A 57,671-nucleotide genomic window follows, 5' to 3' on the forward strand; every position below is an offset into this window, starting at 1 on the left:
GCGCTCGTCCGAAAAGACCTCCATGCGGTCCACCAGTGAAACGATCCGATCCGTTTCGTCAGTAATAAGGCGGGCAAGCGCACGATCCTCATCGCCGACAACTTGTTCCAGCAATTGCGCCGCTCCGCGGATACCAGAAAGAGGATTCTTGATTTCATGGGCCAGCATTGATGCGAGCCCGGTCACAGACCGCGCGGCACCGCGATGCGTCATCTGGCGGTCTATCTTTTCGGCCATCGTCTTTTCCTTGAAGAGGATGACCACAGCGCCCGGCAGCTCCGCTACAGGTGCTACGTAAATATCGACGATACGCTCCGCTCCAAGACGCGGCGATGAGACATCGACGCGATATTCGTTCACCGGCATCTGACTGGTGCGTACCTGATCGACGAGGGCCAGAAGTGGGCTCCCAAAGGGTAGAAAGGATTCCAGCCGGTTGCGCGCCAGAATAGATGAGCCAGAACGAAAGAACTGTTCCGCGTCCAAATTGGCATAGGCAATATAATTCTCGGCACTGACCATGATAACCGGCTGGCTGATCGCATCGAGCACAACCGAGGGAATGCCGTTCGTTTCCGTTCTCTCGCGCATCAGGCAACCTCTTTGAGCGCGACTTCAGGAACTTCGCGCATGAATATACGACGCAACGCGTCGATAACGGCTTGCCTGTCGGTCAAGGTCATAACTTCCGCTTTCTCGGCAGGCATACATGCGGCACCAGCATGGCGATCAAGATACCAGCCGAGGTGTTTGCGGGAATGACGGATGCCCGTCGTGCTTCCGTAGTGCTCGAGCATATCTTCGTAATGCTTTATAATATAATCAAGAACCTCACTTCTCGACTGCGGGGCAAAGTCACTTCCAGCGATTGCACCGGCCAGCCATGGCTGCCCATAAGCGGCACGCCCAACCATCACGGCATCCGCTCCGGAGCGGCGCAGAATTTCCTCAGCATCACGTCGACAAGCCACATCTCCGTTGGCAACCAGAGGAATTCTGATCGCGTCGCGGACGGCGTGAATTGCATTCCAGTCCGCTTTGCCTTCATAGAACTGACAACGCGTACGCCCATGGACAGTCACCATGGCGATACCGGCATCTTCGGCGCGTCTTGCAAGCTCAGGCGCGTTAATGCTCATCTCATCCCATCCCAACCGCATCTTGAGTGTAGCGGGAACGCTGACCGCTCTGACGGTGGCCTCAACGAGGGTCATTGCGTGATCGAGATCGCGCATCAGTGCAGAGCCGGAATAACCGCCTGTCACTTTCTTGGCCGGACAACCCATATTGATATCGATGATATCAGCACCTTCGCCCTCGGCGATCCTGGCCGCCTCGCCCATCCAATGCGCTTCGCGTCCCGCAAGCTGCACGACATGCGTGCCAAGTCCTTGACCTGAAAGGCGCAGAAGACTTTCCTTGTGACGGTTGCAGAGCTCGGCGCTGGCGACCATTTCAGACACAACCATGCCCGCACCAGCCTCTGCTGCGCGCCGACGGAATGGAAGGTCCGAAACGCCCGACATCGGCGCAAGAAAGACACGGTTGGCAAGCACCACACCGCCTATGTTCAAAGGTTGATCGAGAAAACTCACCAATAAATGCCTATTTGATGTGCACAGTTCAACTAGCACATACATTAATCAGCCTTACTTTTCAACGCAAGGAAAAGCGCGCGCAAAATCACGATAAATCAATTGTCGTCTGGCATTTATCTGCGCAAGGCATTATTCGGCTTGCAAGCATAAATTTGAACAGATGCAACCTTTGGCAGAGGCGACAACCATTTCAACGATAGCAGCAGTCATTGTGGCGGCTGGCCGCGGGGAGCGAGCCGGGCAGAGCGTCGAAGGGCCGAAACAATATCGGCGCATCGGTGGCGAAGCCGTACTTGCCCGCACTTTGCGCGCTTTTATCGATTGCCCGCTGGTTGATCGCATTGTTGTCGTCATTCACCCCGACGACCATGTGCTTTACGAACGCGCCCTGCCGGAAAACTGCGGCAACATCCTCGTCGTGAATGGCGGTGCCACCCGACAGGAATCAACGCATCTTGGCCTCCTTGCGTTGAGAGATTCTGCGCCGCAATATGTTATGATCCATGACGGCGTGAGACCGTTTGTCAGTCAGGATTTGCTGAAGCGTATCGTCGAAAACCTCGCGCCCGATGAAGGCGTTTTACCGGCTCTTGCAGTTTCGGACACGCTCAAGCAGTCAGCTACGGACGGAACAGTGAGAACGACGGTGCCTCGCGCGGGCCTTTTTGCGGCGCAGACACCACAAGCATTTCCCTACGCGCCGATCCTCGATGCACATGAAAAGGCCTTCGCAATCAATCGCTTTGACTTCACGGACGATGCCGCCATTGCCGAATGGCAATGTATCGCCGTCCGCATCATCGAAGGATCAGCAGACAACACAAAGCTTACCTGGGCAAAGGATATCGAAATGGCTGACAAGCGCCTGCGGCAAGACCACGTCTCGTTTCCCGACATTCGTACTGGCAATGGCTATGACGTCCATTCCTTTGAACCCGGCGATCATGTGACGCTGTGCGGTGTGAAAATTCCCCATGAAGCAAAACTGAATGGCCATTCAGACGCCGACGTCGGACTTCATGCGCTGACCGACGCCTTGCTTGCGACACGGGGCGCGGGTGATATTGGCACGCACTTCCCACCTTCCGACCCGCAGTGGAAAGGTGCAGCCTCCCGTATCTTTGTCGAACACGCCGCCAATATCGTGCGTGAAGCAGGCGGCCGTATCGCCAATGTCGACGTGACCTTTATCAGCGAAGCACCGAAGATCGGCCCACACCGCGGAGCAATGACAGAAGCGCTTTGCGACATGCTGGGAATTGCCGCAGACCGCGTTTCGGTCAAAGCGACGACCAATGAAAAGCTGGGTTTCATCGGACGCCGTGAGGGTATCGCCGCCATTGCAACGGCAACCGTCATCTATCCCGGCGAGGTGCCTGAATGAGCGCGTTCATCGCAGAAGACAAAGCCGTGGCCGTGTTGGAAGCCTGCCGCAAGGCTGGCGTAATGATCGCGACGGCAGAGTCCTGCACAGGCGGGCTTGTATCCGGAGCGCTGACCGATATCGCCGGGTCGTCCGACGTCGTGGATCGCGGCTTCGTCACTTATTCGAATGAAGCGAAGGCCGAAATGATTGGCGTTCCGATGGAATTGATCAATCACGTCGGCGCGGTCTCGAAGGACGTAGCACTTTCAATGGCTGAAGGAGCGCTTGCCCGCTCCCGCGCGGGTGTAACTGTGGCCGTTACGGGAGTTGCCGGACCGGGCGGCGGTTCCGATGAAAAGCCCGTCGGTCTCGTTCACATTGCATCGGCACGAAAGGGCCACCCGACGCTTCATCGCGAATGCCGTTTTGGTCCAAAAACCAGAGCTGAAATTCGCCACGCGACGGTTCTCGCCGCACTAGACCTCGTTCTGGAAAACCTTTGATAAGTTTAGTGCGTATACTTTTATCTTCCGTGCCCTATCCTTGTCTTTGACCAGACAAGGAGAAGATGGCGATGCGTTTCGATGGTAAGGTGGCAATCGTTACAGGTGGTGCAAGCGGCATCGGTGAAGCGACTGTTCGGGCTTTCGTTCGCGAGGGAGCGAATGTCGTCATTGCGGATTATTCGGAGCATGGCCAGCAACTGGCCAACGAGCTTGCAAGCGGCACCGAGCGTGCATTATTCGTCAAAACCGATGTGACCGATACAAAAGCCGTACAGGCACTGATTGCAAAAACAGTCGAAACCTATGGCCGCCTCGACATTATGTTCGCCAATGCAGGCATCGCCGCAGACGGCCCGATAGACGAGCTGGATGAAACTGCATGGCAAAAAACCATCGATATCAACCTCACCGGCGTCTATCTTTGCGATAAATACGCCATCGACCAGATGCGCTCGCAAGGCGGCGGCGTGATCGTGAATTGCGGCTCAATTCACAGTCATGTCGGGAAATCAGGCGTCACCGCTTATGCGGCGGCAAAGGGCGGCGTAAAACTTCTGACGCAGACGCTTGCCATTGATTATGGCGCCCAGAATATCCGGGTGAACGCAGTCTGTCCCGGTTATATCGATACGCCGCTTCTCAAGGATATTCCGGACGACAAAAAGCACGCGCTCGTGGCTTTGCATCCGATCGGTCGTCTTGGCCGCGCCGAAGAAGTAGCCAGCGTTGTGCTTTTTCTGGCAAGCGACGAAGCTTCCTTCGTCACCGGAGCATCCATACTGGTCGATGGCGGCTATACGGCGCAATAAAAGCACATCCTGAAAAGTGTGAAACGGTTTTCGGACAAGATGTGCGTGAAAGGGAAAAATTAGAGCGTCGACCTGATTAAATCAGATCAAAACGCGCTCTAGAAAGCCCCGGAGAAACCGGGGCATTTCTCAGGTCAGACCGTAGATCCGGTCGGCCCGTTTTTCGAAAGCTTCAGAAAACTTCTTGAAAGCGAGATCGAACATCGTTCCCATGAGAAGGCCAAGGGTACGGCTCTTGAACTCATAATCGATGAAAAACTCGACATCGCACTCATTTCCGTCGCCCACCGGCTTGAAGGTCCAGCGATTGTCGAGATAGCGAAACGGTCCGTCGAGATATTTAACATCGATAACATTGTCTTCAGGCTTCAGCAGCACCTGACTGGTGAATGTCTCGCGTATGAGCTTGTAACCGACCGTCATGTCGGCAATGAGAAGGACCTTGCCGTCGCGCTCCTTGCGGGAGCGAACAGACAAAGCCTCGCACATCGGCAGAAACTGCGGATATTTCTCAACATCCGCAACAAGGCCGAACATCTGATCTGCCCGGTGATGTACCCGCCTGACGGTTGTAAACTGCGGCATTTCCTGTCTTAGACCCGCGCAGCGATCTGCGCCTCGCGCGCTGCCCTCAGCTTGGCGAAATCATCGCCAGCATGATGCGACGAACGCGTCAGCGGGCTGGATGCAACCAGCAGGAAGCCTTTCGTGCGACCGATCGTTTCGAACGACTTGAATTCGTCAGGCGTCACGAAGCGAATAACAGGATGATGCTTGCGAGTTGGCTGAAGATACTGACCGATGGTCATGAAATCCACATCTGCCGAACGCAGATCGTCCATAAGTTGCAAGATTTCGTTTCGCTCTTCGCCGAGACCGACCATAATACCGGACTTGGTGAAAATGGTTGGGTCCAGTTCCTTGACGCGTTGCAGCAGGCGGATCGAATGGAAATAACGCGCACCGGGACGAACCTTCAGATAGCGTGACGGCACAGTTTCCAGATTGTGGTTGAACACATCGGGACGGGCTTTGACCACGACTTCCAGAGCGCCTTCCTTGCGCAGGAAATCCGGTGTCAGGATTTCAATCGTGGTCGCAGGGGTAGCTTCACGGATCGCCTGAATGACCTCGGCAAAATGCTGCGCGCCGCCGTCGGCAAGATCGTCGCGATCCACCGATGTGATGACCACATGCGTCAGGCCCATCTGCTTGACGGCCTTGGCGACATTCTCGGGTTCGTTCCGATCGAGCGCAGTCGGGATACCGGTCGAGACATTACAGAAGGCACAGGCGCGCGTGCAGATCTCGCCCATGATCATGAAGGTCGCGTGCTTCTTTTCCCAGCACTCGCCAATGTTCGGGCAACCGGCTTCTTCGCAAACTGTCACCAGCTTGTTCGACCGAACAATATCGCGCGTTTCGCTGTAGCCGCGTGAGACAGGAGCCTTGACGCGGATCCATTCAGGCTTCTTCAGGACGACATTGTCCGGACGATGAGCCTTTTCGGGATGCCGCTCACGCTTGCCTTGGTTCACCAGGTCGAGAACTGTAACCATGCTTTTTCCTGCCTATCCGAAGCATTCTCATGAATGGACCTGAAATGCTTCCAAATTCGGTTCGGTCCTAATCCCTGGACCCTACCCTGTCAACTTGAGCGATTTGCTACTCATCGCCGCGCCGCCAGTCCAAGAGCCCGGAAAACCAATGCCCATATCAGGCCAAATGCCAAGCCTGCAGTGCCAAGCGCCAATGTAAGTACCCACACACCGTACCAGCCGACCAAGGCCATTCCGTTGACCGATATGGTGTTGCCGCCAAGGACACTCAAGGTACCAGCTGCAAATCCCAGCACCAATCCTCCTACGGTACACCATTTGATGACGGGCCAGGCGGCACGCCGCCAAGGCCTTCCGTTCTCGATCAGCGGAATGAGCGTCTCTCCGTCTTATGCGTTCAGCACGCGACCATACGCATCCAGAACGCTTTCCTTCATCATTTCCGAAAGGGTCGGGTGCGGGAAGACCGAATGCATCAGCTCTTCTTCGGTCGTTTCGAGATTCATGGCGATCACGAAGCCCTGGATGAGCTCGGTTACTTCAGCGCCGACCATATGAGCGCCAAGCAACTGTCCCGTCTTCTTGTCGAAGATGGTCTTGACCAGTCCCTGATCTTCTCCGAGTGCGATCGCCTTGCCGTTTGCGGCAAATGAATAGCGTCCGACGCGGATATCGTAACCTTGTTCCTTGGCCTTTGCTTCAGTCAGACCAACGGAAGCGACCTGCGGATTACAATAAGTGCAGCCCGGGATCATATTCTTTTCGAGCGGATGGACATTCGGAAGACCGGCAATCTTCTCGACGCAGATAACACCCTCGTGCTCAGCCTTGTGCGCCAGCATGGGCGGACCTGCAACGTCACCGATAGCATAGATGCCCGCAACATTGGTCTTGCCATAACCGTCGATGACGATGCATCCGCGATCAGTCTTAACGCCGAGTGTTTCCAGGCCAAGATTTTCGATGTTGCCCTGAACGCCAACCGCCGAAATCATACGGTCGACCGTCAATTTCTCAGTCTTGCCATCCTTAGTCTCGATATGAGCGGTTACGTTGTTATCGCCCTTCTCGACCTTGGTAACCTTGGCATCGGTAATGATCTTCAGACCACGCTTTTCAAGCTGCTTACGCGCGAACGCGGAAATCTCGGCGTCTTCAACCGGCATGATCTGCGGCATGAGTTCCACGACAGTCACGTCGACGCCCATGTCTTTGTAAAAAGAAGCGAACTCGATACCGATTGCGCCCGACCCCATTACAAGCATGGACTTCGGCAGTTCCGGCGGAACCATTGCTTCGAAATAGGTCCAGATCAGCTTGCCGTCCGGCTCAATGCCCGGCAAAGCGCGCGGACGTGCGCCGGTGGCGACAATGACGTGCTTCGCCTTGTAGGTGCCCTCGCCAAGAACGCCCTTGGGGACAGGATTCTGTGGCTGCATCGGCTGCTTGGAGGTTTTACCAACCGAAATCTCAACCGGATTGCTACCCGAAGCCGCTTTTACAAGCTTTGCCTCGCCCCAGATCACATCGATCTTGTTCTTCTTCATCAGGAAGCCGACGCCGCCGTTAAGACGGGCGGACACACCGCGCGACCGCTGTACCACAGCCTTCACATCAGGTGTAATCGTACCTTCCAGCTTCAAGCCGTAATCCTTGGCGTGTTCGCCAAAATGCAGGATTTCAGCGGAGCGCAAAAGCGCCTTGGTCGGGATACAACCCCAATTTAGACAGATACCGCCCAGATGCTCGCGCTCGACGATTGCCGTCTTGAGGCCTAGCTGTGCAGCACGGATCGCCGTTACATAACCGCCCGGTCCCGATCCAATAACAATAACGTCGTAAATGTCGGCCATAGTTCTTGCCCTTATTCCTGAAAGCGGAAAGACCGCGCCTGTCTCTGTATCACCACAAAGACAGGCGCGGCTTCGATTCCATCAGACCAGCATACCCATCGGGTTTTCGATGTGGCGTTTGAAGGCCTGTGCAAGTTCAGCAGCCAACGCGCCGTCGACAGCACGGTGATCGGTTGAAAGCGTTACAGACATAACGGTCGCAACCTTGATTTCACCGTTCTTGACCACTGCACGCTGTTCACCTGCACCGATTGCGAAAATGGTCGCATGAGGCGGATTGATGATTGCAGCAAAGTCCTTCACGCCGAACATGCCGAGGTTGGACACGGAGGTCGAACCGCCCTGATATTCCTCAAGCTTCAGCTTGCGGTCACGCGCACGCTTGGCAAGGTCCTTCATCTCGTTGGAGATGGTGGACAGCGTCTTCGATTCCGACTGACGCACGATTGGCGTGATCAGACCACCTGGGATGGAGACAGCAACGCCAACATCTGCACGCTTGTGCTTGACCATGCCACCTTCCGTCCAGGAGACGTTGGCTTCAGGAATATCACGCAGTGCAAGAGCTACAGCCTTGATGACCATATCGTTGACCGAAAGCTTGTAGGCTGGAACCTCACCCTTTTCAGTCTTGATCATCGGTGCGGCAGCATTGATCTGTGAACGCAGAGCCAGAAGCGCATCCAGTTCACAATCGATCGTCAGATAGAAATGTGGAACGGTCTGCTTCGATTCCACCAGGCGGCGGGCAATCGTCTTGCGCATGCCGTCATGCGGAACGATCTCGTAGGTGCCTTCTTCAAAGAGCTTGAGAACGGCATCATCCGACATCGGCTTCGGAGCGGCTGCAGAGCCAACTTCCATCTTCGGCGCAGCAGCCTTGGCACTACCGGAAGCCAGAGCGGCTTCCACATCGCGCTGAACGACACGGCCATGCGGACCGGTGCCCTTCACAGCAGCGATATCCACACCGGATTCCTTGGCGATACGGCGTGCAAGCGGTGATGCGAACACGCGATCACCCTTATTCGAAGCAGCAGCAGACTGCTCTGCCTTGGCTGTTGCGGGCGCCGTTGCAGGGGCTGCAGCTTCCTTTTTGGCTTCAGCCGGCTTCGGTTCTTCTTTCGGAGCCTCGGCCTTTGCTTCCGCCTTCGGAGCAGAAGCTGCACCCTCGGCCGCAGCCGCCACGTCCTCGCCTTCTTCGGCGAGGATAGCGATCAGCGCATTGACTTTGACACCTTCAGAGCCCGCGGGAACCACGATCTTGGCAATCGTGCCTTCGTCCACAGCTTCCACTTCCATCGTGGCCTTATCGGTCTCAATTTCAGCAATAACATCGCCAGGAGCGACCTTATCGCCTTCCTTGACCAGCCATTTCGACAGGTTGCCTTCTTCCATCGTCGGAGAAAGCGCTGGCATGGTGATATTGATCGGCATGTCCAGACCCTTTCGTTACGCGGTATAGGTAACGGCTTTCACCGCTTCGACCACTTCGGCGACAGTCGGCAGCGCCAGCTTTTCCAGATTTGCCGCATAAGGCATTGGAACATCCTTACCAGCAATGGTCAGGATTGGCGCATCGAGATAATCGAAAGCCTGCTGCATGACGCGGGTGGCGATTTCCGTGCCAACGGACGACTGCGGGAAACCTTCTTCCACAGTCACCAGTCGGCCGGTCTTCTTGACCGATTCGACGACAGTCGGAATATCCATCGGACGGATCGTGCGCAGATCAATGATTTCAACATCGATGCCTTGCTGGGCCAGCTCTTCAGCCGCCTTGACAGCGTAGGTCATGCCGATACCGAACGAAACGATGGTGGCGTCCTTGCCTTGCTTGTGAATGCGAGCCTTACCGATAGGCAGAACAAAATCGTCAAGTTTCGGCACATCGAAATGATGACCGTACAGGATTTCGTTTTCGAGGAAGATCACCGGATTCGGATCACGAATAGCAGCCTTCAGCAAGCCCTTGGCGTCGGCTGCCGTGTACGGCATGACGACCTTCAGACCTGGAATATGGCTGTACCAGGCTGCGTAGCACTGCGAATGCTGGGCAGCAACGCGTGCAGCCGCACCGGACGGACCACGGAAGACCATCGGAGCGCCCATCTGTCCACCGGACATATAAAGCGTCTTGGCTGCAGAGTTCACGATCTGGTCGATTGCCTGCATGGCGAAGTTGAAAGTCATGAATTCAACGATCGGACGCAGGCCTGCAAAAGCAGCGCCAACACCTACACCGGCAAAACCATGTTCCGTAATCGGAGTATCCACAACGCGCTTGGAACCGAACTCATCAAGAAGTCCCTGCGTTATCTTGTAAGCGCCCTGATACTCGGCAACTTCTTCACCCATCACGAAAACGTTCGGGTCGCGGCGCATTTCTTCGGCCATCGCGTCACGAAGTGCTTCACGAACAGTCGTGGAAACCATTTCGGTGCCAGCCGGAATGTCCGGGTCAGACGCGACTTCGAGTGCCGGAGCCTTGGGAGCAGCCGGAACAGAATCAGCTTTCTTTTCTTCGGCTTTTGGCTCTTTTGGGGCTTCTTCTTTCGGCGCTTCAGCCTTGGTGGCTGGAGTAGAACCAATATCGGAAGCGCTTTCGCCGTCACCGAGAAGCACGGCAATCGGCGTATTGACCTTCACGCCTTCCGTGCCTTCATCGACCAGAATCTTGCCGATCGTACCTTCGTCGACAGCTTCGACTTCCATCGTCGCCTTGTCGGTTTCAATTTCAGCGATCACATCGCCGGACGTAACCTTGTCGCCTTCTTTCTTCAGCCACTTGGAGAGCTTGCCCTCTTCCATGGTTGGGGAAAGTGCGGGCATGAGAATTTCTACGGGCATGACAACACCTTCCTGGAATTAGAGCAGAATATCCGTGTAGAGCTCGGATGCATCCGGCTCCGGATCGTTTTGAGCGAAATCAGCAGAATCTGCGACAATATCGCGGACGTCCTTGTCGATTTCCTTCAGCTCTTCCTCGGTTGCCCAACCCTTGTCGATCAGACGCTGCTTGACCTGCTCGATCGGATCATGCTCGGAGCGCATCTTCTGCACTTCTTCCTTCGAACGATACTTTGCCGGATCCGACATGGAGTGACCGCGATAACGATAGGTCTGCATGTCAAGAATGATCGGCCCCTTACCCGAGCGCGTCCATTCTACAGCCATATCGGCAGCAGCCTTGACCGCGCGAACGTCCATGCCGTCAACCTGGATACCCGGAATATTGAAAGAGAGACCGCGCTTCGAGAAGTCCGTTTCTGCGGACGAGCGCGAAACCGATGTGCCCATGGCATAGCGGTTGTTCTCGATGATGTAGACTACCGGCAGCTTCCACAGCGATGCCATGTTGAAGCTTTCATAGACCTGCCCCTGATTGGAGGCGCCGTCGCCGAAATAGGTCAGCGTTACATTGTCGTTGTCACGATAACGATTCGCGAACGCAAGGCCTGTGCCAAGCGAAACCTGCGCACCGACGATACCGTGACCGCCGTAAAAGTTCTTCTCTTTGGAGAACATGTGCATGGAGCCGCCCTTGCCCTTGGAAAGGCCGCTGCGACGTCCGGTCAATTCAGCCATAACGCCACGCGCGCTCATGCCCGCTGCAAGCATATGACCATGATCGCGATAGGCGGTGATAACCTGATCACCTTCCTTCAGCGCCATCTGCATGCCCACTACTACGGCCTCCTGGCCGATATAAAGGTGGCAGAAGCCTCCAATGAAGCCCATGCCATAAAGCTGCCCGGCCTTTTCTTCGAAACGCCGGATCAACAGCATTTCGCGATAAGCGTCCAGCTCCTGCTTCTTGTCGAAGTTCACAGGTGCAGGTGCCTTGGGTGCAATCACAGAAGACGCCTGCGCTTTGCCAGCAGGCGACTTTTTAGCCCTCGGTGCCATATCTCGCTCCCTAGATTGTCGTTCTATTGTGACGTTATACGGGCATATCACAAGATACAATATGCGCCCAGAGCATAGCTGCTATGTCGCCAAGCCCTTAAAAACATACCACAAAAAGACAATTAACCGGATTTCAGTTAATATGATCGGTCTTCCCTGGAGGTGATAATTGTCACTTCATCGGGATGGGAGAGATTAAGCGCTCTGCGTGCCTGCTCGTCAAGCATATCCTTCTCGATGGAACCGTCGCGCAAAAGCGTGACTCGTTTTTCAAGAGCGGTGCGATCCGCCGCCACCTGTTCGAGCTGCTTGGCCAGAAGGCTTTTTTGCTCTTCAAGCTGGATACGGGAGTAGAGACCGAATTCGCCATGATAAGCGTGAAAGCCGAAATAGCTCAGAAACGCGGCCGTCAGAATGGGTAGTACAAAACGCCCACGGATCGATTTACGCTTCTGCTTGGTCCACATTTCGGCTTCCTTCCCGGATATTCGGAGCCACTACGAATCCTGTGAAGGGCGTCAATCCGAATTCCACCATCAAGCATTATTTTGCTTAACAGAGATTTACCAAGAACAGATGTCGGAAGCGGACAATCGTGAATTTTCCATGCTGTAGCAAACAGCTTCGCCCGCAAACTATTCAAACGGTCTCATTTTCAGCCTCAAAGGGAATCAGCGTCCAACGCTTTCTAGCTCCCATGTTCACGTAAGCACCAATGATAGCGAGACGTGAGCGTCTATAGATTCTGACAGTCTCTCGAACCAGAAGCCGCATCAATGTAGGACGGATTTTTGCACGTTTGCGATTGCCGCCAATTGTACTTTCCAGACCTATCTGACGGCACAGCGCCGGGTAAGTCTGATAGACTGCAAAATTCGAGAACGGGCCAAACTCGGAATCAAACAGAAAATGGTCCAGAGGGGCCGAAGGCTTTTCCATAAAGGCGAGCATACGCTGTGCGGCTGGCTTTGAGATGATATATCCCGCCGACAGAAGGTGCCGACTGCGCAATCGTGCAACCGTGAAATGCGTTTCAGTGCAGGGCAGATGCGCCCCCAGAAGAACTGCCCTTTCATGAGTTTCAATCTTTATGATATCCGCATCGACAGGTATCCAGTTGCTTGAAGCAAACAGTTTGCCGGCATCGCGACCAAAAACGACATCATCTTCAAAGACTGCCGCATGGTCTTCTTCACCTTGTGCAATGAGTTCAAGACATTTCTTATGGGAAAGAAAACAGCCTATTTCGGCAGGTGTGAGAGGATGTGGCCATTTTTGATTTGAGGCCAATGCATCATGAACCTGCTCTGGAGTGAACATTCGCGCATCGACGGCGCCCACGCGCGTAAAGTCGCACCCCAGCTTGCGAAACTGCTCCGCCATAAAAGCAAGCCGATCGCAGCTCCTGTCGAGATTAATCAGATAAGATTTCATGAAAGCCCCCTAGCGAGATGAACTCCTAGCGCGCATCCAAAAAAGTGTGAAACGGTTTTCTGCCAAGATCCACGTTCGTACAAAGGATGAGAGCGCCGATCTGCGTCAATCAGATCGGCGCTCCAGGGTCGCCATAAATTGTCAATTACCACGGCAGACAGGCGAACTCTTGATCTTGCAAGCTAAACACTAGGGGCGATCAAACATCGACAATCGTGGAAAATCCGCCCATGATCATGCGCTTGCCATCAAATGGCATCTGATCCCCCATCGCCTTCATGCGTGGGTCACTCATCATCTTGCTGTTTGCAGCGTCGCGCGTTGCCTTGTCGGGATACTCAAACCAGGAGAACACAACCTCCTCGTCTGCCTCTGCCTTAACTGCACGTCGAAAATCGGTGACCTTGCCGTCCGGCACGTCATCTCCCCACGCTTCGACCATGCGTGTCACACCAAACTCTTTGAATAATACCGCCGCTTCTGCGGCATGCTTGCGATAGAGTTCTTTGTTCGCCTTGGGGACGGCGACAACAAATCCTTCAATATAGGCCATTTTCTCTCTCCCGTTGATAAATCCGCCCACGGCTTCATCAGTTGAGTTTCAAGCCGCTCCCTCATCGGTTCGACACCAATGTAATAACATTGATATCAATATAATTACATTGGGTCAAATGCCGGATATCTGGGCTCATATAGTGCTGAAACGAAAAAAGGCGGACCGAAGCCCGCCTTTTTTAATTCTCAGGAAAAATTAGAGGAACTTCAGTGCGCCGCGGCCTGCATAGCGGGCCTGTTTGCCCAGTTCTTCCTCGATGCGGATAAGCTGATTGTACTTGGCCGTACGATCAGAACGGGCCAGCGAGCCAGTCTTGATCTGGCCGCAGTTGGTGGCAACTGCGAGATCGGCAATCGTCGAATCCTCAGTTTCACCCGAACGGTGCGACATGACTGCAGTGTATCCAGCCTTGTGAGCAGTTTCGACAGCGTCGAGCGTTTCCGACAACGATCCGATCTGGTTGACCTTGACGAGAATCGAATTGGCAACGCCCATGCGGATACCGTCGCGCAGACGGGCCGAGTTGGTGACGAACAGATCGTCGCCGACAAGCTGGCACTTGTTGCCGACGAGATCGGTCAGGTACTTCCAGCCTTCCCAGTCGTCTTCAGCCATACCGTCTTCAATGCTGACGATTGGATAATCGGCGACGAGCTTGGCCAGATACTTGGCCTGCGCCTTCGGGTCACGGGTCTTACGTTCGCCTTCATAGACGTAGTTGCCGTCCTTGAAGAATTCGGTCGATGCGCAGTCAAGGCCGATGGCAATGTCTTCACCCGGCTTGAAACCAGCCTTTTCGATCGATTCCATCACGAAATCGAGTGCAGCCTGGGCGCTCTTGAGGTTCGGAGCGAAACCGCCTTCATCGCCGACATTGGTGTTGTGACCGGCATCCTTGAGGCGCTTCTTGAGCGTATGGAAAACTTCCGAACCGTAACGCACGGCTTCACGAATGGACGAAGCGCCCACAGGGAGAATCATGAACTCCTGGAAGTCGATCGGGTTGTCGGCATGGGCGCCGCCATTGATGATGTTCATCATAGGAACCGGCAGAACATGCGCGTTGGCGCCACCGACATAGCGGTAAAGCGGAAGCCCGGTCGCCTGAGCTGCAGCCTTGGCAACGGCAAGCGAAACGCCCAGAATAGCGTTGGCACCGAGGTTACCCTTGTTGGCCGAGCCGTCGAGGTCGATCATCGTCTGGTCGATAAGCAGCTGGCTTTCCGCATCCATGCCTGCAATAGCGTCGAAAATCTTGCCATTAACGGCTTCAACAGCCTTTTCCACACCCTTGCCAAGATAACGGCTACCGCCGTCGCGCAACTCTACGGCTTCATGTGCACCAGTTGATGCGCCGGACGGAACGGCAGCGCGTCCGAAAGAGCCATCTTCAAGCACGACGTCCACTTCGACGGTCGGGTTGCCGCGGCTGTCGAGAATTTCGCGGCCGACGATGTCGATGATTGCAGTCATAGGAACCAGTCCTTCCCTATAGATTGCCCCGCCATATCCGCGAGGCCTTAACAAATCCAATGCGGCCATTTCTTAGCGCATAATCCTGAAAGTTTGCAGACATTTCAGAAAAGATTATGCACCGGGCCAGTTTTTAAGCCTTAGCGAAACAAAAGGCGGAGGAAAATCCCCCGCCTTTTTAAATTCTCCGAGAACTGTTTAAAGCCCTTTCGCGATACGATCGAAAGCCATGAGCTTTTCGAGAAGCGCGGGCATTTTATCCACCGGCACCATGTTAGGACCATCAGATGGTGCGTTATCCGGGTCCTGATGCGTTTCGATGAAGAGCCCGGCAACACCGACGGCAACTGCAGCCCGAGCCAGCGTTTCCACAAATTCACGCTGTCCACCTGACGAGCCACCCTGTCCGCCCGGCTGCTGCACGGAGTGAGTCGCGTCAAAAACAACCGGCGAACCAAGACCGGCCATGATCGGCAGAGAGCGCATATCGGAAACAAGCGTATTATAACCGAAAGAAGCACCGCGTTCCGTCGCAAGAACATTCGGATTACCGCTTTCCGTAATCTTGGAAAGCACATTCTTCATATCCCATGGCGCCAGGAACTGTCCCTTCTTGACGTTCACGACACGTCCTGTCTTCGCGGCAGCGATCAGTAAATCGGTCTGGCGGCAAAGGAATGCCGGGATTTGCAGGACATCGACCACAGGAGCAACTTCAGCACACTGCTCTTCAGTATGGACATCCGTCAGTACCGGAAAACCGAACTCCTTCTTGAGATCAGCGAAAACCTCCATTGCCTTTTCGAGGCCGATTCCACGCTCAGCTTTCAAGGAAGTGCGATTGGCCTTATCGAAGCTGGACTTGTAGACGAGACCAATGCCGAGCTTATCGGTCATTTCCTTGAGGCGGCCAGCCATATCGAAAGCGTGTTCACGCGTTTCCATCTGGCATGGACCTGCAATCAGGGCAAATGGCGCGCTGTTTGAAAAAGTAACATTTCCGATTTGTACAGATGAATTGGCAGTCGCCATGACATGAACCTCGAAACTGAATGCCTTGCAGGCACCTTATCTGGCGCAAAGGTCGGTCGAAAACAAGACCACAACCTGAAAGCCGAAACGAAAACGCGCCCCGAAAGGCGCGTTAGAGTTTTAGACCAGCCGGCTCTGTTCGATCGCCGCTTCAATGAAGGAAGCAAAAAGCGGATGCGGTTCGAATGGTCGGGACTTCAGTTCAGGATGGTATTGAACACCGATAAACCAAGGATGGTCAGGATATTCGACCGTTTCCGGAAGAACACCATCCGGTGACATGCCCGCAAAGTTCAATCCGGCTGTCTCAAGGCGATCCTTGTAGTCGATATTGACTTCATAGCGATGACGATGACGTTCTGAAATATCCGACGATCCGTAGATCTCCGCGATTTTCGACCCCGGCTTCAATGCTGCTTCATATGCACCAAGACGCATCGTGCCGCCAAGATCGCCTGCTGAAGCGCGCTTCTCGAGCATATTACCCTTCAGCCACTCCGTCATGAGACCGACAACCGGCTCCTTGGTCGGGCCAAACTCGGTCGATGAAGCGTTTTCAATGCCGACGAGATTGCGAGCAGCTTCAATGCAGGCCATCTGCATGCCGAAGCAGATACCGAAGTAAGGAACCTTGCGTTCACGAGCGAACTTCGCTGCAAGGATCTTGCCCTCCGCACCACGTTCGCCGAAACCGCCCGGCACCAGAATGCCGTGAACCTTTTCCAGATACGGAGCAGGATCTTCGCTTTCGAAGACTTCTGCCTCGATCCAGTCGAGATTGACCTTCACCTTGTTGGCGAGACCACCATGATAAAGCGCCTCGATCAGCGACTTATAGGCATCCTTGAGGCCGGTATATTTGCCAACAATGGCAATGGTCACTTCACCTTCCGGATTGTGGAGACGGTTGGAAACCTCCTCCCAACGATCCATACGCGGCTTTGGAGCCGGATCGATACCGAATGCAGACAGGACCTCCGAATCAAGGCCTTCCTTATGGTAGGCAATCGGAACATCATAGATCGTGGCCACGTCGAGCGCCTGAATGACCGCGCTTTCGCGGACATTACAGAACAGCGACAGCTTGCGACGTTCTGATTCAGGAATCTCGCGATCAGCACGAACCAGAAGAATATCTGGAGCAATACCGATAGAGCGCAGCTCCTTGACCGAATGCTGGGTCGGCTTGGTCTTCAACTCGCCAGCTGCCGGAATATAAGGCATCAAGGTCAGATGGATATAAACTGCCGTTCCACGTGGCAATTCGTTGCCAAGCTGACGGATTGCTTCAAGGAACGGCATGGCTTCAATGTCGCCAACCGTGCCACCGATTTCGCAAAGAACGAAATCATAGTCCTCGTTACCTTCGAGAATGAAGTTCTTGATCTCGTCGGTCACATGCGGAATGACCTGAACTGTCGCGCCGAGATAATCGCCGCGGCGTTCCTTTTCAATGATATTACGGTAGATGCGACCGGTAGTGATATTATCCTGCTGATTGGCAGGACGACCGGTGAACCGCTCGTAATGGCCCAGATCAAGGTCTGTTTCAGCACCATCGTCGGTGACGAACACCTCACCATGCTGGTAAGGCGACATCGTGCCGGGGTCGACATTCAGATAAGGGTCGAGTTTACGGATACGCACGCGGTAACCGCGTGCCTGAAGGAGTGCAGCCAGTGCTGCAGCGGCTATGCCTTTTCCGAGGGAAGAAACCACGCCGCCTGTGATGAATACATATCGCGCCATGGGCTTATCTCGTTAGACTTTCTTGATTGATTCCGCCACAAAAAAATGCACCCCGGCAGTGTTTTTCACCGAAGTCAGGCGGTAATCGTCATTACACAAAGAAAAACCGGAGCCAGAAACCCCGGAGCGAATACATCTGCATTCTCTAGCGCCTCTATTCAGATAAAGCCATGTCGAAGCTCGAAATCCACAGCTTCCACTAGCTAGAATAGCAACTGACGCAAAAGAAAAGGCCGAGCCCGCAAGCCCGGCCACATTCAGATAGTCATTTACAGATCAGAGAACAACCACTTCGGTGCCAAGACCGACCCGCTCGTAAAGATCCATCACGTCTTCATTGATCATGCGGAAGCAGCCATTGGAAGCTGAGCTACCGATGGTCCAGGGCTGAACGGTACCGTGAATGCGGATGTAGGTGTCCTTGCTCCCCTGGAACAAGTAAAGGGCGCGGGAACCAAGCGGGTTACCCGGGCCACCATCCATGCCGTTCTTGAAACGACCATAATGAGCCGGATCGCGCTCGATCATTTCCTTGGTCGGAATCCAGCGCGGCCACTCGCGCTTCGCATTGATTGTTCCGGTGCCCTTAAATTCCAATCCCTGCTTGCCCACAGCAATGCCGTAACGGCGAGCAGTCGACGACGTTTCAACAAGATAAAGGAAACGTTGTTTCGGATCGATCACGATGGTGCCCGGCTTATAACCGGTAAAGGCTACTTCCTGCGCGCGGAACTTCGGATCGATACTGTATTTATTGGCTTTCACGGCGTTGCCGTTCTTGGAAGCCTTTTTCTTTTTCGGCTTTTCAGGATTAGCCTTGGCATCGCTTGAAAGAGCAACCTGCTGAACGGATGCGGAAGCTTCATTGAGCTGCGCTTCAGCGCTTACCGGCGAAGTTGCAAATGCCGGAGCAGTCGCTCCAAAACAAAGACTTGCAATACCTGCCATCAGAATACGGCGTGAAAACATGTTCGGTTCCCGAAAATTCAAGCACGAGGGAGAAACATCCGCCGCATTGATTGCGACCAGACTTTCGCTCTCCTTACTGCAAAGCGATCCGGTTCTCAATTCGCCGCCATCATTCTGCAATGCGATTCGCGGCAGCCTATTGCCTAGCTGCAACACTTTGGAGTGTCATAGTTAACAAAAAGAAAACCGGCCTCAAGGGCCGGTTTCGCATTGCGTTCATTTTGCTCGGTTTTTTACTGCGAACTTGGAACCGGGTTGGCTGGCGTTTCCGGAACGACCGGAGCCTGCGGCTGGGTAGCATCAGGCTGCGTTGCCGGTGCCGCAGCGCCCGGAGCTACCGGTGCGGTCTGATTGGCGTCAGGACGCGACGACTCACCGCCCAGCTGGTTCAGAATGCCGCCATTGCCGCCTGCAGGAGCAGTCTGACTACCGGTTGCCGCCGGGATACGATTGAGGATATCGGTCGGCTTTTCGCCGTAGCGCGCCATGATACCAAGAATAAGCGAGGTTGCGAAGAAACCTATCGCAAGAATGGCCGTCGTGCGGGTCAGCGCGTTCGCTGCACCGCGAGCCGTCATGAACCCCGAACCACCGCCAATACCAAGGCCGCCGCCTTCCGAACGCTGGATAAGCACAACGCCGACAAGCGCCAGCACGATCAACAAGTGAATGACAATGATTACGGTCTGCATGGGTTACGGTCTTTATATCCCTAAAACTAGAGCGGCTCTTTACACGCTATTGTCCGATAATCCAAGCCCCGAGACCAAGATAGACAGACATGATGTGCCGGTTACAAATTACGATAGGTTTCGCATATGGCGAGAAAATCACTGGCCTTCAAGCTTGCCCCACCAACGAGCGCACCGTCAACGTCCGCGACGCCGAGCAATTCGATTGCGTTGGAAGGCTTGACTGAACCGCCGTAAAGCAGCCGAAGATGCGCGCCTTTCGTGCCGAAACGCTCGATCATTTGCTCGCGCATGAATGCATGCGCGGCCCGCACGTCCTGCACCGTCGGCGTCAACCCTGTGCCAATTGCCCAGACAGGTTCATAAGCGATGATTGTGTTCTCGGCATTCACGGCATCCGGCAAAGAACCAGCAAGCTGTTTGCCGATCACATCAAGGGTACGCTCCGCTTTGCGCTCATCGGCAGTCTCGCCGACGCAAACAATCGAGATCAACCCGGCAGCCCATGCGGCCTCAATCTTGGCGAAAACAACCTCATTGCTTTCCAGATGGTCAGTCCGGCGCTCGGAATGACCGATGATCACATGCGTGGCGCCAGCTTCTTTAAGCATTTCAGCAGAAACATCGCCCGTATGCGCACCGGATACTTTGTGGTGAGCGTCCTGGCCACCGAGGCCGACAGTTTCACCTTCGAGCGTTTCCGCTGCGCGAGAAAGAAGTGTCGCTGGTACGCAGATAACTGCATCAAGCTTGCGGCCAAGATCGGAGCTTAGACCGGCAGCAATCGCACGCAATTCGGTCAGGGTTTCTCCCGTGCCATTCATCTTCCAGTTGCCAGCAACCAGCGGACGGATTCCCGGAGTCATTTCATTCTCCTCGCCTGTTCAAAACAGCAGGCGCAACCGCCTCTCGAAAGCGGGCCAGCGCCAAAATTTGCCACTGACTAAGCGTATTCGTGCCGCAATGCAAATGTTCTTGAGTGCCTATATGCAATGAGACCTTGCATATAGGGCTGGCTTGAGGTTATCCCCTGACTGGCTCTATCTATAAAAGCCGAGCTTCGATTTATTCTTGAAGGGTTTCCAATGCTCGACAGCCTGCGCTCCGCCGCTCAATCCTGGGTCGCCAAACTTCTGCTTGGCCTGCTTGTACTGAGCTTTGCGATCTGGGGCATCTCCGATGTCTTTCGCGGCGGCCTGACAGGCAACGCCGCATTGACGGCTGGCGATTCCGAAGTAAGCGCCACTGATTATCGTTTCGCCTATGAGCAACAGATGATGCGTCTGTCGCAGCAGTTTCGCCAGCGTCTGACGCGCGAACAGGCGAAAGCATTTGGCATCGAAAATCAGGTACTCGCCCAGCTCGCAGCTGGCGTGGTTCTGGATGAGGGGGCGCGGACCATGCAGCTCGGCCTGTCCAAGGACGGAATTGCTCGGCTGACCGGCGAAGATCCTGCTTTCCATGATGCAAGCGGCAATTTCAATCGTGCGCAGTTCGATGCGGTTCTTCGTCAATCCGGCATTCGTGCGCAGGATTACCTCGACAATCGTGCGAAGGTCGCTCGCCGCCAGCAGATCGTGGAAGCTGCAACGGATGGCATCAAGCTTCCGAATGCGGCGTTGAAGGCGCTGGCCCTTTATCAGGGTGAAACCCGCAGCGTTGATTACGTGACCATTCAGGCTGAAAAAGCCGATGCAGTCCCTGCCCCGTCCGACGATGCGCTCAAAACCTATTTTGACGCCCACAAGGACGAATATAAGGCGCCGGAGTATCGGAAGATAACCTATGTGAAGCTGGAACCGGCAGATATTGCCGATCCGTCTGCTGTCACACAGGATGAAATCAACGAATATTACGAAAAGAACAAGGACCGCTTCTCCACAATCGAAAAGCGCGCCATCGAGCAGTTAAGCTTTGCTGATGATGCTGCGGCTGAAGCTGCCCAGCAGAAAATCGCCGCAGGAACCAGCTTTGTCGACATCGGCAAGGAACAAGGCAAAACCGAAGACGACCTGAAACTTGGTTCGTTCGAAAAGTCCGCTATTCCTGATCAGGCGGTTGCCGATGCAGCGTTTGCGCTTTCGGAAAATGGTGTGAGCCAGGTCGTCAAGGGCGGCTTTGGTCCCGTTATCCTGCGCGTGACGAAGATCGAGCCGGCTCACGTGAAGCCACTAGCCGAAGTTGAAAGCGAAATTCGCACCACACTTGCAAGCAATATCGCAGCAAGCAGCATCGGCGGTATTCATGACTCCTATGAGCAGGATCGGTCCGACGGCGCATCCATGGCCGATGTGGCAAAGAAGCTGAGCCTCAAATCCGTCACTGTGGAAGCCGTTGACGCCGAGGGCAACGATCCTTCCGGCAATCCAGTTCAGCTACCAAACTCCGAAGCATTGCTTTCTGCTGCCTTCCAGGCTGATCAAGGGTTTGACAACGACGCCCTTACCATGGGCAATGTCGGCTACCTCTGGTACCAGATCGATGGTGTAACTCCGGCACGTGAGCGTACGCTCGACGAAGTCAAGGACAAGGTTGTAGCTGCATGGAAGGGCGAGGAAGCTGTAAAGCGTCTCAACCAGCGTGTGGAAGAACTGAAGAAGCGCCTCGATGGCGGCGCGACACTCGACACGATTGCCTCCGAATTGGGCGTCGAGAAGCAGACCAAGCGCGGTGTCATCCGCACGACCAACGATGCTGATATCGGAACGGCTGCAGCAGCACAGATTTTCCGGGGAGCAGATGGTTTCACCGGTAGCGCGGCGGCACCTTCGGACGATGCCCAGATTCTGTTCAAGGTTGTTGAAGTAACCGAACCTGCGGGAGCCGGCCCGGAAGCTATTCCGGAACAGCAGCAGAAATATCTGGCGACGTCACTCTCGGATGATGTTCTCGAACAGCTCGTCGGCGAATTGCAGAAACAGTACCCTGTGAAGATAAATCAGGCCGTCATCAACAACGCTCTGGCGTTCTAAGGACGATGGGCATCCAAAATGGCTGATCTAAAACCCTATATCGCGAAAGCCGCATCGGGCGAGCCGCTTTCGCTTGAGGACTCCAGGGCTGCCTTCGATATCATGATGTCGGGACAGGCAACCCCGTCGCAGATCGGCGGGCTGTTGATGGCGTTGCGCGTTCGCGGTGAAACTGTACCGGAAATTGCTGGTGCGGTTGCGTCCATGCGATCGCGGATGCTGGCGGTTTCAGCTCCTGCCGATGCGATCGATATTGTCGGAACAGGTGGTGACCAGTCGGGTTCCTACAACGTCTCAAGCTGCTCGGCGTTTGTTGTCGCTGGTGCCGGTGTGCCTGTCGCCAAGCATGGTAACCGCGCCCTCTCCTCACGTTCGGGCGCAGCCGATGCGCTGGCCGCGCTCGGCATCAACATTGAGGCTGACGCGAGCATTATCGGCCGCAGCATCACCGAAGCCGGCCTCGGTTTCATGTTTGCACCGATGCACCATTCTGCCATGCGCCATGTGGGTCCTTCCCGCGTTGAACTTGGAACACGCACCATCTTCAATCTGCTCGGCCCCCTTTCCAATCCGGCCAGCGTCAGGCGTCAGCTTGTCGGAGTATTCGCACCGCAATGGCTCGTACCGTTGGCCGAAGTTCTCAAGGAGCTTGGCTCCGAAGCCGCCTGGGTTGTTTATGGTGACGGGCTCGACGAAATGACCACTGCGGGCACGACACAAGTTGCCGCCCTTGAGAACGGCCAAATCCGTACCTTTGAAATCACGCCTGAAGACGTTGGCCTCCGTCGTTGCGATCCGGCAGAACTGAAGGGTGGAGAGGCTTCGCTGAACGCTAAGGCTCTGCTGGGTGTGCTTGAAGGCGATAAAAATGCCTATCGAGACATCGTCCTGCTCAATTCGGGCGCGGCACTCGTCATTGCGGACAAGGCGAAAGATCTGAAAGAAGGCATCGCCATCGCGGCGCAATCCATCGACAGCGGTGCAGCACTTGCTGTTTTGCAGAAGGTGATTGCCGTTTCGAACGACAAAGTTGCCTGACGGAAAGGATTAAGTCATGTCCACCGACATTCTGCGTAAGATCGAGGCTTACAAGCGCGAAGAAATCGCCGCAGCCAAGGCCGAACGCACCGTCGCCGATTTGAAGGCACGAGCACAGGATCAGGAAGCACCGCGTGGTTTCCTCGCGGCGCTCGAGGCAAAACGCGCCGCCGGTGAATTCGCGCTGATCGCCGAAATCAAGAAGGCAAGCCCGTCGAAGGGCCTTATCCGCCCTGATTTCGACCCGCCTGAACTAGCGCAAGCCTATGAGGCTGGTGGTGCTGCATGTCTCTCCGTGCTGACTGACACGCCGTCCTTCCAGGGAGCGCCAGAATTTCTGACGGCAGCTCGCAATGCTTGCAGTCTCCCGGCCCTGCGCAAAGATTTTCTGTTCGATACCTATCAGGTGCATGAAGCCCGCAGTTGGGGAGCGGACTGTATTTTGATCATTCTTGCCAGCGTCGACGATGATCTGGCGAAAGCGCTGGAAGAAACCGCGTTCGAGCTCAGTATGGATGCACTCATCGAAGTGCACGACGAGACCGAGATGGAACGTGCACTGAAGCTTTCGTCCCGTCTGCTCGGCGTCAACAATCGCAATTTGCGTACATTTGAAGTTGATCTCGCTGTTTCGGAACGCCTGTCGAAAATGGCACCTTCCGATCGCGTTCTGGTTGGTGAAAGCGGCATATTCACACACGAAGATTGCCTGCGTCTGGAAAAATCTGAAATCGGGACGTTCCTCATCGGAGAGAGCCTGATGCGCCAGGCAGATGTCGCGGCGGCTACCCGTGAACTCCTGACCGGCAAGGCCTGACCAATGGTATCCAAGCTCACCCATATCGACCAGACCGGCGCTGCCAATATGGTGGATGTTGGGGCGAAGGATGAAACTGAACGTCAAGCCACGGCCGAAGGATCGGTCAGAATGAAGCCGGAAACGCTGGCGATCATCCTGGAAGGCAATGCCACTAAGGGCGACGTCATTGGCGCTGCGCGTCTGGCAGGCATCATGGCGGCAAAAAAGACCGCCGACCTGATTCCCCTCTGCCATCCGCTTATGCTGACCAAAGTCGCTGTCGACATCGAACCGGATCAGGCACTACCCGGTTTGCGCGTTCGCGCAGTCGCCAAGCTCAAAGGACGCACGGGCGTGGAAATGGAAGCCCTCACCGCCGTTTCCGTCACGTGTCTTACGATCTATGACATGGCCAAAGCCGTTGACAAACATATGGAGATCGGCGGCATCCGCGTTACCAAAAAAAGCGGCGGTAAATCAGGTGACTGGAAAGCCTGAGCCGCTGAACTTTGCTCTGGATCAATTCTTCCAGACAGGCTTTATGCTCTAAACGGGCCAACAATTCAGTTCGAGAGGAAACGCAATGTCCCTTCTCCCGGTCGATGAAGCACTGGCCCGCATCCTGAAATCCGCGGAACCGCACGGCACAGAACAAGTCGCTTTGTCCGATGCGGGTGGACGCGTGGTTGCAACACCTGTGCTCGCACATTTTCTCCAGCCGCCCTTCGACGGGTCGGCGATGGACGGTTATGCCCTGATCGCGCCCGACAACATCTCTTATCCTGTTGAGTTCGACGTAATAGGCGAATCGGCGGCGGGCAATCGCTTCGAAGGCGAATTGGGGATCGGACAGGCGGTTCGCATTTTCACCGGAGCGCCACTACCCAAAGGCACAGACACAATTGTCATTCAGGAACACACCGAGCGTTCGGGTAACCGGCTCACTGTTCTCGAAGGAATGGAGCCAGGACGGCATATACGCCGCGCGGGCCTCGATTTTTCGCCCGGTAACATCGTCATTTCGAGCGGACGTGAGCTGGATGCCGCCGCCTTATCGCTAGCCGCTGCAAGCGGGAACGCGAAAATCGACGTATTCCAAAAACCCAAGGTGGCAATCGTTGCGACCGGTGATGAACTTGTCGCACCGGGTGAAACACCCGGAAAGGACCAAATTGTTGCGTCGAACAGTGTGGGAATCGCCGAAATCATAAGGCGGTCGGGCGGCAGCCCTGCAGACAAGGGGATCATTCCGGACGATCCTGCCAAAATCGAACAAGCAATAGCAGACAGCCTGCAAAGCGGCATCGACATTCTGGTTACGATCGGCGGCGCGTCCGTCGGGGATCGAGATTTTGTGCACGGCGCGCTTCAAAAATTGGGAGTCGATCTCGATTTTTGGAAGATCGCCATGAGGCCGGGCAAACCACTGATGTACGGACGCATCGGTGTGAATGGCAAAATTGTGCATGTGATAGGCTTGCCCGGTAATCCTGTTTCGAGCCTCGTCTGCAGTCTAGTTTTCCTCCGTCCGCTTGTCGCCAAGCTGGCCGGAACCAACCTTGATGCCGACATCCGGCCTGCGAAGCTTGGTGCTTCCCTACCTGCAAATGACCATCGCCGCGATTATATCCGGGTTACAATCGAATCAACTCCGGATGGAACGCTGATCGCGAAGCCATTTCCGGTCCAGGATTCGTCCATGCTCTCGGCTCTCGTCGGCTCAAAAGCACTTCTCATCAGAGATGAGAACGCGTCCGCTGCCTCAATCGGCGACGATTGTCGCGTCCTTATGCTGTAGATCAAAGACAGATTCCGGCTTTTCTAATTATGAGAGAAATCATATAACTAATTATAATATATATATTATATCGCTTCTAATCTAAAATTTCCCACCAATGACGCTCTCGTGTCAAAACGTTCCGCCCATTCTCACTCGGAGCGTTAATGGATTTAAAACCATTGCAGAACAAGACTGGAACATATAGTGTTCGTTCTGGTTTTGTTTTTCTCAATTCTTGGTCGGGAGGGTGTCGCGCATGTTAACCCGTAAACAGCACGAGCTTCTGCTGTTCATTCACGAACGTCTGAAAGAAACAGGCATTCCGCCGTCTTTCGATGAAATGAAAGAAGCACTCGATCTGGCTTCAAAATCGGGTATCCATCGTCTGATTACGGCTCTGGAAGAGCGTGGTTTCATCCGCCGCCTGCCGAACAGAGCACGTGCGCTTGAGGTTTTGCGCCTGCCTGATTCCATCGCACCGGGGCTCAATGCGCAAAAGAAGTTCGCCCCTAGCGTTATCGAAGGTAGTCTGGGCAAAGCGCCGCCGCCGCCCTCACCGGGACGCCCTGCCCCTGTAGCTACGAATGACGACACGTCCGGAACTGTATCCATACCGGTTATGGGGCGGATTGCTGCCGGCGTGCCCATCTCCGCGATTCAGAATCAAACCCATTCCCTCAGCCTTCCGCCCGAAATGATCGGCGCGGGCGAGCATTACGCTCTTGAGGTCAAAGGCGATTCAATGATCGATGCCGGAATTTTCGACGGAGACACCGTCATTATCAAGCGTGGCGAATCCGCAAATCCAGGTGAAATCGTGGTGGCGCTTGTCGATGACGAAGAAGCAACTTTGAAACGCTTTCGTCGCAAGGGAGCATCCATAGCTCTTGAAGCCGCTAATCCGGCTTACGAAACACGAATATTCGGACCTGACCGTGTTCGTGTGCAGGGTAAGCTTGTCGGCCTGATCCGCCGCTACTAGAGCATTTCCAACAAAAGAACGAAGCGGCTTTACGTAGGAAATACGTAAGGCAAAGAGATCGAGCGGATCCATAGTTCATTTTTAATTGGAAGCGTTCGAGAATCATTTGCAGCGATTTGCTTCGTCGTCGGCGTCTGATGTGCAGCTCGCTGCGTTTTTGACAGCTCGAGATTTGGACTTGTACTCACGTTCGGGCAAGCCGCGCGCCGGACGCGAATGGATGCGATGCAAATGCCAAGGACGGCTTGGCGTATCGACTGCAAATGTTATTCGGTTATCGTGTTGCAGATCAGATATCGCCTGCCCGACGTCTGGTTTTATTGTTTCGGACGAAACTATCGATAAAGCCTGGAAAGCTTGGTTTGGTTCTGGTGCTTTCCCGAGTCTGATTTCCACAGCTCCCTTCAGCGCCAGATCGCGTTTACTGATGCTCAGAGTTTTGGAACGACCGCACGACGCGTTTTTGCCGGGAACCGCGAGAATAACCACATCGCCGATATTGCAGGCTATCTCTTGCATTGCGATGTTTGCCGTATAGGCAAGTGTGCGACCATCGCGCAGATTGATCGTGCACAATCCATCTTCGCATTCAAACCCATTCCCACCCGTTCGTTTCTTGTTTTTGCCTGATGGCGGCACGATAAACTCTTCTATCAGATAAGCGGTTTTCCAATTATCGATCGTAAATTGCGAGGGGCGGTTTCGATTGATCGCGAACCTGCCATCCGCCAATCGGACGCCTACCAGTTTGGCATCCTCCGATATTACGATATCGGGCAAAGGCTCCCTGATGAAAACAACGAGCCCAACAGCAATGAACGGAAGCGCCAGTACCTTCAGTCTGGTAGACAGAACAACAGCCAGAACGAGCGCAATGGTCCACAGAACGAGAGTGAGTGCCGGCATCGTCCCCGGATTGCCGTCGGGGGACCATGCCGCAACAAGGGCGGCAATATGCCTGACGGTGAAAATTCCCCACCCCATGATCTGCAAAGGCACCCAGTCCAGTTGCAGCGGCATTAGCACGAGACCGAAGACAGCGAACGGCATCACGAGGAGCGCTATTACGGGCTCGGCTAGAACGTTGCCAAGCAGGCCTAACGGTGCGGTATTGTTGAAATGATAAGCAGCAAAAACTCCGCTGGCCAGTCCGGCAATGACTGAAGTGGCGGCTGCAGCCGTGATCGGTTTCAGGATTCTTCCAGCAAAGCCATGGGTGGTCCTGCCACGCTTTTCCTTACCAATCTGTCTGCTCGCGCTGCGCTCACTCCACCAGGCATAACCGGCAATCAACGCGGCTGTGGCTGAGAAAGACATTTGAAAACTCGGCCCCAATATCTCGTGCGGCGAGATTGCGATCATGGCGATAGCTGCAATCGCCAGATTACGCATGCTGATGGCAGCTCGATCCACCAGCAATGCTCCGAGCATGATCGAGATCATTATATAACTACGTTGTGCGGCGACATCCGCACCTGACATAGCAAGATAGAAGGTACAGCTTAGCAGAGAGAGAAATGCCGCATACTTCTTCACAGGATGCCGTACACTGAAGGCGGGAAACAGCGCGAAAAGTGACCGCAACGTCAGCATGACGACCCCGGCGGCTAGTGCCATATGCAAGCCGGAGATCGACAGAATATGCGCTAGTCCCGCTTTGCGCAGATCTTCATTGGTCTGCTCGCTGATCCCTGCACGCGTACCTGCTACGAGCGCAGAAGCGACACTGCCATCCTCCCCACCAATCACCTCTTCAATCCGTTCCGAAACCCGAACGCGCAGCATGGCAATCCACTGAGAAATTTCCGCAGTCAGTTCATCTGGCGGAGAAACCGGCGTCGCTTTGGGGATTCCGAGAAAAAAACCATTGGCACCGATCCCATTGAAGTAAGTGTGGAACGAGAAATCATAATTGCCGGGGCGAACTGGGCCTGACGGGATACGCAGTCGTACAAAGCCTGTCAGTCCGCCACCGATCACGGTCGACGCCGGAATGTCCCTTGCATTGATGCGGATGCGCTTGGGTGGAAAACGGAGTTTCGGGCGTTCGGTCTGGAGCACATCAAGCGTTATCCGCCAGCTGCCATTATCCTGGTATTCAAGAGCAACAACCCGACCCGTTACGCGTGTCGCCACATCAGAACCCAGCATCGGTGTCGCACGGCGTTCCGTCTCCCATTTGCCGACTACAAGACCAGTCACCAAAGCGATGGCCAATGTTATGCCTTGCCCAGCGACGTGGTGCCTGCGCATTGCAATTCGCAAGATAATGGCAATCGCAAGCATGGACAGAAGCGGTGTCCATGAGGGTTCGAATGAGAGCGTGAAATAGATGATTGCACCAATACCGGCGAAAACTGGCAGCAAGAGAAAAAATACGCCTCGCCCGGCTTCAGTTTCAATCGCTGTCCTGATCTGATCCGTCGCAACGAAGGGAATAGAGAGGAAACCTTCACGCAGGCGGGGTACAGGCGGCTTTACTGACTCTGGATTTGCCGGGAGTTCCGTTTCATTCTGGGGCCAGGCCTCTGGCAACAGAGTGCGCACCAAACCATCGGGCATGCTTCTGACAAGCGCCCGTTCGTTTGCATCACTCGCTTCCCTGATGCCTGTCATGCCCCCCGCCTGACCGCAAAAGTTAGCCCAAACCGTCAAAACACTCCGAAAGAACGACGGCACATCAGTACGAAAGGGATGCGAAACCCTTGCGCACATTGCTGCCTATGCTACATGAACCGCAGCCGAAATCGAGTGGGTTCGCATCAGGAACCCCGATTACCTGCCGGAGTTTTTCCCGCAGGCGTCAGAATTCAAGTTTGCGCCAGCGTCTCGGCATTCGCCGCTGCTCTGAAAAGGCGCATGACATAGTGGAGCTATCATGTCGAAACCGGTTGTTACCCGTTTTGCCCCCTCGCCCACGGGGTATCTGCACATTGGTGGTGCGCGTACTGCATTGTTCAACTGGCTCTATGCCAAACACAACGGCGGCAAGATGCTGCTGCGCATCGAAGATACCGACCGGGAACGTTCCACAGACGCCGCGACGGCTGCCATTCTCGATGGGCTGACCTGGTTGGGTCTGGATTGGGACGGCGACGCCATCTCGCAGTTTGAACGCGCGCCTCGCCATCGGGAAGTAGCGGAAGAACTCGTCGCTCATGGCAAGGCATACTATTGCTATACAACGCCGGAAGAGCTGGAGGAAATGCGCGAGAAAGCGCGCGCCGAAGGCCGTCCGCCGCGTTATGATGGCCGCTGGCGTGATCGCGATCCGTCTGAAGCACCAGCAGGCGTGAAGCCGGTCATCCGTATCAAGGCTCCGCAGGAAGGCGAAACCCTCGTGCAGGACGCTGTGCAGGGCGATGTGCGTTTCCCGAACAAGGATCTCGATGATTTCATCATTCTCCGTTCTGACGGTACGCCGACCTATATGCATGCGGTTGTTGTTGACGATCACGACATGGGCGTGACGCACATCATTCGCGGCGACGATCATCTTACCAACGCCGCGCGACAGACCGTCATCTATGATGCAATGGGTTGGGACGTGCCGCAAATGTCGCATATTCCGTTGATCCACGGTGCCGATGGCGCAAAACTCTCCAAGCGTCATGGCGCTCTTGGCGTCGATGCTTATCGCGCCATGGGCTATCTGTCGGCAGCATTGCGCAATTATCTCGTCCGCCTTGGCTGGAGCCACGGCGATGACGAAATCATGTCAACGGAACAAATGATCGAATGGTTCGACGTCAAGGACATCAACAAGGGCGCGGCCCGTTTCGACTTTCAAAAGCTTGAGGCAATCAACGGCCTCTATATGCGCGCCAGCGATGATAAAGCGCTTTACGACGCACTCGTCGCCGTTCTGCCGGAAATTGAAGGCGGCAAGGAAATTGCCGATGCTCTGGACGACAAGCGAAGCGCACAATTGCTAGCCGCCATGCCTGGCCTGAAGGATCGCGCCAAAACTCTGGTAGAACTGGCCGACGGATCGAAGTTCATCTTCGCTGCTCGTCCGCTCGATCTGGATGAGAAGGCAGCATCTCTCCTGAATGAGGAAGGCCGCGAGGTACTTAAATCCGTACTCCCGGATTTGGAGTCAGCAAGCGAGTGGACTGCTGAATCACTCGATGCCGTTATACGGACTCACGCAGAGAAAACCGGCCTGAAACTGGGCAAGATTGCACAACCTTTACGGGCAGCCTTGACCGGTCGCACCACCTCCCCGGGCGTATTCGATGTGCTTTTCGTCCTTGGACGTGAAGAGTCCTTGGGGCGTATTCGCGATCAAATCGTTTAAGGTGGGATCATTCACGCTGACGTGACAAAACCCACTTAAATAGTTCAAATTACGCATTGCATCGCGAACCGTTTGGGATAGTTTGACGGGCAAATTCGTTAGGATAATGCGTTAAACGCTTATGGTCCCCACAGGGGCGGGGACCATTCCAAGAGATAAAAGACAAATTATAACGACGATTACAATTCTGCCGTCGTGCGGGCGGCAAAGTGGAAATGAAAGGAAACACGATGTCAGATAAGACAGCCAGCTTTACACTAGAAGGCAAAACATTCGACCTGCCTGTGCGACAAGGCACTGTCGGACCAGACGTCGTTGATATCGGTCCACTCTACAAGAATTCCCAGATGTTCACCTACGATCCGGGCTTCACGTCGACCGCATCGTGCGAATCCAAGATCACTTACATCGATGGCGACGAAGGCACCCTGCTCTATCGCGGCTATCCGATCGATCAGCTCGCCGAACACGGTGATTTTCTGGAAACCTGCTATCTGCTTCTCTACGGCGAACTGCCGACCGCAACACAGAAGTCTGACTTCGACTATCGTGTGACGCGCCACACGATGATTCACGAACAGATGACGAAGTTCTTCACGGGCTTCCGTCGTGACGCCCATCCGATGGCAGTGATGGTCGGCTGTGTCGGTGCGATGTCAGCATTCTATCACGATTCCACCGATATCACGGACCCACATCAGCGTATGGTTGCGTCGATCCGTCTGATCGCCAAGGTTCCGACACTTGCCGCCATGGCGTACAAATACCATATCGGCCAGCCCTTCATGTATCCGAAGAACGACCTCGATTTCGCGTCGAACTTCTTGCATATGTGCTTTGGCGTTCCGTGCGAGGATTACAAAGTTAATCCGGTTTTGGCGCGCGCCATGGACCGCATCTTCATCCTCCATGCGGATCATGAACAGAATGCCTCGACTTCAACCGTGCGCCTCGCCGGTTCTTCAGGCGCCAATCCTTTTGCGTGTATTGCTGCTGGCGTTGCTTGTCTCTGGGGCCCGGCCCACGGCGGCGCAAACGAAGCCGCACTCAACATGCTTGCTGAAATCGGTTCTGTTGACCACATTCCTGAATTCATCGCCCGCGCAAAGGACAAGAACGATCCGTTCCGCCTGATGGGCTTCGGCCACCGCGTCTACAAGAACTATGATCCGCGCGCCAAGATCATGCAGAAGACTTGTCATGAAGTTCTGGGCGAACTCGGCATCAAGGATGATCCATTGCTCGACGTTGCAATGGAACTCGAAAAGATCGCCCTGACGGATGAGTACTTCATCGAGAAGAAGCTTTACCCGAACATCGACTTCTATTCAGGCATCACCCTGAAGGCTCTCGGCTTCCCAACAGAAATGTTCACGGTTCTCTTTGCACTCGCCCGCACCGTCGGCTGGGTCGCACAGTGGAAGGAAATGATCGAGGATCCACAGCAGAAAATCGGTCGTCCGCGCCAGCTTTATACAGGCGCTCCCGAACGCGATTACGTGCCGCTCGCAAAGCGCAAATAAGTATCCGATCTACAAGAAAACCCCGGTTGCCTTTGGTAACCGGGGTTTTTTATGTCTTGTTAGCGGCTGAACTTCAGCTCTTGGAATTGCTTGCGAGTTCCAGAATGACCCGCGCGCCGATCTCGCCAGACGGGCGCTCGGTTGACATGATCGAAGCGACTTTATCAAAACCGTCCAGTTGCGCCTGTCGTGCTGATCCGGGATGCATCAACCGCTCAAGGTAACGGGCGAGCATTCCCGGACGAACAAATTCATTAAAATACTCGGGAACGACCGGCTCGTCGGCAATGATGTTTGGCAAGGCCGCGCTCCAGATCGTGATCTTGGGCATCAGAAACTTGCGTGCGAACCAATCCGCTTTATAGGAAAGCACACTCGGAATGCGCGAGAGGGCGAGCTCCAGCGAGACGGTTCCTGAAGCCGCGAGCGCCACATCGGCCCGGGAAAACGCCTTCCACTTTTCCTCGTCGCCCAGCACAATCAGCGGCTTGATGGCCCAATTCTTAGAAAGATCCCGTACCATTTCCTCAATACGGGGCAGTGTTGGCAAAACGACATCGAGCTTCTCGAACCGTGCAGCAAGTTCGCCAACAGCCCTCCCGAACGGCTCCATGAGCATTTGGATTTCAGTCCGACGCGAGCCAGGCAGAACAAGCAAGGTTTTCCGGGTTTCAACAGTCCGTTGGGCTTCCAGAGCTTTCTGCTCAGCCCGTGCATCCAATATCGGTTCATAGCTGGAAAGGCGATGCCCGACATAAGTGGCGCTCGGTCCGCTCAACCGTTGCATGACCTCAACTTCAAACGGAAGAATAGTCAATACATGATCGAAATAAGCCTTCATGGCCCGGGCGCGCTGCGGACGCCAGGCCCACACACTCGGCGCTATATATTTCACAATGGGAATTGACGGGTTCGCCGCCCTGATCTTTCTGGCAACGCGATGTGTAAATTCAGGACTGTCGATCAGAAGTACGCAATCCGGCTTCTCTGCAACAATGCGTCGTGCCGTCTGCCCGATGCGCAACATCAGGCCCGGCAAATTTTTGAGAATCGCGCCCAGCCCCATAAGTGCAATTTCATGTGGATCAAAAAAGGATTTCATTCCACGAGCTGCGAGGTGATCGCCTCCGACCCCTACAATATCGACCAGCCGGTCCGTTTGGGTCCGCAGCGCATCAATCAGATCTGCGCCAAGAAGGTCACCGGATTCTTCACCGGCCACGATTGCTATTTTCAATGGCCGGCTGGTGGTGCTCACTTCTTGATATCCTTTCTTTTACGACTGACCGTTTCTATAAAAAGGCCTTTGTCGTTTGCCGCAGCGATGGTCTCGCCGAAGCCTAGAATGAATGTTCTGCCCGCCTCAACCGCTATTCCAGACAAACCTGCCTGCACGGCTTTATCTATCGTCGAGATTCCAATAGTCGGAAGATCCGCCCTCTCGTCTTGTTGCGGTTTCGCCATCTTCACAAGAACGCCGCCTCGCCGAGGTATGCGACCGGCTGCACGCAACTCGCGTACACGATCTATCATCTGATCGGTGCCTTCTGCCCCTTCGAGAGCCACAACACGACCGCCAATTGCAATCGCACCCTGCCCGACATCAAGATCACCCAGACGAAGTGCAGTTTCCATCGCAAGTTCAAGATTATGACGTTCTCGGGCGTCTGGTATCTTTCGAGTCAAGACTTGAGCTGGTGACGGGGAAAGCAAATCCGGGACCACCTCGTGAGCTCCGACAACTTTGAAACCAAAGGATTCCAGCAGACCTATGAAAGCGCGCAATAGAGCATCGTCTCCTTGCCCCAGCGCACGTAAAACGTAAGGCACCGCACGTAAAGTAGGCCAGTCAAACTTCAGGTCGCTGACATGGGGCCTGCTTGTCACTCCTCCGGCAAGGACAACCCGATCCACGCCGGCAGCCTTCATGGAGCGCACGAGTTTTGCAAACTCAACGATCGAAATTTCCTGGTGTTCGTATTCGTAAAGTATCGGATCGGCTTCTCCTCGCAACGGCACAAGGAAAGGCGACTTTCCTGCGGCAGCGAGGGCATTGGCCACATTGATCGGCAACAGACCATTGCCAGCGATAATCGCAACGCGTCCCGCATCATTTGCGAAACGCGGTATTTCCTCAATCTTCGCTGCTGTCATGCCCGGCCGCACCATGGACCGCGTCAAGCGGAGGTGTACAGTAGGCCCGCTTGGTATCGACATTGATGAAATCGATCATGTCAATGACAGCCGGAGAGTCAGGTATCGTAGTCAGAACGTCCTTGGCACGATCTCGAATTGGCTTCGTGCGGTCGAACAGCATCCGAACTGCATGACGGAGATTATGGATCTCTTTGCGTTCCATGCCCGAGCGCTTCATACCGACTATATTCAATCCGCCCAGATGAGCGTGCACACCAATCGCCATGCCATAAGGGATTAGATCGCTCACAACCGCAGCCATGCCGCCAACAAAAGCGTGATGTCCAACGCGCACAAACTGATGTATCGCCGCCCCGCCACCGAGAATGGCATGATGCCCGATTGTCGTATGACCGCCAATCATCACGTTGTTGGAAAATGTGACGTAATCGCCAATATCACAGTCATGTGCCACGTGCGCATAAGCCAGAAACGAGCAGTTATCACCGACCGAAGTGTAACCCCGCGCGCTGTCCGACCCTTTGTGCATGGTCACGCCTTCGCGGATAAGGCAGTTTATACCAATATTCAGCTTGGTAGGACCGCCCTTATGCTTATTGTTCTGCGGGTCACACCCCAGAACAGCATGCGGATAAACCTTTCCGCCTGCGCCGAGCGTCGTTGCACCGGTTACCACTACGTGGCTCATCAATTCCGAATTGTCGCCGATGACGGCGCCAGACTGAATGTGACAGAAGGGGCCGACAGACACACCCTGCCCCAGTTCCACACCCTGCTCCACAAGAGCGGTGGGGTGAATGAATGTTTCTTTCATCGATATGCTCACTGGCTTTCTTCAGCTGTGCTGATCATGGCAGCGACTTCAGCTTCCGCAACCTTTACACCATCAACTTCGGCGATGCATTCATATTTCGAGATATTTGCGCGTTGCTTGATCTTCTTTACATGAAGCAGAAGCCGGTCTCCCGGTATAACCGGGCGACGGAATTTCGCATTGTCTATGGTCATGAAATAGACCACACCGGGGCGTCCGGTCTTACGCTGAAGCAGCGAAATAGCACCTGCGGTCTGCGCCATGGCTTCAACGATCAGTACGCCCGGCATGATCGGTTTTTCGGGGAAGTGCCCGGCGAAATGCGGCTCGTTGATCGTCACATTCTTGATGCCGGTTGCAGAGACGTCACCGTCAATGTCGACAATCCTGTCGATCAGCAAAAAGGGATAGCGATGCGGCAACACTGCCAGAAGATCCTGGATATCTGCTGCTTCCAGCTTTGTCTGATTTGCATCACTCATCAGAGGATTGTTCCTTTCTCGATTGCCCGATGCTGCGGATGTTCGCAATATCGCGGAACCACTGCTTGATAGGCCGCGCGGGAATACCACCCCAGCGTTCCCCATCGGGTATGTCATTCATAACACCGCTTGCTGCGGCAACCTGAACGCGCGAGCCGATAATCAAATGGTCAGCAAGCCCCACGCGCCCACCCAACATGGTCTGATCGCCAATGACACAACTGCCGGAAATGCCGCAATGTGCCGCAACGATACAGAAACGACCAAACCGCACGTTATGTGCGATTTGAACGAGATTATCGATCTTCGTACCTTCACCAATGACGGTGTCATTCAACGAACCACGATCAATCGTGGTATTGGCGCCAATCTCGACATTATCCTGAATGATGACCCGACCAAGCTGGGGAACCTTTTCCAAACCAGCGGCACCGGGAACGTAGCCGAAACCGTCCTGTCCTATGCGAACACCCGGATGAAGCGAAACCTGATTGCCTATGAAAGCGCACTGAACGGTTACACCTGGCGCAATATAGCTGTTGCGACCGATCTGGCTACCCTCGCCGATGACGGCCGTTGAAGCAACCAACGTACCGGAGCCAATGGTCACACCCTTCCCGATCACCGCTCCGGCTTCGATGGTCGCGCCATCTTCGATATGTGCGGTCGGATGAATAATCGCCCCTGCAGAAACACCTGTTTCTCCAAACCAGCTAACCGGCCTGACAGATGTTGGAAACAGCATTCGACCGACGGATGCGAAATCCCGTTGCGGACTACGGGTAACCAATGCTGCTATATGCGACGGTACGCTGTCCACCAAGGCTTCCGTACATAGGACGCCTGCGGCGCTGATCGAGGACAGGCCGTCGGCATACTTCTTGCCTTCAACGAAAGCAAGAGAACCATCGGCCGCATCTTTCAGAGAAGATAAACGCGCAACAGAACGCGGCGCAAACTTCGGATCCCGAAGTCTTGCACCGGTAAAATCTGCTATATCGCCAATCGTGAGTTCACGCGAAGGCGCGAAAAAAACAGGATCTGCCATCAAAACACTTTCTTCCCCGGGGTTATTACACCCCGGGAAAAGGCAAATCTATTAGAACTTGGTCGAGACACCGAAATTGAAGTTCTGAACCTTGTCGGTATCAGCCTTCGCGATCGGGAACGCATAGTCAAAGCGCAGAGGACCGAACGGCGAAGCCCACATCAAGCTCACACCTGCCGAAGCACGAAGCTTCTTGTCGTCACCATAAATTGGCGAGCCACCCTGCGAAGAGTCGTTGCCATAAAGCGTTGCCGCATCGGCGAACAAGGCGCCACGGATACCAAGGCTTTCAGGAACAAGCGGCATCGGGAACTGAACTTCAGCCGTACCGTTGATATAGGTCGTTCCACCCATCCAGTAACGCTTGCCGTTTGCGGCGTCCTGATATGGACCAATACCGTTGAACTTGAAGCCGCGAATGATGTCCGAATTGTTCTTGAACAGGTCGAAAATACGAACGCCATCATCGCCAAATTCATGGATATAACCGCCGCCAATGCCCAGCATACCGACGATATCGGCTTCCTGAGAAAGCGTCTTGTAGTAGTTACCCTTGAACGTGGTCTTGATGTACTTGGCATCGCCACCGAGACCAGCAAACTCCTGCGTGAACTTGCCGTAAAGGCCGTCATGCGGATTCTTCATGTCGTCGATGGAGTTGTAGGTCAACGAATAACTGACCGACGAACGGAGCCATGGACTATGTTCCGCAGCCTCAAGCAAGGCAGGAGCATAATAATTATCGGCATCCGCACGGAACAGGTCATACTTTTCCTGAACCAAGTTATACGCGAGACCGGCCGAGAAATTATCCGTGATCGGAAGACCGAAACGGATCGTACCACCGGTCTGCTCGACGTCGTAATCGTCATTTACGCGATACGTACGACGGAAAACATCAAAGCCGGCCGAAAGGCGGTAACCGAGGAAATACGGCTCGGTAAACGACAGGCCGTAATTGCGCATATCGTCCTGACCGGCACCGGCACTGATACGAATATACTGGCCACGTCCGAGGAAGTTACGCTCGGTGATAGCAGCTTCAACCTGAGCACCCGGCGATTCGCCACCAGTCGTGTAACCACCACCGATCGAGAATTCCCCCGTCGACTTTTCGACAACGTCGACGACCAGAATAACCTGATCCGGCTCGGAACCAGGCGCGGTAGAAATATTGACCGTCTGGAAGAAATCGAGCGCTTCGAGACGACGCTTCGCACGCTGCACCATGACCTGATTGAAAGCGTCACCTTCGTTCATGTCAAATTCGCGACGAATCACAAAGTCACGGGTCTTGTCATTGCCGCGGATCTCAATACGCTGGATGTAAGCGCGCGGACCTTCGTCAACACTGTAAACGACCGAGATGGTGTGATTTTCGAAATCGCGATCACCGCGCGGCTCGACCTTTGCAAAGGCATAGCCACTACCAGCAACATTTTCGGTAACTGCTAGTACCGAATCTTCGATTTCCTTGGCGCTGTAAGGCTTACCGGAGCGCGTCTTGACCAGATGGTCCAGAGCCTGCCCGTCAACACCGTCAACGTTGCTTTCGACGCTTACATTGCCGAACGTATAGCGCTGACCTTCATCAACCGTGATGGTGATCGTGTATTCGTTCGTCGAAGGATCGAGAACCGCATTCGATGAGATGACGCGGAAATCCGCATAGCCGCGATTGTAATAGAAACGACGGAGCGTTTCCTCGTCAGCCTGAAGACGACCTTCGTCATACACGTCGTTACGCGTCAGCCACGAAAGCGGGTTTGAACGCTTGGTCGAGATTACATCACGCAGACGGCGGGAGCCGAATGCCTGATTACCGACGAAATCGACGTTTGCGATCTTCGTGCGCGAACCTTCGTTGATCTCATAGACGACGTTCACACGCCCCTGACCAAGATCGACAGTACGCGCATTCACAGTCGCATCGCTGCGCCCGATATGTGCATAAGCACCCTTGATAGCCTCAACGTCGGCTTCCATCGTTGCAGCGTCATAAGGCGAGCGAGCCTTGAGCTGAACTGCGCGAGCGAGATCCGGATCCTTGATCTTCTTGTTGCCCTGGAAAAGGACATTGTTAACGACCGAACGCTCGGAAACATTCACAACGAGCGTACTGCCGGACTGATTGATGCGAACATCCGAAAACAGGCCCATTGCGAACAGGCGCTTCACCGCAGCATCAATATCGGCGCTGGTGAAAGCCTTGCCCGGGCGAATCTCGATGTTGTCACGGATGGACTGTGCGTCGACGCGGGTATTACCGCGTACCTCGATACGGCTAACGACAGCAGCCTCGGCAACATTGACCGAAGCCAGCGAGAGTGCAGCAGTACCCGAAGCCACAAGAGCCACTGACATGGCGAGCGCAGATGCGGCGCCAAAGAATTTAGAACTTGCCGTCATAGGCTTTCCGAACCTTCGTTTTTCTGTCCCCGGGGCGATTAACCCAGAAAAGCACGTACAGATACAACCGTCATACCCGGTTTTTCCATACAAGCAAGCGTCACGGTTAAATTCTGTTTACTTAAGCAACCAGCGTGGCATCCGCGCCACGCGATTTAAGCGTTATGGTAAACAAATCGCTTAGCTTTTCTAGCAGTCACTCCCAATTTTCACTTCTGTTTAACACCTTCCCCGATCCTCATCGGCGAAGGCACGCATCATAGCGGTTAGCTGACTGGAACCCTCCAGCCTGCACCGATCCCCAAGATCACCACCTGAGCCAGCCGGAGAGTCATCTAGCAGGCAAACAGGTCGTTGAAAAGTACGAACCCCATGAATCCCATAACAAGAAGGAACCCGGCACGGTAGAAAATTTCCTGCGCTGCAGCAGATACCGGACTACCCTTTATGGCCTCGACTGCATAAAAAACCAGATGACCGCCATCCAGCGGAGGCAGCGGAAACAGGTTCAAAAGCCCTATGCCGACGGACAACATCGCCATCAGTTGAATGAGCCAATCAAAACCCTGACTTGCCGCCTTGCCAGCCATGTTGGCGATCTTGACCGGACCGCCAAGCTGGCATTTATCCTCGCGCCCTACTGCGAACCGCTGGAAAAACTCTCCTGTGCGGCTGATAATATAGCCTGTCTCCATGACAGCTTGCCCCACTGATTCGAGGGGACCATATTCAATCCGGCGAAAATTACCGACAGCTTCAGTGGTTTCCACACCAATGGCGCCAAGCTTGATCTTGTTCCCAAGCGGATCGGTTCGTTCGACAATTGCCGGAACAGCCTGCAGATCCACCATCTTGCCATCACGCTCGACGCTGAAATTCAGCTTGTCTCCCGCACGACCGGATACGATGCGCTGCACGTCTGAAAAAGTTGTGATCTTTTCGCCATCAACGCTGATGAAGCGATCCCCAGCTTCAAACCCTGCTTCTGCTGCTGGGCTACCTGGCTGCACGCCAGCGATGAGCGGATCAGAAATCTGCCGGCCATAAAGCGCAAAGAAGACGCTGAAGATAATAACCGTCAGAATGATATTGAATGCAGGCCCCGCAAAGACGGTCGCCGCGCGCTTCCACACAGGTTGAGTGTGAAATGCCCTTTGCTGTTCATCCTCACTCAGTTTTGCACTATCGACGTCGACAGGAGAACTCGTGGCGCTCTCATCACCAATGAACTTGACATAGCCGCCAAGCGGAATGGCAGAAATCTTCCACCGTGTTCCGTGCTTATCCGTGAAACCGATCAACTCAGGTCCAAAGCCGATAGAAAAAGCCTGTGAACCAATGCCGCACCAGCGCGCAACCAGATAATGGCCCATTTCATGGACAAAGACCACAACGGTCAGAACAAAGAGAAATGGAATGATGGTCCCGACAAGCAGGCTTTCGCCACCCAGAAAAAAGGCCAACGCCTCCTGCAAATCACTACTCCTTACAAAACACTATCGAGCCAACGAAGAGCTGAATGGATTTTGAACTACCCCTAAACTCATCCGTTGCGCCCTTAGAAACTGAAGAAAATCGCGGACGGCACGTCTGGTTCGGCGAAAATTGCACCAAACAGGTACAAAAGTGCGGCGGCAGCCACAAGCCCATCAACGCGATCCAGAACACCGCCATGTCCCGGCAGAAGACGTCCGGAGTCCTTTGCGCCGAACTGGCGCTTCACCCATGATTCTGCAAGATCACCGATCTGCGAAACAATAGACAACAGCAATGCGAGCAGCGGCACGATCCAGCTGCCTGGAGCAGCCACCAGAGACGCCACCAAAATCCCTCCAGCCACGGCAGCAGCAGCACCGCCGATGGCACCGGACCATGTCTTGTTCGGTGAAAAGCGCGGTGCCAGTTTCGGTCCGCCCAGCGCCCGTCCATTGAAGTAAGCTGCAATATCGGTGGACCAGACAACGGCGAAGAGGAAAACAATCGCAGTAAAGCCGAACGGCTCGTCACCGCGCAGAAGCGAGAGCGACACAGCAGAGAAACCGGCATAGAAAAGTCCCGCTGCTGGCCAGCCTCGGCCAGCCCTCCATTGCGTGACCAAAAGAATGAGAGTGCCCGCCAGCAGAACGCCAATTGTCAGCAATGCACTTCGGTCAATGACGAGCAGTACACTGGTAAGTACCAGCCATACCCAGCCAAACAGACGCGAAAACGACGTCTGTTTTGATTCGGTCAAGCTCGTCCACTCGTGGAACATGGCCAATCCGATCGCAATCGAAAACAGCGTGAAACCCAGACCGCCGACCCAGGTCAGCCATAAGGCGGCTGTACCGAGGACAATGGCAGTAATGATACGGGTTTGCAGATTGGACATTGAGACCTTTCGACGGGCTGGCTTACGCCATACTAGAGCATTTTTTAGTGGTGCTGCCTCGTGGAAACCACCTTAGACTGCCGCCCCCTTGGTCGAAGGGCATGCGATTTCTTCTTCAAGCTCCTCCAGCCCTGCCCGCGTTTCTACTCCCCCAAACCGACGCTCGCGCTGGCGAAAAGCCTCATAGGCTGCATCAAGGTCGGACGAGCGGAAATCTGGCCAATGAATGGACAGGAACAAAAACTCGGAATATGCCGCTTGCCAGAGCAGAAAGTTCGACAGGCGCATTTCACCGCTTGTACGGATAATAAGATCTGGATCGGGTATCCCGGCAGTATCGAGATTTGCAGAAACCAGTTCACTGGAGATTGAGGCTGGATCAAGTAGCCCGGCAGCAACATCGCGCGCCAAGCTTCGCACGGCACGGACGATCTCGTCGCGGGAACCGTAGTTGAAGGCAATGATCAGGTTAAGGCCGGTATTGCGATGCGTGAGCGTCTCTGCTTCGATCAACAGCGCACGAATATCGGCAGCAAGCTCGTCGCGTTCGCCGATAATGCTGACCCGCACATTGTTGCGATGCAGTTCTGCAAGGTCACGACGGATGAAAATCTTCAGCAAACCCAGAAGGTCGTTTACTTCCCCGCTGGGGCGGGACCAGTTTTCTGAAGAAAATGCAAACAATGTGAGGTAGCCGAGGCCACGGTCCCCGGCTGCCCGCACCGTCTCGCGAAGAGCTTCCACGCCTGCCCGGTGTCCGGCGCTGCGCGGCAAATTGCGTGCCTTCGCCCAACGGCCATTGCCATCCATAATAATGGCGATGTGGCGCGGATTGGACATGGCGAAGCTCTCCCTCAATGAAAACCATGCAAGGCCTAAACCTGCATGATCTCCCCTTCTTTCACTGCAACAACCTTATCCATCTCTGCAATGGTTTCGTCGGTCAGCTTCTGCACTTTTTCAGACTGAACCCGGCTATCATCCTGACTGATGTCGCCGTCCTTCTCCAGCTTTTTCAGCGTGTCCATACCGTCGCGACGGACATGACGAGCGGCGATGCGGCCTTGTTCTGCATATTGATGCGCGATCTTGACCAGTTCTTTGCGGCGCTGTTCGTTCAGTTCCGGCAGCGGAATGCGAAGTGTCATACCGTCGGTGATCGGATTAAGGCCCAGACCGGAATCACGGATGGCACGTTCTACGGCACCTACCATGCTCTTATCCCAGACGGAGACCGAAAGCATACGCGATTCGGGAACGGTGATATTGGCAACCTGATTGATCGGCATCGTAGCGCCGTAGGCTTCGATAGTGATTGGTTCAAGCAGGCTGGCGGAAGCACGGCCGGTACGAAGACCGTTCAGATCGTGCTTCAAAGAATTGACTGCGCCTTCCATGCGGCGTTTCAGGTCGTTGATGTCGAAAGCATCACTCATGCATTTTCTCCTTCGATACGCAGCAAGGGTCGATCAATTATCGGAAACGATCGTGCAGCGTCCCTTGCCTTGCAGAATTTCGGCCAAGCCGCCGTTTTCATGGATGGAATAGACTATTATCGGAATGTTGTTCTCACGCGCAAGGGCAACAGCGGCTGTATCCATGACTGCGAGCCCGCGATCGAGAACTTCTTTGTGCGTCAGCTGATCGAAACGCGTTGCATTCGGATCCTTTTTCGGGTCCGCAGAGTAGATCCCATCGACCTGTGTGCCCTTCAAAAGAGCATCGGCTTCAATTTCCGCAGCGCGAAGAGCTGCCGCCGAATCCGTCGTGAAGAAAGGATTTCCGGTGCCGCCGGCAAAAATCACGACCTTGCCTTCGTCCATATAGGCCGTGGCCTTTCTCTGCGAAAAGCTCTCACAGATTTCCGGCATGGCTATGGCCGAAAGCACCACGGAATCAACATCGATCTTATGTAGGGAGGTGCGAAGTGCCAGCGAGTTGATAACCGTGGCCAGCATCCCCATGTGATCGCCGGTGACGCGGTCTCCGCCTTTTGAGGCCACAGCGACGCCGCGGAAAATATTACCACCGCCAATCACCACACCAACTTCAACGCCGAGCGACCGCGCCTGCTTGATATCGCTTGCAATACGGTCCGCGACGGAAACGTCGATGCCAAAGCCCTGACTGCCCATCAATGCCTCGCCCGAGGCTTTCAAAAGGACGCGTTTGTAGGCGGGCTTACCGGACATTGGATGCTCTCCGCAGATTGTGATCAACTGGTTGTGTTCGGGTTCCGATACACGAAGGGCACCGCGTTGTCACGCGATGCCCTTCATAATCAAAAGCCTTTTCAGGCAATAACAGTTTTAGCCCTTGGCAGCAGCAGCCACTTCAGCAGCGAAATCGGTCTCTTCCTTCTCGATGCCTTCGCCGAGAGCGATGCGAGCAAAGCCGACGATCTTGGCCGGAGCGCCGATGGTCTTTTCAGCTTCCTTGAGGGCAGCTGCAACCGTAAGGTCCGGATTGATGACGAACGCCTGCGAAAGAAGAACAACTTCTTCGTAGAACTTGCGCATACGGCCTTCAATCATCTTCTCGATGATGTTGTCCGGCTTGCCAGACTCACGGGCCTGCTCGATGAAGATCGCCTTCTCGCGCTCGGCGGCAGCCGGATCGACGTCTTCGGCGGTCAGAGCCAGCGGGTTGATTGCAGCAACGTGCATGGCGACCTGGCGGCCGAATGCGTTTGCAGCTTCTGCGTCGCCAGCGGTTTCGATTGCAACGAGAACGCCGAGCTTGCCGAGGCCATCAGCAACACCATTGTGAATGTAGGTCGCGACAACGCCCTGCGGAACGCTGAGTGCAGCCGAACGACGGAAACCGATGTTTTCGCCGATGGTTGCAACTGCATCCTTGGCAGCCTGCGTAACAGTCTTGCCGTCAATATCGGCGTTGGCTACAGCTTCCGTAGAACCATCGGTCGACAGAGCAGCCTGGGCAATCTTACGGACGAGGTCCTGGAAGGCATCGTTGCGAGCAACGAAGTCAGTTTCGGAGTTCACTTCAACGACAACGGCCTTGTTGCCGGAAGCTGCAACGCCAACCAGACCTTCGGCAGCCGTACGGCCAGCCTTCTTGTCAGCCTTTGCGATACCCTTGGCGCGCAGCCAATCAACGGCAGCTTCGATATCGCCATTGGTTTCAGCAAGTGCGGCCTTGCAGTCCATCATGCCGGCGCCGGTGAGGTCGCGGAGTTCTTTGACGAGAGATGCGGAAATGCTCATGATGTCGCCTTTCATGAAAGCGAAGGCACACCGGATGGGTGTGCCAACTTTTAACCGGCGCTTGGTTTCTGGACCGCGATCCGACCTGAGCATTGCACTTCAGGAATCACAATCCCGCACCGGGATGAAACGAAATTATCCACCCGCCCTATCAAAGATATGACGGATGGATGAAATCACACGCTGATTAAGCGCCTGCAGCCGGAGCTTCGAGGGCTGGCTCAACTGGAGCCTCAGCCTGCGCACCGACGTCGATGCCCATTGCACCCTGCTGACGAGCAATGCCGTCGAGAGCAGCGCGGGCGATCAGATCGCAATAAAGAGCGATAGCGCGTGCAGCGTCGTCGTTGCCTGGGATCGGGTAATCGATCTGGTCAGGATCGCAGTTCGAATCGATCACGGCGACAACCGGAATACCAAGACGCTTGGCTTCCTGAATAGCAATCGCTTCCTTGTTGGTGTCGATAATGAACATCAGGTCCGGAACCGAACCCATGTCCTTGATACCGCCCAAGGCGCGGTCAAGCTTTTCACGCTCACGCTGAAGGTTCAGAAGTTCCTTCTTGGTGAAGCCCTGGCCTTCGCCGGCCAGAAGTTCGTCGAGCTTGCGCAGACGCTGGATCGAGTTGGAGATCGTCTTCCAGTTGGTCATCATGCCGCCGAGCCAGCGAGCGTTGACGTAGTACTGTGCCGAACGGTTTGCTGCATCGGCAATGATGTCCGAAGCCTGACGCTTCGTGCCGACGAACAGAACGCGACCGCCGCGAGCAACGGTGTCCGAAACGATCTTCAGCGCATTGTGCAGCAGAGGAACGGTCTGGGACAGATCGAGAATGTGGATGTTGTTACGATCACCATAGATGTATGGTGCCATTTTCGGGTTCCAGCGATGGGTCTGGTGGCCGAAGTGAACACCAGCTTCCAGAAGCTGGCGCATGCTGAAATCAGGCAATGCCATCTGTATTTTCCTTTTCCGGTTGAACCTCCACGGGCTGAGGCGATTGCTCGCCACCGGAGGCTGAGGCAGGATTTCTCCCTGCAAAAGCCCAATCCCGTGTGTGGAATAGGCGCGCTGTTAACTGATCGCGCCGCAAATTGCAAGTCATCTGCACAATATAGCACTGAACAAGCAAACGAACACGCCAGTCAACGTGCTATTTGCAGGATGCGGCCTGCTTTGCCGCGTCGTAGACATCAAGCTTCACGAGTTTTCCGCGCATGGAAAAATCTCCGTAGTCCATTGTGAGGTCGCGGGTAATGCCATTGCGATAGAGCTTGAAATTGATGCGGTAGATCGGCAGGCCGTCCTGCTTTTCCTTATCGTCGAAATAGGCAATCGTCACCGGCCAGACCTGATCCTTGGAAAATTTGCCCATCACCTTGGTCTCATCATCCGGCAGGGCCTGCTCCTTACCGACAACCACAGTGGTAGCAACCACCCGGTCAGCATCTTCAGAGGCATCGAAAAGCGACGTCTGATAGAATTTCTGTCCGGCTTCCGCTTTTCCGATCAGCTCTTCCATATGCCCCGTCGGAAACTGCGTTCCCTTAAGATCCAGCTTGTTTTCCTTCGGCTTGCTCAACTCAACGACTGTCTTCCCGCCCTCGAGCTTGGCGTCACCGCGTACTTCCTTGACCAGCTCCTTGTCCACGAAGGTCTTGTTGACAAAGCGGAAGTTTTTTCCGTCCGCGCCTTCAAAAGTCGTCGTCTGCTGATCCGTCACCCGCTGAGGCTGTTCTTCCATATCGATCCGCGTGACGAAGCGAAAATTGGTCGTGTAGCCTTCACACGCAGATCCGTTGAACTCGTAAACCATACGACCGGTCAAACCGCTGATGCCCGACTTTTCATCGGCACGATCCAGGGTCAGATCATAGACTGCGCGATGTGGAACCAACGTTACCGTCGAGGCCGCATGGGCGACGCCAGCAAACCCGGCCCATACACAAGCAGCCGTTCCACTCGCCGCAACCGCACTCTTGAAAAAACGCATACATAAATCTCCCGATGAGTTGACGAGCATGATAAAAAAACTCGTGGCGGAAGCGAGGCAAAAAACGCACCCTTCCCAAAAGCTTCACCGATTCTGCCTATAGGTAGATCGCGAAGTACCTTTGCAAGCAAGGATTAATGCAATGACCGATACGATCGACAGCCGCCTTAAAAATCTGGGTATATCCATCCCGGAAGCCGCGGCACCTGCCGCCAATTATGTCCCTTTTGCGCAAAGCGGTTCTCTGCTCCTGACATCTGGCCAGCTTCCACTGGACGGCGGCAAGCTTGTGCATACCGGTCAGATCGGCGATGAGTTGACAGTCGCGCATGGACAAGCTGCGGCGCGTGCCTGCGCCATTAACATTCTTGCCCAAGCAAAAGCAGCACTCGGCGACCTCGAACGTATCAAGCGGATTGTGAAGATTACCGTCTTCGTGGCCTCCACGCCTGATTTCGTCGAGCAGCATCTTGTTGCCAATGGCGCATCCGATCTCCTGGTGGCGATTCTCGGTGATGCAGGCAAGCATGCACGCTCGGCAGTTGGCGTTGCCAGCCTGCCGCTCAATGCACCGGTAGAAATTGAAGCGATCATCGAGGTTGCCTGATATGACTTCCATCGACTGGATCAAGAAGCGTCCCATTGCCCATCGCGGATTGCATGATCTCAATAGGGAACGCTGGGAAAACACCCTTTCAGCGTTCGAAGCCGCAGCCAAAGCGGGTTTTGCCATCGAATGCGATGTTCATCTCACCTGTGACGGCGGCGTTGTTGTCTTTCATGATGATGAACTGAAGCGCCTCGCCGGTCGCGAGGGTCGCATCAGCGATTTGACACTGGCGGAAGCGACCGCGCTGAAGATCGGCGGTACCGCCGATCACGTGCCGACGCTTCGTCAAATGCTTGAACTGGTTGATGGTCGCGTGCCTCTCGTCATCGAACTGAAGGGCATCGAAGGCAAAGATGACGGTCTGGTCGCCGCGACCGCCAGAGAACTGGCTTCCTATAAGGGTGAAGCCGCGATCATGTCTTTCGATCACCATCTGATCCGCCGTTTCGCGGCAGATGCACCGGGAATTCCTGGCGGTCTAACCGCCGAAGGTACGCGCACGGAAGACTTTGAACGACATTTCTCCATGCTGGCGCATGGCATTTCCTTCGTATCCTATAACGTGCATCACCTGCCGAATCCATTCGTTACTTTCGTTCGGGAGAAGTTGCAAATGCCGGTGATCAGCTGGACCATCCGGGATCGAGAAATGCAAAGCCATAGCGACCTCAATGTCGACCAGATCACGTTCGAAGGCTTCGATCCGCGCGCCCTCGTGGCTTGACGACAACGCGCCGAGCGCCACAGAATGTGCGCGATAACGGCAAAGGAATAGCGGTGAACGACGAAGATCCGCAGAATGAACAAAGCTTCGTTCTTCGTGTCGTTGAGAATATCAGCGAATTCACGGCAGACGAATGGAACGGTCTTGTCGGGGCATCCCGGCAGGACATAAATTACAATCCCTTCATTACCCGTAACTTCCTGTCGGCTTTGGAAAAATCAGGCTCTGTTTCGCAGAAGGCAGGCTGGCTTCCACGTCACTTACGTCTTGAAGACGACCGAGGCCGTCTCATCGGAGCTGTGCCGAACTATCTCAAGGGGCATAGTCAGGGAGAATATGTCTTTGACCATGGATGGGCTGATGCTTTCGAGCGCGCCGGAGGTCGATATTATCCAAAATTTCAGGCAGCAGTGCCTTTCACACCAGCCACCGGGCCACGTTTGCTCAACCATGTCGCCTATGAAAGCGAGGCTGTTCGCCTGGCCTTGGCTGGCGGGCTGCGTGAACTAGCAGATCAAACCGGGGTCTCATCAGCGCATGTAACGTTTGCGCTACCCGATGAAATTTCCTCACTGGAGCAAGCGGGCTTTCTCCATCGCACAGATCAGCAGTTTCACTTTAAAAACAATAGCTTTAAAAGCTATGATGATTTCCTGAATGAGCTTGTATCGCGAAAGCGTAAGGCGCTGAAGAAAGAACGGCGTGAAGCCTTGTCGGATGGCATTGAAATCGACTGGCTGACCGGCAATGACCTCACAGAAGCAGTCTGGGATGATTTTTTTAGATTCTATATGGACACAGGCAGTCGCAAATGGGGACGGCCTTATCTGAACAGGCAGTTCTTTTCGCTAATCGGCGAAAGCATGGCGGAAGACATCCTGCTCGTCATGGCCAAACGCAACGGACATTACATTGCCGGTGCGATCAATTTCATTGGAGGCGACACCCTCTTTGGCCGTCACTGGGGCTGCATTGAAGATCATCCCTATCTACATTTCGAGGTTTGTTATCATCAGGCGATCGACTTTGCCATCGATCGAAAGCTTAGTGTTGTAGAAGCTGGCGCACAGGGCGAGCATAAAATTGCGCGCGGTTACGTACCGGTCACGACCCATTCAGCACATTACATTGTTCATGAAGGCTTTCGAAACGCCGTGCGCGACTATCTCGATCATGAACGCCGTGAGGTCCAACAAATTCAGAGCACCCTGGAAGAACATTCGCCCTTCAGGGATGATTGACCTCGTCCACCTTGCCTAACGCGACTTGATACGGTCTGATCCTGCCAAACATTTCGCATTGGAGAGAATCGCATGTCCGGCACCTATGACGACAACAATATCTTCGCCAAAATTCTGCGCGGGGAAATCCCGTCCACCCGTGTATACGAAACGGACGATATCGTTGCTTTCATGGATGTGATGCCGCAAGGCACGGGCCATACGCTGGTCGTGCCGAAGGCACCGTCACGCAATCTCCTCGATGCCAAACCGGAAACCCTCGCGAACGCTGTGCAAGTAGTGCAGAAAATCGCGCAAGCCGTGCAGAAGGCGTTCAATGCCGATGGCGTAACCGTCATGCAGTTCAACGAACCGGCATCCGGCCAGACCGTTTATCATCTGCATTTCCATGTGATCCCACGCTTTGAAGGCGTAGCGCTCAAGCCTCATACCGGACAGATGGAAGACACCGCAGTTCTTTCAGCAAACGCTGAAAAGATCCGTGCAGCACTCTGATATTAATCGCACTTTCAAAGTGTAAGCAGACCGATTACCAGCAGGATTTCCGCAACCAGCACGCCAACGAGCAATCGCTTGCCCGTAACGAGAAAAGCGGCAAATCCTGCTGCAGCAGACCCCGCGCGCAGCCAGACCGGCGAATTGGCCAGTTCGCCATTTGGATAGAGAATAAGCTGCGCGATAACACCCGCAACGAGAGCCGTTGCGACGCAGCGCACGAGAACGAGAAATTCTGAATCCTCGCGTATACGCCCGCCAACCAGCACCCCCATCACACGGAACAGATAGGTTGGAAGCGCTCCGGCCAGCAGAATAAACAGAAACGGCCACCACCAGTTCGAAAAACTATCCCAGTTCATTCAACTGCTCCCACCGATACGCGATGCATCCGGTGAAAACCGAAAGCTATCAGCCCGCCGAGAACTCCCGTAATCAGCAGGTCATATCCCGGAGCCAGATGATGAAATATGGGAAACAGAACTATCCCGGAAATCATCGCAACCTGCCCTGCCCGCTCTCTGGCTGAACGCCAGAGCGAGGTCAGAAAGTACATCGGCGTCAGCAAAAACAGCGCGGCGAAAACAATTGGCGGAAAAGACGTCGATAACGAATAGACGACGGCGACAACAATCGCATTGGTTCCCACCAGAACCATACCGATTCCCGCAAAATAGCTGGTGCGCATATCACGCGGGATCTTGCGTAACTCTTCCATGGCCATGACCCAGGCAGTGACAGCAACGAAATGACACAGAGCTGCAAGCGTCAGTTTCCGCGTTTTCGGCCCCTGCAACTCGGGAAGCAAGGCTACCACCATTGGCATCAGGCGCACTGAAGACAGGCCAACTGCGAGCGCTGTGGCGGGCAAAGCCGCACCTGCGCTGATCGCGCCGATCAACACCACTTTCGCTGGAAGCGCCCAGATGGTCAGCGTCATGAAGACTGCCTGAACAGCGGTAATACCGCTTTCGATCGCCAATCCTGCAAAACCGATAAACGAACTCATCAGCAAAAGAGCCGGAATACTGCAAATGCGCGTACAACCGCGCAAGAACCATCGTATGTGACGACGGTCTTCTAGATTTTGCTCTGGATGATCGGAATGAATCGGTGGCATGGAGGCACGTTAGAGCAACGTCCGAGCAAGTTGCACCCGGTTTCTATCGTTCAGGTCGGAAAACCTCAATTTTCACGCATTACCTTCGCATGCCCGTAAAAAAACGGCCCTCCAAGAGGGCCGTTTCCGGTCTTGATTATTTCTTTCGTGGCACTTTCGGTACCGACGATTTTGCGGGCGAAGCCTTTGAAGAGGCTTTAGATGTCGGCTCGACCTTGCCTGCCAGCACCTTTTCTTTCTCAGCCTTCTTCGGCGTAGCCTTTTTGCGCTGTGGCAGCTTCTTTTCAGCCGGAATGTCCTTCTTCGGACTTACCGGCTTATCAGCCACACTTTCAAGCGAAAGATCAGTCTTTCCGTCCGGCTTGGTCACGACATCCACACGAACCGTGCCGCCATGCTTGAGTTTTCCGAAGAGCACTTCATCGGCCAGTGGCTTCTTGATGTGCTCCTGGATAACGCGGGCAAGCGGACGTGCACCCATGCGCTCATCATAGCCCTTGTCAGCAAGCCAGGCGATTGCACCCTCGGTCAGTTCAAAGGTCACACCTCGTTCAGCAAGCTGTGCCTCAAGCTGAAGCACAAACTTCTGCACAACCTGATGAATGACAGGAACAGGCAGCGGACCGAACGGAATGATCGCATCGAGACGGTTGCGGAACTCCGGCGTGAACAGCCGGTTGATCGCTTCCATATCGTCGCCTTCACGCCGAGTGGAACCGAAGCCGATTGCCGCCCTTGCCATATCCGACGCACCGGCATTGGTGGTCATGATCAAAATCACATTGCGGAAATCGATCTTCTTGCCGTTGTGATCGGTCAGCGAACCGTGATCCATCACCTGCAACAAAATGTTGAACAGATCCGGATGAGCCTTCTCGATTTCATCGAGCAGCAGCACGCAATGCGGATGCTGATCCACACCATCTGTCAGAAGGCCGCCCTGATCAAAGCCGACATAGCCAGGAGGCGCACCGATGAGTCGCGATACGGTATGGCGTTCCATATATTCCGACATATCGAAACGCAGAAGCTCCACGCCGAGCGAGCTCGCCAGCTGTTTAGCCACTTCCGTCTTACCGACGCCGGTCGGGCCGGAGAACAGGTAGGAGCCGATTGGCTTGTCAGGTTCACGCAAGCCAGCACGCGCGAGCTTGATCGAGGCCGACAGCGCTTCAATAGCCAGATCCTGACCGTAGACAACGCGCTTCAGCTCAGCATCAAGATGCGACAGAACCTGTTCGTCATCCTTCGATACGGACTTCGGCGGGATACGGGCCATCGTTGCGATTGTCGCCTCGATTTCCTTTACACCGATGGTCTTCTTGCGTTTGTTCTCAGGCAACAGCATCTGACTGGCGCCAGTTTCGTCAATCACATCGATTGCCTTGTCCGGCAATTTGCGATCCGAAATATAACGCGCGGACAATTCCACTGCCGTCTTGATAGCATCGACCGTGTACTTGACCTTATGGAAGTCCTCGAAATAAGGCTTCAGCCCTTTCATGATTTCAATCGCATCCGGGATCGAAGGCTCATTGACATCGATCTTCTGGAAACGACGCACCAAGGCACGGTCCTTCTCGAAGAACTGACGATATTCCTTATAGGTGGTCGAGCCGATGCAACGGATGGCACCTGAAGAAAGCGCGGGCTTCAACAGGTTCGATGCGTCCATTGCACCACCTGACGTAGCGCCAGCACCAATGACGGTGTGAATCTCATCGATGAACAAGACCGCACCCGGATACTCTTCGAGTTCCTTGACGACCTGCTTCAGACGTTCTTCGAAATCACCGCGATAACGCGTGCCAGCCAGAAGCGTGCCCATGTCGAGCGAAAAGATCGTTGCATCGGCAAGCGCCTCTGGCACTTGTCCTTCGACGATTCGCTTGGCAAGACCTTCGGCAATGGCGGTTTTGCCGACGCCGGGATCCCCCACATAAAGCGGGTTATTCTTCGAACGGCGGCAAAGCACCTGGATGGTACGGCTGATTTCGCTGTCGCGACCGATCAGCGGATCGATACGACCAGCTTTGGCCTTTTCATTCAGATTGACGCAATAGGCGGACAGCGCGTCCTGCTTTTTCTTGGCGCTTTCTTCCTGCTCAGTGCTTGTCCGCTCTTCGCTTGCGCTCTCTGCGCCACGCGGTGGGCGGGTTTCGCTACTTTGCGGGCGTTTTGAAATACCGTGCGAGATGTAGTTCACAGCATCGTAACGGGTCATCTGCTGCTCTTGGAGGAAATAAGCAGCATGGCTTTCCCGTTCCGCAAAGATGGCGACCAGTACATTTGCACCGGTCACTTCCTCACGATTCGAGGACTGCACATGGATGACCGCACGCTGAATGACGCGCTGGAAAGCGGCAGTTGGTTTGGAATCCTCATCATAACCCGTAACAAGGTTATCAAGTTCGCGATCAACATAATCGGTGACGATACGTTTGAGATGCTCAAGGTCGACGCTGCAGGCACGCATCACTGCGCCCGCATCCTGATCGTCGATCAAGGCAAGCAAAAGATGTTCGAGCGTCGCATATTCGTGATGCCGCTCGTTTGCTATTGTGAGGGCTTGATGCAGGGCCCTTTCAAGGCTTGGGGAGAACGATGGCATATGACCTCACTTTTTCTCCATCACGCATTGCAGCGGATGCTGGTTTTGGCGGGCGAAATCCATGACCTGGCTGACTTTGGTTTCGGCGACTTCGTATGTAAATACGCCGCACTCGCCGACCCCGTGATTGTGAACATGCAACATGATGCGCGTGGCATCATCCTGGTTCTTCTGAAAGAACCGTTGCAGGACATGAACGACGAACTCCATGGGTGTGTAGTCGTCGTTGAGGAGCAGGACACGATAAAGGCTGGGCTTCTTGGTCTTCGGCTGTGTACGCGTGACCACAACGGTGCCGTTTTCCGGACCATTTCCGCCGTCAGTCTTGCTTTGCATGACTATTTCAAGATGCCTCATGAAACCTATTACCCGGATGCCCATCTGCCTGACCCAACTTGCCCTATTATGTAGGTCGTCATGTGGTGATTTTAAGCCCTTCATTGGCACTTGCAACCGGGACTTATTGCAATAACGAGGCTTGACACAGTTATATGGTGTCGTCCGAACGATAGGCCTTGGCGCGCCAACGCTATGTAAAATAGCCGGGGCATTTCAGGCCACTTAAATATAAGCCAAAATAATTGGGTCTAAAAAATACCACCCTATAGGTGGCGGAATACAAATTGCCGTTTCGGCAACGCGAAATAAATACTAATTTTGGTCCATAATCTAAAAATTAATAAAAGCATTTTGCATAAGAATAGAAATTATCTTTTTAAAACCTACTCGTTTCAAATAAGCTGCTTTCCCTCTTCCACCCATATAAGGCAGCAGCAAAACTAAACTCGCGCAAGCGAGTTTTTTTGTTTTTGGACACAGCTCCCTTCTCACCGATGCCGAAGCCACATTTCAATGACACATCTGCGTGAGTGACCGAAACGATCGTATTTTGATCGGCTGCAGCACTACGGCCATCTCAATTTTTTTCCAAAATTTATGAACAACGCAGTTACCATAAACGGATTGGTAACGCTGATGGCAGTAGGATTACCGAATTAGACGCTGTGTGCCTTTTGTGTCGCAGTTTAAAAAATCCGGGATACAGGTAGGTCATCATCGTGCGTACCGCATTTAGTAAAGTCGCATATGCCTTGAAAAGAGCGGCGCAAGCCACCCTTCTCCTTGCAGTTGTAACGGGGTGTTCTACAGCTTCGACAACAATACCGGCAATAGCGGCAAGCGACAGATATGCAGCTATCGTAATCGATGCAAATACCGGCAAAACGCTTTTTGCGTCGAATGCGGATGCCCAGCGCTATCCTGCCTCTCTTACGAAAATGATGACCCTGTATATGCTGTTTGAGGCAATACAGGCCGGCCGCATGAACAAGGACACACGTATCCCGGTGTCCTCTTATGCTGCCGCACGCCCGCCTACAAAAATTGGATTCCGTCCGGGACAAAGCATTCGCGCTGAAGATGCCGCGCTTGCCATGATCACGAAATCAGCGAACGACGTGGCAACTGCTGTTGGTGAATATCTCGGCGGCTCCGAAGAACGATTCGCCCAGATGATGACCTCCAAAGCACGTCGCCTGGGCATGCGCAGCACGACATTCCGTAACGCATCCGGCTTGCCGAACATGGCACAGCACACGACTGCACGCGACATGGCAATCCTCAGTATTGCGCTTCGCCAGCATTTTCCGAATGAATTCTCCTATTTCTCGCGTCGTAGTTTCGTTTTCCGCGGACAAACTATCAACGGTCACAATCGTTTGCTCGGTCGCGTTGAAGGCGTGGATGGCATCAAGACCGGCTACACCAACGCGTCTGGCTACAATCTGGCCTCCTCAGTCAGCCTGGATGGTCGTAGGCTCGTAGCTGTCGTTATGGGTGGCAATACCGGTGCAAGCCGCGATGCCCATATGGCTCAGCTCATCCGCAAATATCTCCCGATGGCAACACGCAGCCGTAACGCGGCACCGCTGGTCGCAATGCGTAACGACGCACCGCAGGTTGTTGCTTCGATAGATCTTCCCAAGGCCAAGAATGCACCGGTTCCAGTAACGCGTCAGGTTGCCGCTGTGGAAGATGTCATCAACAACGAAAGCGGTGAAGGCGACAGCGACCAACCACAGGTTCTGGCGCTTGCAGCGCCGACCGCGCGTCCGGCTGCTCTTGCCGCACAGGCCGCCATCCGCCCGACACCGAAAGCCGCAGTCCCGTCTGCGCAAGCGCAGGATGTCGACCCGGTCACCACCGCTTCCGCACCTGTTGCGGGCGGCTGGGCGATCCAGATCGGCTCTTTGCCGAGTGAGGGCCAGGCGCGGGATATGCTGGCCAAGGCTTCAGCAACGGCAGGCGGCACCTTGCGCGCAGCCTCACCCTATACCGAGACGTTCAACAAGGGCAGCGCAACTTTCTACCGCGCACGCTTTGTCGGCTTCTCCTCCAAGCAGGCTGCTTGGGATGCATGCACATCGCTGAAGAAGAAAAACTTCGGCTGCTATGCAGTCGCGAACTAATCGATTGCGAGGGGCTTTGCCCCCTCGTTGCCAGCTTCAAACCCGAATTTGTAGTGCGTAGAGGGTTTCGAGATGTCAAATATGAGAGAAACTTTCGGCCAGCCGCCGTTCAAAAGCGCTGACTGGACACACGATGAAGGCAAGACTTCAGCGTTTGGTGCATTGTTCTCTGTGCAAGGGCTTAAACAGGCTGCACTGCGAATTGCTGATACGCGGCGTGGCGTCGGCTTTCAGACCAAAGATCTGGTCGGATTGCTTGTCTGCCATGCGGCGCGCAACAAGCGGTTGGTGCAGCCGCGAGCTTCCATGCGTATGACCTTGCCGGTCAATTTTGATAGAGTTTCTGTACGCCTGACGATAGAAAATTGATCAACTGACATATGAAATGAAAAAGGCCTGCCGGTTATCCGGCGGGCCTTTTTTTAGAGCGCATCTTATCCGAAAACTGTGAAATGGTTTTCGGATAAGATGCGCGTTAAAATAGGTAATTAGAGCGCCGATCTGATTCTATCAGATCGAAGCGTGCTCAAATGAATACATCGCCTTCAAAGTAAACCCAGCGCAGCCAGTTCCTGACGCAATTCCGCCGGCAAGGCAGCCCTGCCCGCTTTTCCGGCTGCCTCGTCACGCGGCACTTCATTCTCTTTCAAATAGCGCCACCCCTGAAAGGCCCGACGCGGCTGCCACTCGGTCGGAATAACCTTGGCTTCGAGAACAAGGTGGCAACGATTGATGCCTTCGTTATCCGTAAACGGACGGACATCCAATAGACGCTGACGGCATTGGACGTTGCCTTTGATAACCCAGTAGAGCGAACCGCCTTCCAGCAATTCATCGATTCGTTTTGGCACCATTCTCGTGGTGTGAAACTGCTCCGGCACAAGGCCTGCCGCACGCTGTTCCGCAAGACGGAAGTCGATCCATGCTGCCAGATCTTCGATACTGTCACAGCCGACGCAAAGTTTGACGAGATTGAGAGCCATATGGGTGATTTATCCAAG

At 54.4% G+C, this 57,671-nt stretch carries 54 protein-coding genes and 1 pseudogene (1 of these 55 only partly in view); 17 read left to right on the top strand and 38 right to left on the bottom strand.

All coding sequences use genetic code 11. The features are described from left to right. On the bottom strand, positions 1-591 hold the 5' portion of the coding sequence (locus CQZ93_RS07320) for a two-component system sensor histidine kinase NtrB (RefSeq protein ID WP_105541990.1). The gene continues 534 nt to the left of window position 1, outside the view; 591 of the gene's 1,125 nt are visible here — the first part of the coding sequence; the start codon lies at positions 589-591; its stop codon lies off the left edge, out of view. Then, a complete protein-coding gene (gene dusB / locus CQZ93_RS07325; RefSeq protein ID WP_181153327.1) occupies positions 591-1,595 on the bottom strand; it encodes a tRNA dihydrouridine synthase DusB in 1,005 nt (334 codons plus the stop codon). The genes CQZ93_RS07320 and dusB overlap by 1 nt, the downstream gene beginning before the upstream one ends. Before the next feature lie 163 nt (positions 1,596-1,758). Here dusB and CQZ93_RS07330 point away from each other — a divergent pair, with 163 nt between their 5' ends. The 3 genes from CQZ93_RS07330 (at position 1,759) to CQZ93_RS07340 (ending at position 4,279) form a co-directional block, all read left to right on the top strand. Further along, positions 1,759-2,982 carry a bifunctional 2-C-methyl-D-erythritol 4-phosphate cytidylyltransferase/2-C-methyl-D-erythritol 2,4-cyclodiphosphate synthase gene (locus CQZ93_RS07330; RefSeq protein WP_105541992.1) on the top strand — a complete coding sequence of 408 codons (1,224 nt, stop codon included), beginning with the start codon at positions 1,759-1,761 and terminating at the stop codon, positions 2,980-2,982. Next, a complete protein-coding gene (locus tag CQZ93_RS07335) occupies positions 2,979-3,467 on the top strand; it encodes a CinA family protein (RefSeq protein WP_105541993.1) in 489 nt (162 codons plus the stop codon). The genes CQZ93_RS07330 and CQZ93_RS07335 overlap by 4 nt, the downstream gene beginning before the upstream one ends. A gap of 71 nt (positions 3,468-3,538) precedes the next feature. Beyond that, the gene (locus tag CQZ93_RS07340) at positions 3,539-4,279 is read left to right on the top strand and encodes an SDR family NAD(P)-dependent oxidoreductase (RefSeq protein WP_105543217.1); all 741 of its coding nucleotides are present in this window, start codon (positions 3,539-3,541) and stop codon (positions 4,277-4,279) included. Positions 4,280-4,408: 129 nt separating this feature from the next. On the opposite strand, the gene CQZ93_RS07345 is transcribed toward CQZ93_RS07340, so the two are convergent. The 16 genes from CQZ93_RS07345 to tpiA form a co-directional block, all read right to left on the bottom strand. Beyond that, entirely contained in the window at positions 4,409-4,864 is a 456-nt protein-coding gene (locus tag CQZ93_RS07345; protein WP_105541994.1) for a type II toxin-antitoxin system RatA family toxin, read from the bottom strand. Between the two features lie 8 nt (positions 4,865-4,872). Beyond that, entirely contained in the window at positions 4,873-5,838 is a 966-nt protein-coding gene (gene lipA / locus CQZ93_RS07350) for a lipoyl synthase (protein WP_105541995.1), read from the bottom strand. A 110-nt stretch (positions 5,839-5,948) separates the two neighbouring features. Further along, positions 5,949-6,134 (bottom strand): hypothetical protein, encoded by a 186-nt coding sequence (locus CQZ93_RS07355; protein ID WP_105541996.1) that lies wholly within the window; start codon positions 6,132-6,134, stop codon positions 5,949-5,951. A 93-nt stretch (positions 6,135-6,227) separates the two neighbouring features. Beyond that, positions 6,228-7,691 carry a dihydrolipoyl dehydrogenase gene (gene lpdA, locus CQZ93_RS07360; protein ID WP_105541997.1) on the bottom strand — a complete coding sequence of 488 codons (1,464 nt, stop codon included), beginning with the start codon at positions 7,689-7,691 and terminating at the stop codon, positions 6,228-6,230. Between the two features lie 81 nt (positions 7,692-7,772). Beyond that, positions 7,773-9,128, bottom strand: a complete 1,356-nt coding sequence (locus tag CQZ93_RS07365) for a pyruvate dehydrogenase complex dihydrolipoamide acetyltransferase (RefSeq protein WP_105541998.1) — start codon at positions 9,126-9,128, stop codon at positions 7,773-7,775. Positions 9,129-9,143: 15 nt separating this feature from the next. Beyond that, complete coding sequence (locus CQZ93_RS07370) at positions 9,144-10,541, bottom strand: pyruvate dehydrogenase complex E1 component subunit beta (protein WP_105541999.1); 1,398 nt, start codon at positions 10,539-10,541, stop codon at positions 9,144-9,146. A gap of 18 nt (positions 10,542-10,559) precedes the next feature. Then, entirely contained in the window at positions 10,560-11,600 is a 1,041-nt protein-coding gene (gene pdhA / locus CQZ93_RS07375; protein ID WP_105542000.1) for a pyruvate dehydrogenase (acetyl-transferring) E1 component subunit alpha, read from the bottom strand. Between the two features lie 137 nt (positions 11,601-11,737). Further along, a complete protein-coding gene (locus tag CQZ93_RS07380) occupies positions 11,738-12,067 on the bottom strand; it encodes an FtsB family cell division protein (protein ID WP_105542001.1) in 330 nt (109 codons plus the stop codon). A 172-nt stretch (positions 12,068-12,239) separates the two neighbouring features. Then, positions 12,240-13,034, bottom strand: a complete 795-nt coding sequence (locus tag CQZ93_RS07385) for a glycosyltransferase family 25 protein (protein ID WP_105542002.1) — start codon at positions 13,032-13,034, stop codon at positions 12,240-12,242. 199 nt (positions 13,035-13,233) lie between these two features. Beyond that, complete coding sequence (locus CQZ93_RS07390) at positions 13,234-13,587, bottom strand: DUF1428 domain-containing protein (protein ID WP_010660004.1); 354 nt, start codon at positions 13,585-13,587, stop codon at positions 13,234-13,236. A 198-nt stretch (positions 13,588-13,785) separates the two neighbouring features. Then, on the bottom strand, positions 13,786-15,063 hold the full coding sequence (gene eno / locus CQZ93_RS07395; RefSeq protein ID WP_105542003.1) for a phosphopyruvate hydratase: 1,278 nt from the start codon (positions 15,061-15,063) through the stop codon (positions 13,786-13,788). A 198-nt stretch (positions 15,064-15,261) separates the two neighbouring features. Continuing rightward, a complete protein-coding gene (kdsA, locus tag CQZ93_RS07400; protein WP_105542004.1) occupies positions 15,262-16,095 on the bottom strand; it encodes a 3-deoxy-8-phosphooctulonate synthase in 834 nt (277 codons plus the stop codon). A 120-nt stretch (positions 16,096-16,215) separates the two neighbouring features. Continuing rightward, the gene (gene pyrG, locus CQZ93_RS07405; RefSeq protein WP_105542005.1) at positions 16,216-17,844 is read right to left on the bottom strand and encodes a CTP synthase; all 1,629 of its coding nucleotides are present in this window, start codon (positions 17,842-17,844) and stop codon (positions 16,216-16,218) included. Between the two features lie 276 nt (positions 17,845-18,120). Beyond that, a complete protein-coding gene (locus CQZ93_RS07410; RefSeq protein ID WP_105542006.1) occupies positions 18,121-18,813 on the bottom strand; it encodes a L,D-transpeptidase in 693 nt (230 codons plus the stop codon). A 233-nt stretch (positions 18,814-19,046) separates the two neighbouring features. Then, positions 19,047-19,505: a preprotein translocase subunit SecG gene (gene secG, locus CQZ93_RS07415; RefSeq protein ID WP_105542007.1), complete on the bottom strand. Its 459-nt coding sequence runs from the start codon at positions 19,503-19,505 to the stop codon at positions 19,047-19,049. A 101-nt stretch (positions 19,506-19,606) separates the two neighbouring features. After that, on the bottom strand, positions 19,607-20,371 hold the full coding sequence (gene tpiA, locus CQZ93_RS07420) for a triose-phosphate isomerase (RefSeq protein WP_105542008.1): 765 nt from the start codon (positions 20,369-20,371) through the stop codon (positions 19,607-19,609). Between the two features lie 219 nt (positions 20,372-20,590). Between tpiA and CQZ93_RS07425 the strand changes: the two genes are divergently transcribed. From CQZ93_RS07425 to lexA, 6 genes are all read left to right on the top strand, one after another. Beyond that, positions 20,591-22,477 carry a peptidyl-prolyl cis-trans isomerase gene (locus CQZ93_RS07425; protein WP_105542009.1) on the top strand — a complete coding sequence of 629 codons (1,887 nt, stop codon included), beginning with the start codon at positions 20,591-20,593 and terminating at the stop codon, positions 22,475-22,477. An 18-nt stretch (positions 22,478-22,495) separates the two neighbouring features. Then, positions 22,496-23,515: an anthranilate phosphoribosyltransferase gene (gene trpD / locus CQZ93_RS07430; RefSeq protein ID WP_105542010.1), complete on the top strand. Its 1,020-nt coding sequence runs from the start codon at positions 22,496-22,498 to the stop codon at positions 23,513-23,515. Between the two features lie 16 nt (positions 23,516-23,531). Next, positions 23,532-24,332: an indole-3-glycerol phosphate synthase TrpC gene (gene trpC, locus CQZ93_RS07435; RefSeq protein ID WP_105542011.1), complete on the top strand. Its 801-nt coding sequence runs from the start codon at positions 23,532-23,534 to the stop codon at positions 24,330-24,332. A gap of 3 nt (positions 24,333-24,335) precedes the next feature. Next, positions 24,336-24,812, top strand: a complete 477-nt coding sequence (moaC, locus tag CQZ93_RS07440) for a cyclic pyranopterin monophosphate synthase MoaC (protein WP_105542012.1) — start codon at positions 24,336-24,338, stop codon at positions 24,810-24,812. Between the two features lie 85 nt (positions 24,813-24,897). Further along, positions 24,898-26,112 (top strand): molybdopterin molybdotransferase MoeA, encoded by a 1,215-nt coding sequence (locus CQZ93_RS07445; protein WP_105542013.1) that lies wholly within the window; start codon positions 24,898-24,900, stop codon positions 26,110-26,112. Positions 26,113-26,350: 238 nt separating this feature from the next. Next, a complete protein-coding gene (lexA, locus tag CQZ93_RS07450) occupies positions 26,351-27,076 on the top strand; it encodes a transcriptional repressor LexA (protein ID WP_105542014.1) in 726 nt (241 codons plus the stop codon). Positions 27,077-27,178: 102 nt separating this feature from the next. Here the strand turns inward: lexA and CQZ93_RS07455 are convergent. Next, a pseudogene (locus CQZ93_RS07455) lies at positions 27,179-29,482 on the bottom strand (ComEC/Rec2 family competence protein); the annotation flags it as partial. Positions 29,483-29,954: 472 nt separating this feature from the next. Between CQZ93_RS07455 and gltX the strand changes: the two are divergent. Both gltX and gltA read left to right on the top strand, forming a co-directional pair. Continuing rightward, positions 29,955-31,376, top strand: coding sequence for a glutamate--tRNA ligase (gene gltX / locus CQZ93_RS07460; protein ID WP_105542016.1), 1,422 nt, complete (start codon positions 29,955-29,957; stop codon positions 31,374-31,376). A gap of 230 nt (positions 31,377-31,606) precedes the next feature. Further along, entirely contained in the window at positions 31,607-32,899 is a 1,293-nt protein-coding gene (gene gltA, locus CQZ93_RS07465; RefSeq protein ID WP_105542017.1) for a citrate synthase, read from the top strand. A 73-nt stretch (positions 32,900-32,972) separates the two neighbouring features. Here the strand turns inward: gltA and lpxB are convergent, their stop codons facing one another. The 14 genes from lpxB to eipB form a co-directional block, all read right to left on the bottom strand. Further along, on the bottom strand, positions 32,973-34,157 hold the full coding sequence (lpxB, locus tag CQZ93_RS07470; RefSeq protein WP_105542018.1) for a lipid-A-disaccharide synthase: 1,185 nt from the start codon (positions 34,155-34,157) through the stop codon (positions 32,973-32,975). Beyond that, complete coding sequence (locus CQZ93_RS07475) at positions 34,154-35,053, bottom strand: LpxI family protein (protein WP_105542019.1); 900 nt, start codon at positions 35,051-35,053, stop codon at positions 34,154-34,156. The genes lpxB and CQZ93_RS07475 overlap by 4 nt, the downstream gene beginning before the upstream one ends. Next, positions 35,034-35,870, bottom strand: coding sequence for an acyl-ACP--UDP-N-acetylglucosamine O-acyltransferase (gene lpxA, locus CQZ93_RS07480; RefSeq protein ID WP_105542020.1), 837 nt, complete (start codon positions 35,868-35,870; stop codon positions 35,034-35,036). The genes CQZ93_RS07475 and lpxA overlap by 20 nt, the downstream gene beginning before the upstream one ends. An 8-nt stretch (positions 35,871-35,878) precedes the next feature. Then, a complete protein-coding gene (gene fabZ, locus CQZ93_RS07485) occupies positions 35,879-36,352 on the bottom strand; it encodes a 3-hydroxyacyl-ACP dehydratase FabZ (protein ID WP_105542021.1) in 474 nt (157 codons plus the stop codon). Continuing rightward, positions 36,345-37,400, bottom strand: coding sequence for a UDP-3-O-(3-hydroxymyristoyl)glucosamine N-acyltransferase (gene lpxD / locus CQZ93_RS07490; RefSeq protein WP_105542022.1), 1,056 nt, complete (start codon positions 37,398-37,400; stop codon positions 36,345-36,347). The genes fabZ and lpxD overlap by 8 nt, the downstream gene beginning before the upstream one ends. A 51-nt stretch (positions 37,401-37,451) precedes the next feature. Continuing rightward, positions 37,452-39,809, bottom strand: a complete 2,358-nt coding sequence (gene bamA / locus CQZ93_RS07495) for an outer membrane protein assembly factor BamA (RefSeq protein WP_286152574.1) — start codon at positions 39,807-39,809, stop codon at positions 37,452-37,454. A 335-nt stretch (positions 39,810-40,144) separates the two neighbouring features. Beyond that, complete coding sequence (gene rseP, locus CQZ93_RS07500; RefSeq protein WP_105542023.1) at positions 40,145-41,284, bottom strand: RIP metalloprotease RseP; 1,140 nt, start codon at positions 41,282-41,284, stop codon at positions 40,145-40,147. A gap of 83 nt (positions 41,285-41,367) precedes the next feature. Next, positions 41,368-42,180 (bottom strand): phosphatidate cytidylyltransferase, encoded by an 813-nt coding sequence (locus CQZ93_RS07505; RefSeq protein ID WP_105542024.1) that lies wholly within the window; start codon positions 42,178-42,180, stop codon positions 41,368-41,370. Between the two features lie 72 nt (positions 42,181-42,252). Next, positions 42,253-43,020: an isoprenyl transferase gene (locus CQZ93_RS07510; protein WP_105542025.1), complete on the bottom strand. Its 768-nt coding sequence runs from the start codon at positions 43,018-43,020 to the stop codon at positions 42,253-42,255. A 35-nt stretch (positions 43,021-43,055) separates the two neighbouring features. Next, positions 43,056-43,616 (bottom strand): ribosome recycling factor, encoded by a 561-nt coding sequence (frr, locus tag CQZ93_RS07515; protein ID WP_105542026.1) that lies wholly within the window; start codon positions 43,614-43,616, stop codon positions 43,056-43,058. Positions 43,617-43,649: 33 nt separating this feature from the next. After that, positions 43,650-44,372: a UMP kinase gene (gene pyrH, locus CQZ93_RS07520; RefSeq protein ID WP_105542027.1), complete on the bottom strand. Its 723-nt coding sequence runs from the start codon at positions 44,370-44,372 to the stop codon at positions 43,650-43,652. A gap of 117 nt (positions 44,373-44,489) precedes the next feature. Beyond that, a complete protein-coding gene (gene tsf, locus CQZ93_RS07525) occupies positions 44,490-45,407 on the bottom strand; it encodes a translation elongation factor Ts (protein ID WP_105543219.1) in 918 nt (305 codons plus the stop codon). A gap of 187 nt (positions 45,408-45,594) precedes the next feature. Beyond that, complete coding sequence (rpsB, locus tag CQZ93_RS07530; RefSeq protein WP_105542028.1) at positions 45,595-46,365, bottom strand: 30S ribosomal protein S2; 771 nt, start codon at positions 46,363-46,365, stop codon at positions 45,595-45,597. Positions 46,366-46,561: 196 nt separating this feature from the next. Then, on the bottom strand, positions 46,562-47,401 hold the full coding sequence (gene eipB / locus CQZ93_RS07535) for a cell envelope integrity protein EipB (RefSeq protein ID WP_105542029.1): 840 nt from the start codon (positions 47,399-47,401) through the stop codon (positions 46,562-46,564). Between the two features lie 142 nt (positions 47,402-47,543). Here eipB and CQZ93_RS07540 point away from each other — a divergent pair, with 142 nt between their 5' ends. The 4 genes from CQZ93_RS07540 (at position 47,544) to CQZ93_RS07555 (ending at position 50,471) form a co-directional block, all read left to right on the top strand. Continuing rightward, positions 47,544-48,008, top strand: coding sequence for a RidA family protein (locus CQZ93_RS07540; protein WP_105542030.1), 465 nt, complete (start codon positions 47,544-47,546; stop codon positions 48,006-48,008). Position 48,009: 1 nt separating this feature from the next. Beyond that, positions 48,010-48,735 (top strand): glycerophosphodiester phosphodiesterase, encoded by a 726-nt coding sequence (locus CQZ93_RS07545; protein ID WP_105542031.1) that lies wholly within the window; start codon positions 48,010-48,012, stop codon positions 48,733-48,735. A 53-nt stretch (positions 48,736-48,788) separates the two neighbouring features. Then, the gene (locus CQZ93_RS07550) at positions 48,789-49,976 is read left to right on the top strand and encodes a GNAT family N-acetyltransferase (protein WP_105542032.1); all 1,188 of its coding nucleotides are present in this window, start codon (positions 48,789-48,791) and stop codon (positions 49,974-49,976) included. A gap of 72 nt (positions 49,977-50,048) precedes the next feature. Then, entirely contained in the window at positions 50,049-50,471 is a 423-nt protein-coding gene (locus tag CQZ93_RS07555) for an HIT family protein (protein WP_105542033.1), read from the top strand. A 14-nt stretch (positions 50,472-50,485) separates the two neighbouring features. Here CQZ93_RS07555 and CQZ93_RS07560 read toward each other — a convergent pair whose 3' ends face one another. The 4 genes from CQZ93_RS07560 to clpS form a co-directional block, all read right to left on the bottom strand. Beyond that, entirely contained in the window at positions 50,486-50,833 is a 348-nt protein-coding gene (locus CQZ93_RS07560) for an AzlD domain-containing protein (RefSeq protein ID WP_105542034.1), read from the bottom strand. Beyond that, positions 50,830-51,480 (bottom strand): AzlC family ABC transporter permease, encoded by a 651-nt coding sequence (locus tag CQZ93_RS07565; RefSeq protein ID WP_422616083.1) that lies wholly within the window; start codon positions 51,478-51,480, stop codon positions 50,830-50,832. The genes CQZ93_RS07560 and CQZ93_RS07565 overlap by 4 nt, the downstream gene beginning before the upstream one ends. A gap of 247 nt (positions 51,481-51,727) precedes the next feature. Further along, complete coding sequence (clpA, locus tag CQZ93_RS07570) at positions 51,728-54,202, bottom strand: ATP-dependent Clp protease ATP-binding subunit ClpA (RefSeq protein WP_105542036.1); 2,475 nt, start codon at positions 54,200-54,202, stop codon at positions 51,728-51,730. Positions 54,203-54,208: 6 nt separating this feature from the next. Further along, a complete protein-coding gene (gene clpS, locus CQZ93_RS07575) occupies positions 54,209-54,538 on the bottom strand; it encodes an ATP-dependent Clp protease adapter ClpS (RefSeq protein ID WP_061346484.1) in 330 nt (109 codons plus the stop codon). 722 nt (positions 54,539-55,260) lie between these two features. Here clpS and CQZ93_RS07580 point away from each other — a divergent pair. Further along, on the top strand, positions 55,261-56,670 hold the full coding sequence (locus CQZ93_RS07580) for a D-alanyl-D-alanine carboxypeptidase family protein (RefSeq protein ID WP_105542037.1): 1,410 nt from the start codon (positions 55,261-55,263) through the stop codon (positions 56,668-56,670). A 72-nt stretch (positions 56,671-56,742) separates the two neighbouring features. After that, a complete protein-coding gene (locus tag CQZ93_RS07585) occupies positions 56,743-57,039 on the top strand; it encodes a hypothetical protein (protein ID WP_105542038.1) in 297 nt (98 codons plus the stop codon). 176 nt (positions 57,040-57,215) lie between these two features. On the opposite strand, the gene CQZ93_RS07590 is transcribed toward CQZ93_RS07585, so the two are convergent. Next, a complete protein-coding gene (locus tag CQZ93_RS07590; protein WP_105542039.1) occupies positions 57,216-57,653 on the bottom strand; it encodes a DUF1489 family protein in 438 nt (145 codons plus the stop codon). Positions 57,654-57,671: the final 18 nt, after the last annotated feature.

The sequence above is a fragment of the Ochrobactrum vermis genome (genome assembly GCF_002975205.1).
Lineage (GTDB): Bacteria > Pseudomonadota > Alphaproteobacteria > Rhizobiales > Rhizobiaceae > Brucella > Brucella vermis.

Bases quoted from the DNA above. Each gene is read 5' to 3' on its own strand.
- CQZ93_RS07540 (WP_105542030.1), top strand. From the start codon at position 47,544: ATGACCGATACGATCGACAGCCGCCTTAAAAATCTGGGTATATCCATC.
- CQZ93_RS07365 (WP_105541998.1), bottom strand. From the start codon at position 9,128: ATGCCGATCAATATCACCATGCCAGCGCTTTCTCCGACGATGGAAGAA.
- gltA (WP_105542017.1), top strand. From the start codon at position 31,607: ATGTCAGATAAGACAGCCAGCTTTACACTAGAAGGCAAAACATTCGAC.
- CQZ93_RS07590 (WP_105542039.1), bottom strand. From the start codon at position 57,653: ATGGCTCTCAATCTCGTCAAACTTTGCGTCGGCTGTGACAGTATCGAA.
- kdsA (WP_105542004.1), bottom strand. From the start codon at position 16,095: ATGGCGACTGCCAATTCATCTGTACAAATCGGAAATGTTACTTTTTCA.
- CQZ93_RS07560 (WP_105542034.1), bottom strand. From the start codon at position 50,833: ATGAACTGGGATAGTTTTTCGAACTGGTGGTGGCCGTTTCTGTTTATT.
- CQZ93_RS07555 (WP_105542033.1), top strand. From the start codon at position 50,049: ATGTCCGGCACCTATGACGACAACAATATCTTCGCCAAAATTCTGCGC.
- CQZ93_RS07505 (WP_105542024.1), bottom strand. From the start codon at position 42,180: ATGTCCAATCTGCAAACCCGTATCATTACTGCCATTGTCCTCGGTACA.
- CQZ93_RS07445 (WP_105542013.1), top strand. From the start codon at position 24,898: ATGTCCCTTCTCCCGGTCGATGAAGCACTGGCCCGCATCCTGAAATCC.
- lpxD (WP_105542022.1), bottom strand. From the start codon at position 37,400: ATGGCAGATCCTGTTTTTTTCGCGCCTTCGCGTGAACTCACGATTGGC.
- moaC (WP_105542012.1), top strand. From the start codon at position 24,336: ATGGTATCCAAGCTCACCCATATCGACCAGACCGGCGCTGCCAATATG.
- lipA (WP_105541995.1), bottom strand. From the start codon at position 5,838: ATGGTTACAGTTCTCGACCTGGTGAACCAAGGCAAGCGTGAGCGGCAT.
- CQZ93_RS07565 (WP_422616083.1), bottom strand. From the start codon at position 51,480: ATGAGTTCGTTTATCGGTTTTGCAGGATTGGCGATCGAAAGCGGTATT.
- eipB (WP_105542029.1), bottom strand. From the start codon at position 47,401: ATGCGTTTTTTCAAGAGTGCGGTTGCGGCGAGTGGAACGGCTGCTTGT.
- CQZ93_RS07545 (WP_105542031.1), top strand. From the start codon at position 48,010: ATGACTTCCATCGACTGGATCAAGAAGCGTCCCATTGCCCATCGCGGA.
- eno (WP_105542003.1), bottom strand. From the start codon at position 15,063: ATGACTGCAATCATCGACATCGTCGGCCGCGAAATTCTCGACAGCCGC.
- tsf (WP_105543219.1), bottom strand. From the start codon at position 45,407: ATGAGCATTTCCGCATCTCTCGTCAAAGAACTCCGCGACCTCACCGGC.
- CQZ93_RS07380 (WP_105542001.1), bottom strand. From the start codon at position 12,067: ATGTGGACCAAGCAGAAGCGTAAATCGATCCGTGGGCGTTTTGTACTA.
- lpdA (WP_105541997.1), bottom strand. From the start codon at position 7,691: ATGGCCGACATTTACGACGTTATTGTTATTGGATCGGGACCGGGCGGT.
- lpxA (WP_105542020.1), bottom strand. From the start codon at position 35,870: ATGAAAGAAACATTCATTCACCCCACCGCTCTTGTGGAGCAGGGTGTG.
- CQZ93_RS07390 (WP_010660004.1), bottom strand. From the start codon at position 13,587: ATGGCCTATATTGAAGGATTTGTTGTCGCCGTCCCCAAGGCGAACAAA.
- CQZ93_RS07335 (WP_105541993.1), top strand. From the start codon at position 2,979: ATGAGCGCGTTCATCGCAGAAGACAAAGCCGTGGCCGTGTTGGAAGCC.
- frr (WP_105542026.1), bottom strand. From the start codon at position 43,616: ATGAGTGATGCTTTCGACATCAACGACCTGAAACGCCGCATGGAAGGC.
- CQZ93_RS07370 (WP_105541999.1), bottom strand. From the start codon at position 10,541: ATGCCCGTAGAAATTCTCATGCCCGCACTTTCCCCAACCATGGAAGAG.
- CQZ93_RS07425 (WP_105542009.1), top strand. From the start codon at position 20,591: ATGCTCGACAGCCTGCGCTCCGCCGCTCAATCCTGGGTCGCCAAACTT.
- CQZ93_RS07385 (WP_105542002.1), bottom strand. From the start codon at position 13,034: ATGAAATCTTATCTGATTAATCTCGACAGGAGCTGCGATCGGCTTGCT.
- rpsB (WP_105542028.1), bottom strand. From the start codon at position 46,365: ATGGCATTGCCTGATTTCAGCATGCGCCAGCTTCTGGAAGCTGGTGTT.
- CQZ93_RS07510 (WP_105542025.1), bottom strand. From the start codon at position 43,020: ATGTCCAATCCGCGCCACATCGCCATTATTATGGATGGCAATGGCCGT.
- gltX (WP_105542016.1), top strand. From the start codon at position 29,955: ATGTCGAAACCGGTTGTTACCCGTTTTGCCCCCTCGCCCACGGGGTAT.
- CQZ93_RS07345 (WP_105541994.1), bottom strand. From the start codon at position 4,864: ATGCCGCAGTTTACAACCGTCAGGCGGGTACATCACCGGGCAGATCAG.
- pyrG (WP_105542005.1), bottom strand. From the start codon at position 17,844: ATGGCGCGATATGTATTCATCACAGGCGGCGTGGTTTCTTCCCTCGGA.
- CQZ93_RS07410 (WP_105542006.1), bottom strand. From the start codon at position 18,813: ATGTTTTCACGCCGTATTCTGATGGCAGGTATTGCAAGTCTTTGTTTT.
- bamA (WP_286152574.1), bottom strand. From the start codon at position 39,809: ATGACGGCAAGTTCTAAATTCTTTGGCGCCGCATCTGCGCTCGCCATG.
- pyrH (WP_105542027.1), bottom strand. From the start codon at position 44,372: ATGTCCGGTAAGCCCGCCTACAAACGCGTCCTTTTGAAAGCCTCGGGC.
- clpS (WP_061346484.1), bottom strand. From the start codon at position 54,538: ATGCAAAGCAAGACTGACGGCGGAAATGGTCCGGAAAACGGCACCGTT.
- CQZ93_RS07475 (WP_105542019.1), bottom strand. From the start codon at position 35,053: ATGACAGCAGCGAAGATTGAGGAAATACCGCGTTTCGCAAATGATGCG.
- pdhA (WP_105542000.1), bottom strand. From the start codon at position 11,600: ATGGCACCGAGGGCTAAAAAGTCGCCTGCTGGCAAAGCGCAGGCGTCT.
- trpD (WP_105542010.1), top strand. From the start codon at position 22,496: ATGGCTGATCTAAAACCCTATATCGCGAAAGCCGCATCGGGCGAGCCG.
- trpC (WP_105542011.1), top strand. From the start codon at position 23,532: ATGTCCACCGACATTCTGCGTAAGATCGAGGCTTACAAGCGCGAAGAA.
- fabZ (WP_105542021.1), bottom strand. From the start codon at position 36,352: ATGAGTGATGCAAATCAGACAAAGCTGGAAGCAGCAGATATCCAGGAT.
- secG (WP_105542007.1), bottom strand. From the start codon at position 19,505: ATGCAGACCGTAATCATTGTCATTCACTTGTTGATCGTGCTGGCGCTT.
- lexA (WP_105542014.1), top strand. From the start codon at position 26,351: ATGTTAACCCGTAAACAGCACGAGCTTCTGCTGTTCATTCACGAACGT.
- CQZ93_RS07585 (WP_105542038.1), top strand. From the start codon at position 56,743: ATGTCAAATATGAGAGAAACTTTCGGCCAGCCGCCGTTCAAAAGCGCT.
- tpiA (WP_105542008.1), bottom strand. From the start codon at position 20,371: ATGACTCCGGGAATCCGTCCGCTGGTTGCTGGCAACTGGAAGATGAAT.
- clpA (WP_105542036.1), bottom strand. From the start codon at position 54,202: ATGCCATCGTTCTCCCCAAGCCTTGAAAGGGCCCTGCATCAAGCCCTC.
- CQZ93_RS07340 (WP_105543217.1), top strand. From the start codon at position 3,539: ATGCGTTTCGATGGTAAGGTGGCAATCGTTACAGGTGGTGCAAGCGGC.
- CQZ93_RS07330 (WP_105541992.1), top strand. From the start codon at position 1,759: ATGCAACCTTTGGCAGAGGCGACAACCATTTCAACGATAGCAGCAGTC.